The sequence below is a fragment of the Priestia sp. YIM B13552 genome, from assembly GCF_042787775.1.
Classification (GTDB): Bacteria; Bacillota; Bacilli; order Bacillales; family Bacillaceae_H; genus Priestia; species Priestia megaterium_E.
Window position 1 is genome coordinate 221,852 of record NZ_JBHZOU010000005.1, and the last position, 55,268, is coordinate 277,119.

General features: G+C 36.9%; 67 protein-coding genes and 1 pseudogene (1 of these 68 cut by a window edge). 23 read left to right on the forward strand and 45 right to left on the reverse strand.

Features of this window, described 5'->3' with window-relative positions; all coding sequences use genetic code 11:
- Window positions 1-509, reverse strand: partial view of a DUF4003 family protein gene (locus tag ACFX40_RS20365; protein ID WP_377256043.1) — the 5' portion only. 481 nt of this gene lie to the left of the window's left edge; 509 of the gene's 990 nt are visible here — the first part of the coding sequence; the start codon lies at window positions 507-509; its stop codon lies beyond the left edge, outside the window.
- 145 nt (window positions 510-654) lie between these two features.
- Window positions 655-1,440 carry a glucose 1-dehydrogenase gene (gdh, locus tag ACFX40_RS20370; protein WP_377256045.1) on the reverse strand — a complete coding sequence of 262 codons (786 nt, stop codon included), beginning with the start codon at window positions 1,438-1,440 and terminating at the stop codon, window positions 655-657.
- Between the two features lie 449 nt (window positions 1,441-1,889).
- On the opposite strand from gdh, the gene ACFX40_RS20375 reads away from it, so the two are divergent.
- Together ACFX40_RS20375 and ACFX40_RS20380 are read left to right on the forward strand one after the other, a co-directional pair.
- Entirely contained in the window at window positions 1,890-2,516 is a 627-nt protein-coding gene (locus ACFX40_RS20375; protein ID WP_080781659.1) for a nitroreductase family protein, read from the forward strand.
- Between the two features lie 63 nt (window positions 2,517-2,579).
- The gene (locus tag ACFX40_RS20380; RefSeq protein ID WP_102813565.1) at window positions 2,580-3,884 is read left to right on the forward strand and encodes an aldehyde dehydrogenase; all 1,305 of its coding nucleotides are present in this window, start codon (window positions 2,580-2,582) and stop codon (window positions 3,882-3,884) included.
- 41 nt (window positions 3,885-3,925) lie between these two features.
- On the opposite strand, the gene ACFX40_RS20385 is transcribed toward ACFX40_RS20380, so the two are convergent.
- The 7 genes from ACFX40_RS20385 to ACFX40_RS20415 all read right to left on the reverse strand — a co-directional run bounded on the left by ACFX40_RS20385 (window position 3,926) and on the right by ACFX40_RS20415 (window position 9,960).
- The gene (locus ACFX40_RS20385; RefSeq protein ID WP_060745240.1) at window positions 3,926-5,296 is read right to left on the reverse strand and encodes a DUF2254 domain-containing protein; all 1,371 of its coding nucleotides are present in this window, start codon (window positions 5,294-5,296) and stop codon (window positions 3,926-3,928) included.
- Window positions 5,297-5,442: 146 nt separating this feature from the next.
- Entirely contained in the window at window positions 5,443-5,622 is a 180-nt protein-coding gene (locus ACFX40_RS20390; RefSeq protein WP_081085212.1) for a hypothetical protein, read from the reverse strand.
- 153 nt (window positions 5,623-5,775) lie between these two features.
- The gene (locus ACFX40_RS20395) at window positions 5,776-6,549 is read right to left on the reverse strand and encodes a TPM domain-containing protein (RefSeq protein WP_060745239.1); all 774 of its coding nucleotides are present in this window, start codon (window positions 6,547-6,549) and stop codon (window positions 5,776-5,778) included.
- Complete coding sequence (locus ACFX40_RS20400; RefSeq protein ID WP_377256049.1) at window positions 6,549-7,118, reverse strand: LemA family protein; 570 nt, start codon at window positions 7,116-7,118, stop codon at window positions 6,549-6,551. The genes ACFX40_RS20395 and ACFX40_RS20400 overlap by 1 nt, the downstream gene beginning before the upstream one ends.
- A gap of 287 nt (window positions 7,119-7,405) precedes the next feature.
- Window positions 7,406-8,026 carry a polysaccharide deacetylase family protein gene (locus ACFX40_RS20405; protein WP_102813560.1) on the reverse strand — a complete coding sequence of 207 codons (621 nt, stop codon included), beginning with the start codon at window positions 8,024-8,026 and terminating at the stop codon, window positions 7,406-7,408.
- Window positions 8,027-8,153: 127 nt separating this feature from the next.
- On the reverse strand, window positions 8,154-9,503 hold the full coding sequence (locus tag ACFX40_RS20410; RefSeq protein WP_102813559.1) for a glycosyltransferase family 2 protein: 1,350 nt from the start codon (window positions 9,501-9,503) through the stop codon (window positions 8,154-8,156).
- Between the two features lie 214 nt (window positions 9,504-9,717).
- The gene (locus tag ACFX40_RS20415; protein ID WP_013084095.1) at window positions 9,718-9,960 is read right to left on the reverse strand and encodes a spore germination protein; all 243 of its coding nucleotides are present in this window, start codon (window positions 9,958-9,960) and stop codon (window positions 9,718-9,720) included.
- Window positions 9,961-10,180: 220 nt separating this feature from the next.
- On the opposite strand from ACFX40_RS20415, the gene ACFX40_RS20420 reads away from it, so the two are divergent.
- From ACFX40_RS20420 to ACFX40_RS20430, 3 genes are all read left to right on the forward strand, one after another.
- Window positions 10,181-10,498 carry a winged helix-turn-helix transcriptional regulator gene (locus ACFX40_RS20420; RefSeq protein WP_102813558.1) on the forward strand — a complete coding sequence of 106 codons (318 nt, stop codon included), beginning with the start codon at window positions 10,181-10,183 and terminating at the stop codon, window positions 10,496-10,498.
- 30 nt (window positions 10,499-10,528) lie between these two features.
- Window positions 10,529-11,164 (forward strand): FMN-dependent NADH-azoreductase, encoded by a 636-nt coding sequence (locus ACFX40_RS20425; protein WP_028414603.1) that lies wholly within the window; start codon window positions 10,529-10,531, stop codon window positions 11,162-11,164.
- Window positions 11,165-11,649: 485 nt separating this feature from the next.
- Window positions 11,650-12,285, forward strand: a complete 636-nt coding sequence (locus tag ACFX40_RS20430) for an FMN-dependent NADH-azoreductase (protein ID WP_028409405.1) — start codon at window positions 11,650-11,652, stop codon at window positions 12,283-12,285.
- Between the two features lie 60 nt (window positions 12,286-12,345).
- Here the strand turns inward: ACFX40_RS20430 and ACFX40_RS20435 are convergent.
- Window positions 12,346-12,885, reverse strand: a pseudogene (locus ACFX40_RS20435) (GNAT family N-acetyltransferase).
- A gap of 198 nt (window positions 12,886-13,083) precedes the next feature.
- Here ACFX40_RS20435 and ACFX40_RS20440 point away from each other — a divergent pair.
- The 4 genes from ACFX40_RS20440 to ACFX40_RS20455 all read left to right on the forward strand — a co-directional run bounded on the left by ACFX40_RS20440 (window position 13,084) and on the right by ACFX40_RS20455 (window position 15,453).
- Window positions 13,084-13,293 carry a hypothetical protein gene (locus tag ACFX40_RS20440; protein ID WP_028409407.1) on the forward strand — a complete coding sequence of 70 codons (210 nt, stop codon included), beginning with the start codon at window positions 13,084-13,086 and terminating at the stop codon, window positions 13,291-13,293.
- Between the two features lie 4 nt (window positions 13,294-13,297).
- Window positions 13,298-13,810, forward strand: a complete 513-nt coding sequence (locus ACFX40_RS20445) for a hypothetical protein (RefSeq protein ID WP_098247982.1) — start codon at window positions 13,298-13,300, stop codon at window positions 13,808-13,810.
- Window positions 13,811-14,046: 236 nt separating this feature from the next.
- Entirely contained in the window at window positions 14,047-14,940 is an 894-nt protein-coding gene (locus tag ACFX40_RS20450; protein ID WP_098580057.1) for a tyrosinase family protein, read from the forward strand.
- Between the two features lie 243 nt (window positions 14,941-15,183).
- The gene (locus ACFX40_RS20455; RefSeq protein WP_034276228.1) at window positions 15,184-15,453 is read left to right on the forward strand and encodes a YjcZ family sporulation protein; all 270 of its coding nucleotides are present in this window, start codon (window positions 15,184-15,186) and stop codon (window positions 15,451-15,453) included.
- 69 nt (window positions 15,454-15,522) lie between these two features.
- Here the strand turns inward: ACFX40_RS20455 and ACFX40_RS20460 are convergent, their stop codons facing one another.
- The 4 genes from ACFX40_RS20460 to ACFX40_RS20475 form a co-directional block, all read right to left on the reverse strand.
- The gene (locus ACFX40_RS20460) at window positions 15,523-16,500 is read right to left on the reverse strand and encodes a ring-cleaving dioxygenase (RefSeq protein WP_377256053.1); all 978 of its coding nucleotides are present in this window, start codon (window positions 16,498-16,500) and stop codon (window positions 15,523-15,525) included.
- Window positions 16,501-16,710: 210 nt separating this feature from the next.
- Window positions 16,711-17,334 carry an FMN-binding negative transcriptional regulator gene (locus ACFX40_RS20465; RefSeq protein WP_377256056.1) on the reverse strand — a complete coding sequence of 208 codons (624 nt, stop codon included), beginning with the start codon at window positions 17,332-17,334 and terminating at the stop codon, window positions 16,711-16,713.
- A 275-nt stretch (window positions 17,335-17,609) separates the two neighbouring features.
- The gene (locus ACFX40_RS20470; protein ID WP_028409412.1) at window positions 17,610-17,987 is read right to left on the reverse strand and encodes a hypothetical protein; all 378 of its coding nucleotides are present in this window, start codon (window positions 17,985-17,987) and stop codon (window positions 17,610-17,612) included.
- Window positions 17,988-18,010: 23 nt separating this feature from the next.
- Window positions 18,011-18,184 (reverse strand): glycine zipper domain-containing protein, encoded by a 174-nt coding sequence (locus tag ACFX40_RS20475; RefSeq protein ID WP_377256059.1) that lies wholly within the window; start codon window positions 18,182-18,184, stop codon window positions 18,011-18,013.
- Between the two features lie 292 nt (window positions 18,185-18,476).
- Here ACFX40_RS20475 and ACFX40_RS20480 point away from each other — a divergent pair, with 292 nt between their 5' ends.
- Window positions 18,477-19,043 (forward strand): CBO0543 family protein, encoded by a 567-nt coding sequence (locus ACFX40_RS20480; RefSeq protein WP_377256062.1) that lies wholly within the window; start codon window positions 18,477-18,479, stop codon window positions 19,041-19,043.
- Between the two features lie 168 nt (window positions 19,044-19,211).
- Here ACFX40_RS20480 and phaZ read toward each other — a convergent pair whose 3' ends face one another.
- The 3 genes from phaZ to ACFX40_RS20495 all read right to left on the reverse strand — a co-directional run bounded on the left by phaZ (window position 19,212) and on the right by ACFX40_RS20495 (window position 21,127).
- Complete coding sequence (gene phaZ / locus ACFX40_RS20485) at window positions 19,212-20,108, reverse strand: intracellular short-chain-length polyhydroxyalkanoate depolymerase (RefSeq protein ID WP_377256066.1); 897 nt, start codon at window positions 20,106-20,108, stop codon at window positions 19,212-19,214.
- A gap of 207 nt (window positions 20,109-20,315) precedes the next feature.
- Window positions 20,316-20,507: a hypothetical protein gene (locus ACFX40_RS20490; protein WP_013058089.1), complete on the reverse strand. Its 192-nt coding sequence runs from the start codon at window positions 20,505-20,507 to the stop codon at window positions 20,316-20,318.
- Window positions 20,508-20,596: 89 nt separating this feature from the next.
- Entirely contained in the window at window positions 20,597-21,127 is a 531-nt protein-coding gene (locus ACFX40_RS20495; RefSeq protein WP_098248273.1) for an ECF transporter S component, read from the reverse strand.
- Between the two features lie 421 nt (window positions 21,128-21,548).
- Here ACFX40_RS20495 and ACFX40_RS20500 point away from each other — a divergent pair, with 421 nt between their 5' ends.
- Together ACFX40_RS20500 and ACFX40_RS20505 are read left to right on the forward strand one after the other, a co-directional pair.
- The gene (locus ACFX40_RS20500) at window positions 21,549-22,052 is read left to right on the forward strand and encodes a YehS family protein (RefSeq protein ID WP_028409417.1); all 504 of its coding nucleotides are present in this window, start codon (window positions 21,549-21,551) and stop codon (window positions 22,050-22,052) included.
- Between the two features lies 1 nt (window position 22,053).
- Window positions 22,054-22,761: a M48 family metallopeptidase gene (locus ACFX40_RS20505; RefSeq protein ID WP_028409418.1), complete on the forward strand. Its 708-nt coding sequence runs from the start codon at window positions 22,054-22,056 to the stop codon at window positions 22,759-22,761.
- Window positions 22,762-22,817: 56 nt separating this feature from the next.
- On the opposite strand, the gene fbp is transcribed toward ACFX40_RS20505, so the two are convergent.
- Window positions 22,818-24,746: a fructose-1,6-bisphosphatase gene (gene fbp / locus ACFX40_RS20510; protein ID WP_098334306.1), complete on the reverse strand. Its 1,929-nt coding sequence runs from the start codon at window positions 24,744-24,746 to the stop codon at window positions 22,818-22,820.
- A 723-nt stretch (window positions 24,747-25,469) separates the two neighbouring features.
- A complete protein-coding gene (locus ACFX40_RS20515) occupies window positions 25,470-26,345 on the reverse strand; it encodes a YitT family protein (RefSeq protein ID WP_013058095.1) in 876 nt (291 codons plus the stop codon).
- 290 nt (window positions 26,346-26,635) lie between these two features.
- Between ACFX40_RS20515 and ACFX40_RS20520 the strand changes: the two genes are divergently transcribed.
- Window positions 26,636-26,836, forward strand: a complete 201-nt coding sequence (locus ACFX40_RS20520) for a cold-shock protein (protein ID WP_013058096.1) — start codon at window positions 26,636-26,638, stop codon at window positions 26,834-26,836.
- 183 nt (window positions 26,837-27,019) lie between these two features.
- Here ACFX40_RS20520 and ACFX40_RS20525 read toward each other — a convergent pair whose 3' ends face one another.
- The 5 genes from ACFX40_RS20525 to ACFX40_RS20545 form a co-directional block, all read right to left on the reverse strand.
- Window positions 27,020-27,190, reverse strand: coding sequence for a hypothetical protein (locus ACFX40_RS20525; protein WP_169305199.1), 171 nt, complete (start codon window positions 27,188-27,190; stop codon window positions 27,020-27,022).
- Between the two features lie 309 nt (window positions 27,191-27,499).
- Window positions 27,500-27,703, reverse strand: a complete 204-nt coding sequence (locus ACFX40_RS20530) for a cold-shock protein (RefSeq protein ID WP_013056405.1) — start codon at window positions 27,701-27,703, stop codon at window positions 27,500-27,502.
- Window positions 27,704-27,991: 288 nt separating this feature from the next.
- A complete protein-coding gene (locus ACFX40_RS20535) occupies window positions 27,992-29,395 on the reverse strand; it encodes an MFS transporter (RefSeq protein WP_013084113.1) in 1,404 nt (467 codons plus the stop codon).
- A gap of 473 nt (window positions 29,396-29,868) precedes the next feature.
- Window positions 29,869-30,150 (reverse strand): hypothetical protein, encoded by a 282-nt coding sequence (locus ACFX40_RS20540; RefSeq protein ID WP_098332735.1) that lies wholly within the window; start codon window positions 30,148-30,150, stop codon window positions 29,869-29,871.
- Between the two features lie 150 nt (window positions 30,151-30,300).
- Entirely contained in the window at window positions 30,301-31,515 is a 1,215-nt protein-coding gene (locus ACFX40_RS20545; RefSeq protein WP_377256209.1) for a threonine synthase, read from the reverse strand.
- Window positions 31,516-31,921: 406 nt separating this feature from the next.
- Here ACFX40_RS20545 and ACFX40_RS20550 point away from each other — a divergent pair, with 406 nt between their 5' ends.
- Both ACFX40_RS20550 and ACFX40_RS20555 read left to right on the forward strand, forming a co-directional pair.
- Entirely contained in the window at window positions 31,922-33,115 is a 1,194-nt protein-coding gene (locus ACFX40_RS20550) for a dicarboxylate/amino acid:cation symporter (RefSeq protein ID WP_377256070.1), read from the forward strand.
- A gap of 88 nt (window positions 33,116-33,203) precedes the next feature.
- Entirely contained in the window at window positions 33,204-33,305 is a 102-nt protein-coding gene (locus ACFX40_RS20555) for an FbpB family small basic protein (RefSeq protein WP_377256073.1), read from the forward strand.
- Between the two features lie 153 nt (window positions 33,306-33,458).
- Here ACFX40_RS20555 and ACFX40_RS20560 read toward each other — a convergent pair whose 3' ends face one another.
- The 5 genes from ACFX40_RS20560 to ACFX40_RS20580 form a co-directional block, all read right to left on the reverse strand.
- The gene (locus tag ACFX40_RS20560; protein WP_098247974.1) at window positions 33,459-33,749 is read right to left on the reverse strand and encodes a hypothetical protein; all 291 of its coding nucleotides are present in this window, start codon (window positions 33,747-33,749) and stop codon (window positions 33,459-33,461) included.
- A gap of 37 nt (window positions 33,750-33,786) precedes the next feature.
- On the reverse strand, window positions 33,787-34,068 hold the full coding sequence (locus ACFX40_RS20565) for a hypothetical protein (protein WP_235593551.1): 282 nt from the start codon (window positions 34,066-34,068) through the stop codon (window positions 33,787-33,789).
- 36 nt (window positions 34,069-34,104) lie between these two features.
- A complete protein-coding gene (locus tag ACFX40_RS20570) occupies window positions 34,105-34,881 on the reverse strand; it encodes an SDR family NAD(P)-dependent oxidoreductase (RefSeq protein WP_377256076.1) in 777 nt (258 codons plus the stop codon).
- Between the two features lie 454 nt (window positions 34,882-35,335).
- Window positions 35,336-36,076, reverse strand: a complete 741-nt coding sequence (locus ACFX40_RS20575) for a CPBP family intramembrane glutamic endopeptidase (protein WP_377256079.1) — start codon at window positions 36,074-36,076, stop codon at window positions 35,336-35,338.
- 439 nt (window positions 36,077-36,515) lie between these two features.
- Window positions 36,516-36,953: a helix-turn-helix domain-containing protein gene (locus ACFX40_RS20580; protein WP_377256082.1), complete on the reverse strand. Its 438-nt coding sequence runs from the start codon at window positions 36,951-36,953 to the stop codon at window positions 36,516-36,518.
- A 268-nt stretch (window positions 36,954-37,221) separates the two neighbouring features.
- Here ACFX40_RS20580 and ACFX40_RS20585 point away from each other — a divergent pair, with 268 nt between their 5' ends.
- The gene (locus ACFX40_RS20585) at window positions 37,222-37,728 is read left to right on the forward strand and encodes a CcdC protein domain-containing protein (RefSeq protein ID WP_176543638.1); all 507 of its coding nucleotides are present in this window, start codon (window positions 37,222-37,224) and stop codon (window positions 37,726-37,728) included.
- 220 nt (window positions 37,729-37,948) lie between these two features.
- Complete coding sequence (locus ACFX40_RS20590) at window positions 37,949-38,893, forward strand: phosphotriesterase family protein (protein WP_377256086.1); 945 nt, start codon at window positions 37,949-37,951, stop codon at window positions 38,891-38,893.
- An 88-nt stretch (window positions 38,894-38,981) separates the two neighbouring features.
- Here the strand turns inward: ACFX40_RS20590 and ACFX40_RS20595 are convergent, their stop codons facing one another.
- From ACFX40_RS20595 to ACFX40_RS20605, 3 genes are all read right to left on the reverse strand, one after another.
- The gene (locus tag ACFX40_RS20595) at window positions 38,982-40,244 is read right to left on the reverse strand and encodes a SulP family inorganic anion transporter (RefSeq protein ID WP_098580045.1); all 1,263 of its coding nucleotides are present in this window, start codon (window positions 40,242-40,244) and stop codon (window positions 38,982-38,984) included.
- A gap of 383 nt (window positions 40,245-40,627) precedes the next feature.
- Complete coding sequence (locus ACFX40_RS20600) at window positions 40,628-41,257, reverse strand: hypothetical protein (RefSeq protein ID WP_098524814.1); 630 nt, start codon at window positions 41,255-41,257, stop codon at window positions 40,628-40,630.
- Between the two features lie 44 nt (window positions 41,258-41,301).
- Window positions 41,302-42,207, reverse strand: coding sequence for a LysR family transcriptional regulator (locus ACFX40_RS20605; protein ID WP_098334296.1), 906 nt, complete (start codon window positions 42,205-42,207; stop codon window positions 41,302-41,304).
- Between the two features lie 127 nt (window positions 42,208-42,334).
- Here ACFX40_RS20605 and ACFX40_RS20610 point away from each other — a divergent pair, with 127 nt between their 5' ends.
- Entirely contained in the window at window positions 42,335-43,381 is a 1,047-nt protein-coding gene (locus ACFX40_RS20610) for a 2,3-butanediol dehydrogenase (protein ID WP_377256089.1), read from the forward strand.
- 332 nt (window positions 43,382-43,713) lie between these two features.
- Here ACFX40_RS20610 and ACFX40_RS20615 read toward each other — a convergent pair whose 3' ends face one another.
- The 7 genes from ACFX40_RS20615 to ACFX40_RS20645 form a co-directional block, all read right to left on the reverse strand.
- On the reverse strand, window positions 43,714-43,923 hold the full coding sequence (locus tag ACFX40_RS20615) for a hypothetical protein (protein ID WP_060745214.1): 210 nt from the start codon (window positions 43,921-43,923) through the stop codon (window positions 43,714-43,716).
- 243 nt (window positions 43,924-44,166) lie between these two features.
- The gene (locus tag ACFX40_RS20620) at window positions 44,167-44,472 is read right to left on the reverse strand and encodes a hypothetical protein (protein ID WP_028409438.1); all 306 of its coding nucleotides are present in this window, start codon (window positions 44,470-44,472) and stop codon (window positions 44,167-44,169) included.
- A gap of 240 nt (window positions 44,473-44,712) precedes the next feature.
- The gene (locus ACFX40_RS20625) at window positions 44,713-45,366 is read right to left on the reverse strand and encodes an ABC-2 transporter permease (protein WP_377256092.1); all 654 of its coding nucleotides are present in this window, start codon (window positions 45,364-45,366) and stop codon (window positions 44,713-44,715) included.
- The gene (locus ACFX40_RS20630) at window positions 45,367-46,218 is read right to left on the reverse strand and encodes an ABC transporter ATP-binding protein (protein WP_377256094.1); all 852 of its coding nucleotides are present in this window, start codon (window positions 46,216-46,218) and stop codon (window positions 45,367-45,369) included.
- A gap of 295 nt (window positions 46,219-46,513) precedes the next feature.
- The gene (locus ACFX40_RS20635; protein WP_098247964.1) at window positions 46,514-46,753 is read right to left on the reverse strand and encodes a hypothetical protein; all 240 of its coding nucleotides are present in this window, start codon (window positions 46,751-46,753) and stop codon (window positions 46,514-46,516) included.
- A 56-nt stretch (window positions 46,754-46,809) separates the two neighbouring features.
- Window positions 46,810-47,574, reverse strand: a complete 765-nt coding sequence (yidC, locus tag ACFX40_RS20640; protein ID WP_377256097.1) for a membrane protein insertase YidC — start codon at window positions 47,572-47,574, stop codon at window positions 46,810-46,812.
- Window positions 47,575-47,594: 20 nt separating this feature from the next.
- Window positions 47,595-47,885, reverse strand: a complete 291-nt coding sequence (locus ACFX40_RS20645) for a hypothetical protein (protein WP_377256100.1) — start codon at window positions 47,883-47,885, stop codon at window positions 47,595-47,597.
- A 292-nt stretch (window positions 47,886-48,177) separates the two neighbouring features.
- Here ACFX40_RS20645 and ACFX40_RS20650 point away from each other — a divergent pair, with 292 nt between their 5' ends.
- Window positions 48,178-48,459 (forward strand): DUF4190 domain-containing protein, encoded by a 282-nt coding sequence (locus ACFX40_RS20650; RefSeq protein ID WP_033580207.1) that lies wholly within the window; start codon window positions 48,178-48,180, stop codon window positions 48,457-48,459.
- Window positions 48,460-49,019: 560 nt separating this feature from the next.
- Here ACFX40_RS20650 and ACFX40_RS20655 read toward each other — a convergent pair.
- Together ACFX40_RS20655 and ACFX40_RS20660 are read right to left on the reverse strand one after the other, a co-directional pair.
- Window positions 49,020-49,277 (reverse strand): hypothetical protein, encoded by a 258-nt coding sequence (locus tag ACFX40_RS20655; RefSeq protein WP_098334289.1) that lies wholly within the window; start codon window positions 49,275-49,277, stop codon window positions 49,020-49,022.
- Window positions 49,278-49,334: 57 nt separating this feature from the next.
- The gene (locus ACFX40_RS20660; RefSeq protein ID WP_033580205.1) at window positions 49,335-49,742 is read right to left on the reverse strand and encodes a DUF1878 family protein; all 408 of its coding nucleotides are present in this window, start codon (window positions 49,740-49,742) and stop codon (window positions 49,335-49,337) included.
- Window positions 49,743-49,910: 168 nt separating this feature from the next.
- Here ACFX40_RS20660 and ACFX40_RS20665 point away from each other — a divergent pair, with 168 nt between their 5' ends.
- Window positions 49,911-50,111: a hypothetical protein gene (locus ACFX40_RS20665; protein ID WP_060745205.1), complete on the forward strand. Its 201-nt coding sequence runs from the start codon at window positions 49,911-49,913 to the stop codon at window positions 50,109-50,111.
- Window positions 50,112-50,173: 62 nt separating this feature from the next.
- Here the strand turns inward: ACFX40_RS20665 and ACFX40_RS20670 are convergent, their stop codons facing one another.
- Window positions 50,174-50,617 carry a hypothetical protein gene (locus tag ACFX40_RS20670; RefSeq protein WP_098524895.1) on the reverse strand — a complete coding sequence of 148 codons (444 nt, stop codon included), beginning with the start codon at window positions 50,615-50,617 and terminating at the stop codon, window positions 50,174-50,176.
- Between the two features lie 114 nt (window positions 50,618-50,731).
- On the opposite strand from ACFX40_RS20670, the gene ACFX40_RS20675 reads away from it, so the two are divergent.
- Together ACFX40_RS20675 and ACFX40_RS20680 are read left to right on the forward strand one after the other, a co-directional pair.
- Window positions 50,732-50,902 carry a hypothetical protein gene (locus tag ACFX40_RS20675; RefSeq protein WP_016766569.1) on the forward strand — a complete coding sequence of 57 codons (171 nt, stop codon included), beginning with the start codon at window positions 50,732-50,734 and terminating at the stop codon, window positions 50,900-50,902.
- Window positions 50,903-50,916: 14 nt separating this feature from the next.
- A complete protein-coding gene (locus ACFX40_RS20680; RefSeq protein WP_033580202.1) occupies window positions 50,917-51,690 on the forward strand; it encodes a Cof-type HAD-IIB family hydrolase in 774 nt (257 codons plus the stop codon).
- 26 nt (window positions 51,691-51,716) lie between these two features.
- Here the strand turns inward: ACFX40_RS20680 and ACFX40_RS20685 are convergent, their stop codons facing one another.
- From ACFX40_RS20685 to ACFX40_RS20695, 3 genes are all read right to left on the reverse strand, one after another.
- Window positions 51,717-52,085, reverse strand: coding sequence for a cupin domain-containing protein (locus ACFX40_RS20685; protein ID WP_098334287.1), 369 nt, complete (start codon window positions 52,083-52,085; stop codon window positions 51,717-51,719).
- 31 nt (window positions 52,086-52,116) lie between these two features.
- Window positions 52,117-53,370: an erythromycin esterase family protein gene (locus ACFX40_RS20690; RefSeq protein ID WP_377256105.1), complete on the reverse strand. Its 1,254-nt coding sequence runs from the start codon at window positions 53,368-53,370 to the stop codon at window positions 52,117-52,119.
- Between the two features lie 139 nt (window positions 53,371-53,509).
- The gene (locus ACFX40_RS20695; protein ID WP_377256107.1) at window positions 53,510-54,574 is read right to left on the reverse strand and encodes a beta-carotene 15,15'-monooxygenase; all 1,065 of its coding nucleotides are present in this window, start codon (window positions 54,572-54,574) and stop codon (window positions 53,510-53,512) included.
- 248 nt (window positions 54,575-54,822) lie between these two features.
- On the opposite strand from ACFX40_RS20695, the gene ACFX40_RS20700 reads away from it, so the two are divergent.
- Window positions 54,823-55,125 (forward strand): hypothetical protein, encoded by a 303-nt coding sequence (locus ACFX40_RS20700; RefSeq protein ID WP_060745200.1) that lies wholly within the window; start codon window positions 54,823-54,825, stop codon window positions 55,123-55,125.
- The last annotated feature ends 143 nt before the right edge of the window (window positions 55,126-55,268 follow it).

The following is a 55,268-nucleotide window of genomic DNA, read 5'->3' on the forward strand; positions in this document are numbered from 1 at the left end:
ACAGACTGGCTAGTTTCAGCTAATAAAACGGCAAGAGGTACATCACCGCTTGTTGTGAGGAAGAGATGCTTTTTTTTCATGCCTTGATAAATTTCTACTGACCTTCGAACCATTTCTTTATGACTTCGACTTGACTCATTCGACAGCATAGCGGAAGCTGCGATATACGTAAATGCGCCTCTGGTAAATCCGCCTTGTACCAATTGATCATATACATCCAGAAATTCATGAAACGTTTCTTTTGGATTCTCATAGCGGGTATCTAGCATGGCTGCGATCGTAAACCTCTGCGATGATTTTAATGTAGAAAACATTCCTACTTGATTTTTAATATAGTCACTTAACTCAATATAAGGCTGAAGCTGAAGCGATTTGCCTTTCACTGCATACATAGAAGCGATAGCCATAAGCTGCTTCGGATCTGTCACTTTCCATTTGAGCTCATTTTTTAAGCTGATATAAAAACCTCTATACTGATCTACTTTTTGTTGAATCGTTTCCGGTAGCATATCAACACGTCCTTTATTTGTCGTTAGCTTATATACGTAACACTTTAATAAAAGTTTCAATATTCGGTAAATAAGCCGTGCATTTATGACAATACGAAAAAGACCTCGGGATATCCCAAGGTCTTTTTTCTTTCAGCTTTATTTATTAACCTCTTCCCGCTTGGAAAGAAGGATATTTTGTCATACCGCCATCAGCAAATAGTGTAATACCTGTTACGTAGCTTGCTTGTGACGATGCTAAGAATGCTGCAACTGATGCAATTTCTTCCGGATTGCCGATGTAGCCCATTGGAATCATGCTTTCTACGTCTGCACGCTGTTCCGGATCTGCGAATTTTTCAGCGTTGATTGGCGTATCGATCGCGCCTGGTCCAATGTTATTTACGCGGATACCTTTTGGCGCATATTCAAGAGCCAATGTTTCCGTCATTAGCTTCATACCGCCTTTACTTGCTGCATAGTGGACAAATAGTGGCCAAGGAATCATTTCGTGAACGCTGGACATGTTAATAACGTTTCCTTTAATGTCATTTTCAACAAAATATTTAATCGCTTCGCGGCTTCCTAAAAACGCGCCTGTTAAGTTTGTATCGATTACTTGATTCCAGTTTTCTAATGATAATTCGTGAGAAGGAACCGGGTTTTCAACACCTGCATTATTAATCATAACGTCTAATGTGCCAAATTCTTTAACAGCTGTCTCTACAAGGTTCACAACATCTTCTTCTTTTGTTACGTCGCCTCGAACAATAATCGCTTGACCGCCAGCTTCTTCAATTTCTTTTTTTACTTCTAGCGCTTCGTCTTCATTGCTGCGGTAGTTTACAACTACTTTTGACTGCTCTTGACCAAAACGAACGGCCATTGCGCGACCCAATCCTTTTGATCCGCCTGTTACAACTACTACTTTATCTTTTAAATCTGTATACATCTTGAAGTCCTCCTACTTTTCCTGCGTGATATGTCTTGTTATACTGTACTAATTACAGATACAGTTTAAGTTTTAAAAAGAGAATAAACATTTTTCTATCTCTTCTTTCTCAAACTGTCATTCATTTAAAAAGTAACAAATTCACTTTTGTCTCTTTTCGTTACTTATCGTAACTAAGAGAAATAAAGTAGTCAAACTTTTTGTTTGATCATTTTTATCATTTCTTTTTTCCTTACTCTCTTTATAGTTGTTTGTTCCCTGGAGAATGAGTCTTCACACTTCCAATTCACACCACTTCAAAAGTTTAAACTTTTTCCCTTGCAATTCTTAAATCAATGTATTATATTGTTGATGTATCAATTATTGATGTGTCAAACAATTGTCCACAATCAAAAATATGGAAATGACAATAAATATGTTTAACGCCTAAAAAGAAAGGAATAATGACTATGACTATAAAAGATTTTAACGAAATTGCTTTAAAACGTCGTTCAATTAAAAAATATGATCCTTCAGTAAAAATCAGCCGTGAGGAAATGGAGGAAATCCTTACAGAAGCTATGCGCGCTCCTTCTTCTGTTAATATGCAGCCGTGGCGCTTTGTTGTTATTGAAACACCAGAAGGAAAAGAAAAGCTAGCTAAACTTGCGAAATTTAACAGTGAACAAGTTCATACATCTTCAGCTGTTATTGCCGTGTTTGGTGACATGAATAACGTCGAATATGCAGACGAAATTTTCGGGAAAGCAGTAGAGCTTGGCTATATGCCTCAGGATATTAAAGAACAGCAGCTAAATTTCTTTAAGCCGATTTACGAAAACATGCCAAAAGCAGATATGAAAGACATCGTGCTAATTGATTCAGGTCTTGTATCTATGCAGCTTATGCTTGTTGCTCGCGCTCACGGATATGATACAAATCCAATCGGCGGATACGAAAAACACTTAATCGCAGAAGAATTCGGTTTAGATAAAGAGCGTTACCTTCCAATTATGCTTATCTCAATCGGGAAAGCAGCAAGCGAAGGCCATGCTTCTTACCGTTTACCGGTCAATACGGTTACAACTTGGAAATAAGCAGCAGCTAGTTCTGTTCATTGAACAAAGAGTTAAAAATGTGAAGTAAAAGGGGATTTTCTGATGAATAACTATCAAGAACTTACAAAAAAACAGCTTTCATTCTTTAATAGCGGTAAAACAAAAGACGTTGCGTTCCGTATCGAAACGTTAAAGAAATTAAGAGACCTTGTTGTGCGTCATGAAGACGACATTTTAAAAGCAGTAAAAGCTGACCTTAACAAACCAGAAATGGAAGCAAAACGTGCAGAAGTTGGTCTTGTGCTAAGTGAAATCGACTTTGCAGTTGAAAATCTTGCAGAATGGGCAGCGCCAAAAGAAGTAGAAACACCATCTACTCACGCTGGAGCAAAAAGCTACATTTATCAAGATCCATACGGTTTAGCTCTAGTGATTGCACCTTGGAACTATCCGTTCCAACTTGCTGTATCACCAGTAGTAGGCGCGATTGCTGCAGGTAACTGCGTGGTGTTAAAGCCTTCTGAATTAACACCTCATACGTCAAGCCTTCTTGCTAAGATGTTTAATGAAAACTTCCCTGAAGAATACTTAACGGTAGTCGAAGGTGAAGTGGAAACAAGCACGGCTTTACTAAAAGAAAACTTTGATTACATCTTCTTTACAGGAAGTACAATGGTCGGCAAAATCGTGGCAGAAGCTGCAGCTAAACATTTAACGCCTGTTACGCTAGAACTAGGCGGAAAAAGTCCTACAATTGTACACGAAGATGCTAATATTGAAGAAGCAGCTAAACGTATTGCGCGCGGTAAATTTGCAAATGCTGGCCAAACTTGCGTAGCGCCAGACTACATTCTTGTTCAGCGAAATGTAAAAGACGAGCTGCTAGCTAACCTAAAACAAGTCGTAACAAACACGTACGGCGAAGATGTTTCACAAAACCTAGACTTCCCTCACGTAGTGAGCGAAAAGCATTTTGATCGCCTTAGCAGCTTCTTAACAAACGGAGATATCGTTTTTGGAGGCAAAACGGATCGTTCTCGTCTGTTTATTGAACCAACTGTTCTTGACAACATCTCATGGGAAGACAATGTGATGCAAGATGAAATCTTTGGACCAATTCTTCCAGTCATCGTATACGATGAAATCTCAGAAGTAATTGAAGCAATTGTAAAACGTCCAAAACCATTGGCACTTTATCTTTTCTCTGAAGATGAAGCAATCCAAGATCACATCTTAAACAGCGTGTCATTCGGCGGCGGTTCTATCAATGATACGATTAACCATATGACATCTCACTACCTTCCATTTGGTGGCGTTGGTGACAGCGGAATGGGTGCGTATCACGGAAAAGCAAGCTTTGATACATTTTCACATGCTAAAAGCATCTTAAAACGTTCAAATAAATAATAAAAAAGAAAAGCCGAAGTCACGCGTTGACTTCGGCTTTTTTATTCCTTCATCTGTTTGACGATTTGGTCATATTGCTCTTCTTTTTTTGTAGAAACCGCTAAATCACAAAGAATATGTAAAAAGTACTTTTTATCTTGAACAAATAAATACTCTTCTTCAAAGCCTTTAGAAATGTATACGGCAAACTCCCAAATATCGTCGTAATAAGCTGGCCCAATGGCCTCAGCGAGATTTCCAAGCGTTTTGAGCAGCTCCATCGTAATGATAATATTCCGCCTCGCATAGTGCCGGATATTAGCGAATCCATCATATAAAAAGTCCTCAAATTTTTTATCAGGAATCACCATTCGTATCACGCCGCTGTCATCCACTAAATAAGAAGAAAATTGACTAGCTTCACAAATTTCCCGAAGAATATCGCTAATTTGATGAATGGAGTTAACTGCCGTCTTGAAATCATCATTCCCTAGTGATTTAACTGCCATCTCTACAAACTTCGTAATGATATACGTAGTATCCTGAATATCAGTCTGAGATTTCCCTACATGGATATATTGGTGAAAGACGGTACAGTCCATTTCATCGTGCTCTGTCGAATCTCTGTGCCAATAATAAAACAATACGGTTCCGCTGAGCACGTAATCCCCTACTTCACGCTCCATTTTTATCACCAAATTATGCTCTTTGGCACAGTGAATCAATTGGCTGTAGTTCAACGTTTGAATATAGCCAGATGTTTGAATACATACCGGCTTTTTCTCTCCTTGTGGAAAGGAAAATTGTTCGCTATGACTAGACTGCGTTCTATGAATCTCCAGTTCCTCGCGAATCGTTGTTTTAATCGCTTTTATGGACGCTGTTTTCATCGATTGAGTCATATGATTTACTTGCAGCCACTTAACAGAATGATTAATGAAGTAGACAAACGTGCCCGCACTAAAAACAGAAAGGGCTGTCGTCACAAACGGAATCGCAAAATATCCGTCTACTTGAGAGCTGTTTAAAAAAAGAAAGACAAAAAGTGTATACAAAAAACTCCCTATAAAAATACCTAAAATTCGCTGAGTGGACTTAGAAGAAGCAAAGTTTTTTAACACGCGAGGAGAAAACTGAGCTGCAAATGATGTAAACACAACAAGCATTAAATTAAAGGTAAATGTGGTAATCGATAGAATCCCGGGCATAATCGTACTCACTAACGTATTCGTTAAATCCATGTTGATCGAAAAAAATGAAGGGACCTTCTCTCCTACTTTGCAATAATAGTCAAGAAACAGCGTCAGTGCAGCTAAAAGAACAGAAAAGAAAGCATAAATTAAGGGACTAAACCAGATTTGACTAGTTAACTCATCTTTAAACGCACGAGGAGAAAGCTGTTTCCTTGCAGCTATCCATCTAAATGTATTCATATAAAACCTTCCTTTTTATTTGTAAATCTCTAACTTTTTTCTTAGTTCCCTAATTTTTTTTGATTATGCTTATACAATGGAAAAAAATCTTTTTTTAAGATATAGGCATACAAAGCAAAAATGAGATTGACACATACCTAATTAATTCAATCTAAAGACGCAAAAACAGGATACATGAGCTGAACTGCTTGTGACGCCGCAGTTGATTTCCGTGCAAGGCTTCGCTTTCCGCGGGCGGCCGGTGAGCCTCCTCGTCGCTTGTGCTCCTGCGGGGTCTCACCTGTTCCGCTTTTCCCGCAGGAGTCTTCGCCTTGCCCTCCAATCAACTGCTAGAAGTAACTGAATGAATATATGAAAGCTATGTTCACCATACAAACAAAAAATCCGAACGCGTTGGATTCTCAATCAAGAATCCATCTCGTTCGGATTTTCTTTCAACTAACCTAATTTTATCTCAGCCTCTTTTAACTCTTATCTTTTTACCAGCCTCGGCTCGCTCCGCCGCCTCCGGAGCTGCCGCCTCCCCCTCCGCGAGGACCGCTTCCACTGCCGCCACCTCCTCCGCCTCTTCCTCCAAACATGACAAGGAAGTTTAGCAGAAATTGAGTGATGGCTCCTTTAAAAAAGACAAAGTCAAGGATAAGCAAGCCCACAATAAAAGCTGCAATCAGCAGCGTTTGAAGCGTTGTGAAATGAGCACCGCTATCGGAAGGCGAAGATGCTTTTGGCACTTTTTGTTCAAAATCTTTTCCTAAATCATACTCTTTTACGACTTGGTTATAAACAGCTTTATATGTAGTTTCTAGCGCCGTATCGTATTTGCCATTTTTTAAGTTAGGAATGGCATAAGAGTCGATAATTTCTCCAGATTTGATATCAGTGATGGCGCCTTCTAGACCGTATCCTACTTCAATACGAATTTTTCGCTCCTTTTTAGCAAGCAAAATAAGAACGCCATTGTTCAGCTTTTTATCACCGAGTTTGTACTTTCGAAAAGCTTCATTTGTATACTCTTCTAAATCCGAATCACCTAATGAATTCACGGTAAGAATCGCTACTTGAGCTTTCGTTTCATCATCTAACTTTCTACTCATTTGATTGATATCCGCTTTTTCCTGGTCATTTAACAGATGAGCAAAATCTTGAACGTAAATATCGCCTACCGGATTTGGAATATCAGGTGCAGCAAAAGCAACGCTTACCGTATTACATAAAAGAGACAATAATAAAGTAAACGAAGCTAGGAATTTCATCATTTATCGCTCCCAAAATCAACTTTCGGCGCTTGTTTTTCTTCATTTGTTACTTCAAAATATGATTTTTCATCAAACCCAAACGTGCGCGCGAACATGTTTTTAGGAAATCCTTTAACTGATTTATTATATTTTGCAACTTCATCATTATAGTCTTTACGCGCTACAGCGAGTCGATTTTCCGTTCCTTCTAAGCTATCCATTAAGCTTCTGAAGTTTTCATTCGCTTTTAAATCCGGATACTTTTCAACCACTACAAGCAGGCGGTTTAACGCGCCGCTTAACTGTTGATCAGCATCAGCTTTATCTTCAGGCGTTTTCGCTCCCGCTAGCCGCGCTCTTGCCTGAGTGACTGAATCAATGGCTTCCTGCTCATGCTTAGCGTAGCCTTTTACCGTTTCCACTAAGTTAGGAATTAAATCAGATCGTCTTTTTAGTTGGTTATCCACTTGGGAAAATTTATTATCTACATCTTCCTCTGCGCTAACGAGGCCATTGTAAGAGCTTATTCCGTAAATGACAATAAGCACTAACACAACAATCGTAGCGATCAAACCTTTGTTTCTCAATGTATTACCTCTTTTCTTCATCAAAATTATGTATCTATTTACTAGTACGAATCATACCCTAAAAAGATTCATTTTTTTCCAATTTTATTTATGATGACCATATTTTTTAACAATCACTCTCTCTATAAGTTGAAATACTTTTATACTACTCTCACCGCAAACTCCTCATTTCTCAAACACGTTTCTCTATCTAGTCTTTCTATAACCTAGTACATGTAATCCTTATCCATTTTATCTTATTTCATACATCTAAAAAAGGAATGACTAAGAACCATTCCTTTTTCTACTTAAGACCAACCTTCAATCTTGTATGCGACTCGGTGAAATTCAGGAACCGTTACAAATTGATAGTCGTTTTTTATTAAATATTTAATAAGTTTCGGCAATGAAGCAACAATTTGATCCCGCGCTCCGCTGCCGTATCGATCCCCGTCGTGCATGACAATAAGATTCTTTTCTTGTAGATTTTTAATCGTATATTTGCATATGGCCAATGGATCTTCTTCACGCCAATCCTGACTATCTACATTCCATAGAACAGACGTCATTCCCAATTCCTTAATAGCAGCAAGAGCTGTATCATTTATCGAACTGTAAGGTGCACGAAATAGCTTGGGAGAATAACCGGTGATTTTCTCTATTTGAACATTTGTAGAAGTGATTTCTTTCCACAGTTCACGCTTAGAAAGAGTTGTAATATCAGGATGACTCCACGTATGATTTCCAATTACGTGCTTTGCTCTATGAATACGTCGGATCAGCTTCGGAAATTTTTCCGCTTCTGCACCTACGACAAAAAAGGTCGCACGTACATTATATCTTTTTAGAATTTTTAAAATAGCAGCAGTGTAGACTGAAGGGCCATCATCAAACGTCAAAGCAACGTACTTTGGTGAATTTTGATTCATGTATTCTCTCCTTATATAAAATAGATATAGAAATAAACCCCTCAATTTGTGGGTGTAAGCTGAGGGGCTTTTACGGCGAGACAATTTTTAAGAAATGATGTTATATCTTTTTCTGCATGTAATAGCGCTATAGGTAATAGATTTGTTCAAAAGAACTCGCCAAGTAGTCAAATCCACGAGGGCGCAGTGTTTCGAACTGCTGAATAATTTTTATTCTTTCCTCTGATCCTCCTGGGAGATCGTAAAGTTTCGTCACGGGCTGTCCACTATTTAAATATTCAATGATTCTAAACAGCATGACGCGAAAAGCATGTTTAAATTCCTTATATTCATCAGGAAAACGCTTCTCCAGCGCTTTATATTCAACTAATGTTTTATGCATATGCATAAACGGAAGCTCTTTCCATTCAAGAGAGAGGATAAGAACGTCTATATGGGGATGTTTTTTAACAAAACGATAGTGATTTCCCCACTGTTCTTTTACTTTTCGCTTAGACATACCGTGTTCTTGGTGATAAGCAACCGTAGAGGAATCTAAAACAAATTGTGCACCATTCTTATATAAACGATATCCAAGCTCCCAGTCTTCTGCCCCGTAGCCAACAAACGTTTCATCAAAATAGCCGGATTTCTTTAATTGCGTTTTTCTTACGGATACATTTCCACTTAAAAATGCGATATACGGTAGCGTAAATCCCTCAAGTCGCTCTCCGAAATGTTTTAGCCCGCTGTTAAGGAAATAACGATTGGGAAATGATAAACGTTGAAAACGGTTTGTATCAATATCTTCTTTTGTTACAAGAGGACAAGGAACGTTTGAATGCCGCTTCGTTTGTTCATAGTTTTCATATAATCTTCTATACTCAGGATCCCTGACGACTAGTTCTTTCAAGTGGGCCATTTGATCTTCATTATAGTCTGGCATAATAAACGTGTAGACTCCTTCATAATGCATAGCTCCGGTAACCACAAGATTGGATTCATGCACATGATGTTTATAGTGATTTTCAATAAAAGCAGGAGGAGCCAGCATTTCTCCGTCTAAAAAGATTAAAAGATCTCCTTCAGCATGATTAATTCCTATATTACGTACTGAGGAACGCCCTTTATTTTGTTTCATACGGATATACTTAAATTTGAACGGGACATCCGCTTCTTTTAAAATGTCGGGCGTATTATCAGAAGAAGCGTCATCCACTAGAATGACTTCATACTCAGCTTGAGGAAACGTTTGTTTTGATAAACTATAAAGCGAAAGAGAGGTTTGATGATACTTATTATACGTAGGCATAATGATACTAACTTTAATAGGTTGTTTGTGATTATTTTTTATGCTCATACTATATAATGAATGGTCTGCTTTATTTATTTTATTTTTGGTCTCTTTTAAGGGATTTGGACTCTTTTTTTTCTTTTTAATATAGTATTTTCCATCGGAACGGTTGTAATAGGAATCATATAATTCTATTTTAATCATCCTTTCTTTGTTTTTCCTCTATATACTATTCAATAAATGACCGGGTGCTTGTACAATATATAAATTTTTTTAGAAAAGGCGTATATAATAGATTCGCGAACTCTGGTAGATCGTTCTATTGAAGTAGAAACACATTCTCTTATCATAAATAAGTGTTCTACTTCTCAGCATAAAAAAGCTGCTTACAACTTCATACGTTATAAGCAGCTCCCTTTTATAGCTGATTTCCATATACCCCATCAATATTCGCAACAGCAGTTTGATCAAATATATCTGCATCCATATTTGTATTTTTCATTCGCGCACAAGCAGCTGAAATGTCTCCATACGTTGAGTTGATTCCAACAGATTTAACATCCGCTGTGTGTCCGTTGTGAAGAACTTCTCCAAAATTCATCGATCCGTTTCTCGCCATACCATTAATTCTCGTGTTACAGATGTTAATAACTCCTGCCATGACCATACCACCTTTTCTTAAAATGAATTCGTACATCGTATGCTGTGACAAGCCTATGTGTGAAAAGTTTTCAAGAAGTGAAAAGCAAGGTACAAATACTAGTGAAATTATTCATTTCACCCTGCTTCACCCAAAGTTTCCACATGTTTTTATGCTTTTTCTGTTACAATAAATGCATAAGTTATTTTTCATCCATATTGTTTGAAGGAGGATACGTAATATGGACGAACAAAAAGATATTCAACCTAAAGTAGAAAAAAGTTTTGAACTGATTGGCAAGAAATGGACAGGATTAATCATTTATGTACTTATGAGCGGTCCTAAACGCTTTAGTGAATTAAATGAAAGTATACCAGCCTTAAGCAGAAGGCTTTTGACAGAACGAATTAAAGAGCTTGAAGACCACGGAATTGTTGTCCGAAATGTCATTCCGGACCGCCCTATTCGTTCTGAATATTCGCTGACTCAAAAAGGAACAGAGCTAGGCAAAATATTAGGGCCGATTAGCCAGTGGGCAGAAAGCTGGGTCCAAGATTAATAAAACTACTCCATAGAAAGGATGAGCATCATGGCAAATGTTCTCTATATTACTGCACACCCTTTAGCTGAAGACGAATCACTTAGCATGGCTGTTGGGAAAGAATTTATTGACGTGTATAAACAAACACATCCAGAAGATGATGTGGTTCATTTAGATTTATATCAAGCAGATATTCCATACTTAGATGCAGACGTATTTAACGGCTGGAAAAAGCTTCGTTCTCACTCTTCCATCCAGGATTTATCAACGGATGAACGATTAAAAGTGGGACGATTAGCTGAACTAGGCGGACAGTTCGTACTTGCTGACAAATATATTTTTGTCACGCCAATGTGGAATTTCTCTGTTCCTGCGATTATGAAAACGTACATTGATGCGATTACCGTGTCAGGTAAAACCTTTACATATACAAAAGAAGGCGCTCAGGGATTGCTTAAAGGAAAAAAAGCAATTCACATTCAATCCCGCGGAGACGTGTATTCAGAAGGCCCTGAAATGGCAAGAGAAATGGGACACCGCTATTTAGAAATCATGATGGACTTCTTTGGAATTGAAGCGTTTGAAAGCATTATTATTGAAGGGCAAGTAAAATTCCCGGATCAAATTCCGCAAATCAAAGAAAAAGCACTCCAAAAAGCCCATTCAATGGCCAAGACGTTTTAAATTCAATAAAAATTAAAAAGACCTCGAAGCAGATCGAGGTCTTTTTCTTTACTCTTCCCTCCCTTATATTTCCCTTGAAATAATGATCACCTTCCTGCTCGTTTTACGCTGAAAATAGATTTAAAGGAAAGATGAAACGTTGTTATTTTTTGTTACTATTAATAACGTACGAAACAAAAATACACGTTTTTTCTTTTTCGTTTTTTAATTATCTACGTTCAAAAAAAATAGTTCCTTTAAATGAATAAGGTTTAAAACCACGCTTTAAATAGAAATAAACCTTTTATTTTAAAGGGTTTAGCTACTAAACCCAAAAGCGTAATACTCTTAAAAACGTTTTTGAACATGATAAAACCCAATAAAAAACCTTTGACTAAATTTGTTACGTAAGTTACTATTAATAACGTAGTAGATGTTTTCGAACATATTATCTTTAATTCATGAAACAACATTTATATATTGAAGACGGAAAGGTGAAAAGAATTATGGCAAAAGTATTATATATTACAGCAAACCCTAACGATGCTACGCAATCATTCAGTATGGCTGCGGGAGACGCATTCATTAGCGAGTATAAAGAAGTAAACCCAACGGATGAGATTGTTCACGTTAATTTATATCAAGAACATATCCCTCACATAGACGGCGATGTATTCAGCGGATGGGGTAAACTTGGAAGCGGCGCAGAATTTGACGCGCTTACTCCGGAAGAACAGCGCAAAGTTGCTCGTTTAAACGAATTAAGTGATCAATTTGCTCAAGCGGATAAATACGTATTTGTTACACCAATGTGGAACTTCTCATTCCCACCGGTAATGAAGGCATACTTAGATTCTGTAGCAGTAGCTGGAAAATCATTTAAATATACAGCAGAAGGTTCTGTTGGTCTATTAACAGATAAAAAAGCGTTCCATATTCAAGCAAACGGCGGTATTTATTCTCGCGGCCCTGCTGGTGAATTAGAAATGGGTCACCGCTATATGCGCATTATGATGAACTTCTTCGGCGTTCCTTCTATCGGAAGCCTATTTGTAGAAGGACAGGCTGCAATGCCAGATAAAGCACAAGAAATTAAAGAAGACGGCATTGCTCGCGCTAAAGAAGCTGCACGTACGTTCTAATAACAAATATAAGCATAAAAAAAGGAACATCTCCCCGTGTTCCTTTTTTTATGCTTGCAATTATATCTTTGCTTCCTCGCGCAGCAGCGAATAAACATATGTATCAAACGGGATGCCGTTTTGGAGCAGGTACTCTCTTAGGGTCCCTTCTTTTTTAAATCCTAATTTGCTCAACAAGGCGATAGATCAACTATTTTGCGTAAATACAATCGCTCCTATACGATTGTATTGAAGTTCGTTGAAGCCATAAGAAATCGCTTCATGAACGGCTTCTGTTGCGTATCCTTTGTTCCAATACTCCGGAAAAAGAGCATAGCTTACGTTTGCTTTCTTATGCCCAGGAGACCACTCTTGAAACCCTATTGTTCCAATCAGCTTCTCTTTTCCTTTTAGCTGAATCCCCCATTTAATTAATTGTTTTTCTTCGTAGCCTTTGGAAAAATTTTTAATGATCTCCTTCACTTGGTTGATCGATTCTAAAGGTTTTTGCCCGTAATAGCGCAGCACCTCTTCATCAGAAAAGCATTCTAAAATCTCACCGGCATCATCTTCTACAATTTTTCTTAATATCAGCCGTTTTGTCTCTAATTCCGGAAACATTTTCTTCCCTCTTTTCTGCGCAGCTTATCTATCTACGGTAAACCATACTATTCTCCTCTCAACTAGCAATATCCTGCTAAAACCTTACCCGGGAGGACTCATTTCCTATCCAAATAGTCGATTTACAGCGGAGATAGTGGTATTTTATATAGTGGGCATAAGTTGCTTTTTATCAACACAGAGGCGGTGAACGCAGAAATGAACCAAGATAAAGAATTGCTGTCCACGATACAAGCTCTTCAAAAAGAGCTGCAGCAAGAAAAAGAAAACCGTGCGTATATGCAAAAAGATATGGACGAACTAAGAAGCGCTTTATTACAATCAGAACAAGTAAAACAAAACTTAATTGATCAGCTAGAAAAGAAAGTCGATTTGATTTTAACGTTGATTCAAAAAGGAGACGCATAAAGGAATGGATTTTTTTAAAAACAGCAAAATACTATACACTATTGTGGCACTTGTTATTGCCCTCATCGCTGTATTTACCAACAATTCGCCCATTTCTCTCATTCAGCAGCATGAAAATTCAAGCAGTACATCGAGTAGCACATCGGACACTACACCAAGCAACCAATGCTCTGCAGAGACTCAAAGCGACAGGTTATTTACCGGCAAAGAACTTGTCTTACAAGAAGGAAATGATAAATACGGATATTGCCACATTATCGCGCATATGCAAAAACCAGGCGTTGACAACTATCAAGGTAAAAGCCAATTCAGTAAGTATTTAAATGAAAAACAAGCGATGTCTGTTGCTGAAGAAGTCATCAACGAAGGCGAAGACGGCACCAACAATAAATCTGGCAACTACGTGAAAGAAAAGTATATTAGTTCTTTGAACCAAGAAGTTAGAGTTGTGTATACCGACTACAGAGGCAAAGACTACGACTACAGCGTAACCACCATGTATCCAATCGGTCATTAACCCTAATATAAATATATGAAATGAAAAAAGCAGGCTCAAGCCTGCTTTTTTTTCATTTCATTATCTACAGCTCTAGAAAGTTAATAATTGATTTAAAGTCTATTTAATATGTAAAAAATCCAACTTTAGACTATGAAATTTTGGAGATATGACAGTAGCACTTTTACCTCTTGGACATATTCTAAATATAAAAAAGAAACAGCCCCTTGCTTCTTTTTTAAGAAAGAGGTTAAAAAATGAGTAACAAGTACAAAGTTAGAAAAAACGTATTATCTCTTACAGACACGGAAAAAAGAGATTTTGTTCGTACCGTGCTAATACTAAAGGAAAAAGGAATATACGACCGCTATATAGCGTGGCATGGTGCGGCAGGTAAATTTCATACGCCTCCGGGCAGCGATCGAAATGCAGCACATATGAGTTCTGCTTTTTTGCCATGGCATCGTGAATACCTTTTACGATTTGAGCGTGACCTTCAGTCAATCAATCCAGAAGTAACCCTTCCTTATTGGGAATGGGAAACGGACGCACAGATGCAGGATCCCTCACAATCACAAATTTGGAGTGCAGATTTTATGGGAGGAAACGGAAATCCTAAAAAAGATTTTATCGTCGACACCGGTCCGTTTGCAGCGGGACGCTGGACGACGATTGATGAACAAGGAAATCCTTCCGGCGGGCTAAAACGTAATTTTGGCGCAACGAAAGAGGCACTTACACTCCCTACTCGAGATGATGTTCTCAATGCTTTAAAAATAACTCAGTATGATACGCCGCCTTGGGATATGACCAGCCAAAACAGCTTCCGTAATCAGCTTGAAGGATTTATTAACGGGCCGCAGCTTCACAATCGCGTACACCGTTGGGTTGGCGGACAGATGGGCGTTGTCCCTACTGCTCCGAATGATCCTGTCTTCTTTTTACACCACGCAAATGTGGATCGTATTTGGGCTGTATGGCAAATTGTTCATCGCAATCAAAACTATCAGCCAATGAAAAACGGGCCATTTGGTCAAAACTTTAGAGATCCGATGTATCCTTGGAATACAACTCCTGAAGACGTGATGAACCATCGAAAGCTTGGGTACGTATACGATATAGAATTAAGAAAATCAAAACGTTCATCATAACCCGTTCTAGAAACAGCGGTATGCAATCAAAAACAGATAAACCCCTTCCCTTCTGATATAACTTATAAAGCCCCAAGCACCGTAAAACTCACTGCTTCATTTCCACTCACCATAAAATATAGTTAATTAACCATAATTGGGCTGTGAATAAGCTTCATATAAGGACCTTGGAACATATGAATAAGTTATCAAAGCTTTATAAAAGTTTTATAAAAGTTTTATAAATGAAGGGAAGATATTAAAATGCATAATAACGTAAACGCACCTTTTAGTTCTAATGAAAATATGCCGTTCTCACCTGCTATGGCTCACCACGCCTATACAGCTCCTGCTTATGAGCACATGATTCCACACTGCGGGTATTCAATGCCGGACTATGGATATATGGTTCCTGAATGTGGATATGGCGTTCCTCACCACGGATGTAATGGTTTTGCCATTATTATCGTACTGTTTATTTTACTCATTATTATTGGTGCATGTGGTTGCGGTTTCTGGCACGATGAGTGTTAACCTAAAAAACTCCAGTATAAATACTGGAGTTTTTTCATGTCTTAATAGGCGGCAGGCACCTTCAGAATTCTATAGCGTTTCATCCAAATCTAGCGGTCTCAGCTTCTCTTCGATTTCTTTGCGCTTCGGCTCTAAAAATGGCGGCAGGGCTAATGTTTGGCCCATCGTTTCAAGCGGTTCATCGGTCGCAAATCCAGGTGTGTCCGTTGATAATTCAAATAAAATGCCGTTTGGTTCTCTGAAATAAAGTGCTTTGAAATAGTATCGTTCTACTTTACCGGAATTCGGCAGACTGTTTTCATTTAATCGAGCTGCCCACTTATTGTATTCTTCTTCATTTGGAACACGGAAGGCAACGTGATGAACACCACCGCGCCCTAAGCGAACTTTCGGCAAATCAGGTCTCGTTTCAATATGAACTTCGGCTCCGCTTCCGCCTTCACCAGTTGCATAAACCAAAATATCTCTATGATCTCCTGCAAGAGATGGATAAGAACCCACGTAGCGAAATCCCATAATATTTGTCAGTACGTCAACCGTTGGTTCTGGCGTACCCACCGTTAGCGTGACCGGTCCTAAGCCTATAATCGCATGTTCTAACGGAATGTCTTCCCGCTTCCACGGCACGCCTGCTCTTACCCCTTTTTCACCGTTGTTCGCGACAAGAAGCAAGCGTGTGCCTTCATAATCTTTAAATGCTAACGTGTCACGATTAGCTCTTTTAGCTATTTCTTCATACTCTACTCCGTACTGCTCAAAGCGCTCTTTCCAAAAGTATAAAGAATCCGTACTTTTAACACGAAGCGACACGGTTGAAATGTCAGATGCACCTTCATGTGTTCTTGCAAGCCCTGGGATATCAAAAAACGTTACTTCCGTTCCTGGCGTCCCTTCTCCATCTGCATAAAACAAGTGGTAAGACTGAGTGTTATCTTGATTCACCGTTTTTTTTACTAATCGCATGCCTAACACTTTGGTGAAAAACTGATAGTTTTTCTCAGCTTTCCCCGTCAAAATAGATACATGATGCAACCCTAACAATTCCATCTGCTCCGCCTCTTTTCATAATATATAAATTTTTTAACTCCCACTAAAATTATCTTTAATTTAATTATCTTTAATTAAAGATAATTTTAAAGGATATACAGCCCCTTTGTCAATAACAAGAAAATGTTGTGAACATAAAAAGAAACTAAACACATAGTTAGTTTCTCTTTATCTTCCCTTTAACAAACTGCTGATCTTTTCCAACAGCGGTTACTTCTTAAGCACGCGCTCCACATTTTGCTTCATCAGCTCCGCAATTTTCATTTCATTTTCACGAGACGTCTGCTCTAACTTTTCGATGACTAGCTGCTGTCTTTCTACTGAATGATTTTGACTTAGCTTTTGCTTGCCTTCCATTTTGCTGATGTCGATTTTAAACCCAATGATTCCTTTGCTTAAACTATTCATATAAGCAGGATCAACGTCATTTAGTGTATATGTACTGCTCGGGCTTTCATATTTCTCCACCATCTTCCTCAGCAGCCCAAGCAGTTCTGTTGGTTCTTCAATCATTTTCATGGTGCCATACACGTGAACAGCTTCATAATTCCATGTTGGTACAGCTTGATTCGTTTCATACCAAGACGGTGAAATATAACAGTGAGGCCCTTGAAACACAACCAAAATTTCTTGATTTTCAGCATCTTTCCACTGCTGATTCGGACGAGCAAAATGTCCGTATAAAGCTTTTTCTTTCCGGTTTAACATCAGGGGCAAATGAGTAGCATAAGGCTTTTCATTATGATACGAAAACAAAGTGGCGAACCCATTGTCTTCAATAAAATCATACATTATTTGTTCATCATTCACTTTGAAATACTTTGGAATATACATCGGCGCTTCTCCTTTATCTCTTATTTAGTAAAAGATATAATACTATACGTGTTTGCAACAGCGTCAGTTATGAACTTTTTATGGAGGTCAGCAAACAATTTAACCATTTATGAATCGATTTTTTAAGAAGCTTATGCTATACTGCTGTGACGTAAACCGCTGATTTTCTATATGTATTTATTTAGCACATGATGCAATTAGATACCTGTTAGTTAAACAAAGCTTCAGGAACTCAAAAAAAGAAGAGCTTGTTTAAAACAGCTCCTTTCTCACGTTTATCTATACAATTGAGGATTTTTTTCTCGTTTGATAGGGCCGCCTTTAGCTATATGCCACTCAATGACGCGATCCGTCAAACGATCGTATACGTCGTCTTCTAAATACGGATCTTCTGCCGAAGTGAGCAAGGTGTGAACATCGGCTTTTATTTCAGCTAAAGCAGCTGAGCTAAATACCGCAGGTTCATTTAATACGTCTAGTATATATAGCACCAGCATCTCAAATCCGCCGTCCCAATTGGCATTCCCGTTGCCTTGAGCTTCACAGCGAAGCTTTTCAATGGCCCGGATGACTTCTCCTTCTACGATATCCGACTGCCCATTTCTCGGGACGTAGTTTAACCATAGTTCTTTTGCTTCATCAAAATATTTCATTCTGCACTCCTTCTTTCAGAATTTTATTCCTTTTTATGTTTTTGATTCATTGCCGTTCCAAAAGCAACACCTAAGGACGTTCCGATCGCAATACCAAAGCCAATATTATCCATCAGCATCCCAAGAGAAGCCCCCATCGCAACGCCCAGACTTAGTCCCAGTCCTAGATAATTTGTCTTTTTCTTTTCTTCAGACAAAAAAACCTCTCCTTTTTCTACTATTTTATTGATACCTTTTATACGTAAAAACCGCGCTAAAAGTTTCATAAAAATGGAAAAAAGCAGTCGCTGTAACTGCTTTTTAAATGATGAGCTGATAAATGGCCGCTCCGAGCAGCAAGAACCACGTAAGCATGCAGACACTCCAAATACGTACATCGTTTTACATGCAGAAAAATACAAACAACTCAACAGGGAAAGGTATCCAAAACTTAAGAAAAGGGCATTTTAAAAATAACGAAATTTTTCTTACTTAAAAGGATGGATTACATTGACACCAAACCAACAGGAATATCTAAAAAAGATACATAGCATACAAGAAAATCTAGCCAAAACGTGGGCTGAATATTGGCAGCACTACTCCACTCCAGGCTCTTGGCAGTTTTGGGTTACCTTGGGCGCTTTCATTTTACCTTTAATCATTCTCTATTTTTTAATTGACCGAAAAAAAGCCTTTCACTTAGGGTTTTATGGATTTAACGTGCACGTTTGGTTTCACTATAGTGACACCGCTGGAGTTTATAACGGGCTGTGGACGTATCCTTACCAAATCAACACAATCATACCCGTAAGCTTTAGCCTAGATGCTTCGCTTATTCCTGTCTCTTTTATGCTTCTTTATCAATGGACAATTAACCATCATAAAAATTACTATGTATATGCAACTGTTCTTTGTTTGTTTTTTGCTTTTATTTTCAAACCTCTATTAACAGGGATTGGCTTTTTCCAGCTGCATGAATGGGCTACTTACGGTTATTTATTTGTATTTTATCTCGGTGTGATACTGCTATCAAAATGGATTACCAATCTGTTTCTTTATTTTGAAAAACAGCATTAAATTCAATAAGTGTCATCCATAAAAAACGTAAGCATCTTCAAAAGACCTTACGTTTTTTTGATTGTTTTCTTACTAGTTGTCTGCCTTCTCAAAAAATAGAAGGCTTTTCTCATTGTTAATTTAGAACATGCTGCATCTAGCAATAATAAAACTTCTGTTAGCAGCAAACTAAGCCCTGCTTAAATTAGCGTTGTATAAGTCCATTAAACTGCTTAAATCATCCAGCAACGGGCAGTGGCCTACGCCTTTCATAATTTTTAACGTCGCGTTTTCCCCTATGCCTTTTGCGATGTCAGATGCATCTCTTGTGGAAACCATCTTATCTTCATCGCCTTGAATAACCATAGTAGGAATCGTAATTTTTTCCACCTCTCCTGTTCCTTCCACAACACCATTAAAATCGTTTGAAATATTAAATCTCATGAGTGCGTAATTGATATCAATTAAATTTCGCTGCTTGATCGTTCCTTCTAAATATGTTTCAAATTGATCAGCAGACGGCTTATTTTTTGTATATAAAAATTGACGCAGCATCATTTTTAAAAACCATGTGTTTTTTGTTTCTTTTGCGTTTTCTACCATTCTAAATGCTTCTTTTACTTCTTCTTTGGTTTGTATAAAGTTGTTAGGAATAGGCAGTTCTAGGAACGTTCTTCTTGGAATGGGGTAGCCTTTAATGTTGACGGAGCTTAAGAGAATTAAATTTTTGGCATCATCAGGATGATCAATCACATATTGCATAGCAACTGCTCCTCCTAATGACCACCCGCTTATTGTAAAAGCAGACAACTTTAAAGCATCCGCAAACAGTTTGACATCATCTGATAAGTCTTTGATTGTGTGGATAGGTGTATGATAAGTGGAATCTCCAAATCCTCTTAAATCGATCGCATAAGCTGTGATATGGTCTGGAAGTTCATTCATTAACACATCCCAGTTAAGGGAAGAGTTCATGTTTCCGTGAATTAACAAAAGTACCTCTTTTCCGCCTTTTTTCATTCGGTAATTGACTGTTTCTCCATTCGGTAATTCTACTTTTGCTTGTTCTAAAGCAGATACGGTCATCGCTATTTTCCTCTTTTCTTATATAATTAGAACGATCGGTAGCATTTATTTTTTAATACCCTATTTATCAAGATTTAAGCAGTTAGAAAGAAGTTGTGCAAAAGCCAACATAATGCTATGTTATTCTACTTGCTAAAAAAGACAGCCAAATACGCGATTCGGCTGCCTTTTTATAGTGAAGAAATATACGAATGAGCAACAAGGCCATTACTTTTTCGGTGCGTCTAATGCTTGATAGGCAAGCTGATATTTCCCGCCTTCAGCTACTTCTGCATGGTACAGAGCTTTAAGAGCAAAGTTTTTTTCAAGGCTGTGCTCTTTCATCAGTCCATTCAGCTTACCTTGCAGTTCCTGATTGTCTTTAATGAGCTGCTTCATCTGTGATTTTAAATATTTCATGGTGTTTTCCGCTCCTTTCACTTGATGAATATCTATCAAGTATATCACTTAAGGATAGGATAATGGTAAAACGACTTACGATTGACCAATTAAATCTGTACCGCTCTGTTCTTTAAACGTCCTACAAGCGGAACGACGATGATACCGGCGATAACAACTTGCATCACATTTCCCGGTATAGAGCCAAGCGGAAGGATCCAGTTATGATAAAGAATCACTTCGGCAAAATAGTAGCCTACGATTTTCACAATCAGCGCAGCAACAACTGCCAGTGTGTTCACAAGTGCTCTTTTACCAGGTACTTTTTCTGAGATAAGACCTGCTAAAAAGCCCATTGCCCCTACGATAATAAACGTAAACGGCGCCCATGCTGTCCAGCCGGAGATGAGATCGAATAACCCCATTCCAAAAGCCCCGGCGATGGCTCCTGTTTTTTTGCCGTAAAGAAAGGCTGCTATAAAAAGAGGAACGTTGCCTAAATGGATGAGGCCTCCGTTACCCATGATTGGAAGCTTGATGTTGATAAACATTGTCGCTACAAACGTCAGTGCGATAAAAAGTGCATGCATGGATAAAGCTTTGATTTTGGTTGATTCTCTTGGTGAGTATGTTGAATTCATTTGTTGGCCTCTTTCTTTTTTACTACTATCATACTCCTAATTACATACTTAATAAATACGTAAAACTATTTATTTAGTAAGATATATCATTCTAGCAGCACAAAGGGATCGGCCAACTTCAAAAGTTGTCCTATCCGTTCTTAAAAAAATAAAGCTTCCTCAGCTTCCTTTAGCAGACTGCGGAGCCTAATTTTTGTTATGGCAAAGAGTCTGTTCGGGCATAATATGAGCAAATCGTTCTTTTTCAAGAGTTGACGAAGGCTGATAAATATGAGAAGTTATATGTTTGTAGAAATGAATGGAATAACCTAGAATTCCAGCGGAACCTGTTACTATAATTGTACTGATATTGACCAAGTTCGTTCAGATTGTGGCAGTCATGATTTTTACATACAGCAAGCAAGTTATAGGAGGAGCAAGAATGGATAATAACGATATTTTAATTAGATTACGATATGCCTTGGATTTAAAAAATACAGAAATGGTAGAGATCTTTAATCTTGGCGGAGTAGACGTAACAAAAGAAGACGTATTAAAGATCCTTACGAGAACGCCGGACGAAGAAGACGAGGATGCAGTTCATGAGGACGAACACATCACGTGCAGTAACAGTATGTTAGATTCTTTTTTAAACGGTTTTATTACCTTTAAAAGAGGAAAGCAAGACCCTAAACCAGGGCAAGCACCGCCAGCGCCGGTTCAGAGCAATCAAAATATGTACAACGTCTTATTAAAGAAAGTGAAAATTGCTTTGTCCCTAACTAGTGAAGAGATGTTAGAAGTATTTGATGACGGTGGCATACGTGTATCCAAAGCAGAATTAGGTGCTTTATTACGAAAAAAAGGCCACAAAAATTACAAACCGTGCAAAGAGAATTTCGCACGAAAATTTCTAAGAGGCTTAACCGTACAATATAGAGGATAAAATGATACACACTTTTTCAAATCAGAGTATCCATTATGAAATACGATATAAAAACCGAAGTTCTTTTGCGATTAAAGTAGATGGATACGGAACGGTCGAAGTCCTTGCTCCTAAAGGAACCTCTACTGAACAAGTACGTATGTTATTAGAGAACAACTGGGCATTGATTCAGCAAAAAATAAACGAAATGAAAGATAGAACGCATGGACCAAAGAAAAAAGTCTATGAACACGGAGAACGCTTTTTGTATGTAGGAAAAAACTATCCCATACAGATTCATCACGATTCGACCATTACAAAGGATTCTGTAGTGTTTGAAGCGAACACGCTTCAGATTTATGTCAATCAGCACGACGATGAAGCGATAAAACAAGCGCTCAAACGCTTTTACTATCAACAATGTAAAGCGCTAGTAACCAAGAGTATCTCCTCCTATCAAAAACATTTTAAAACAAAGCCGCGCTCCATTTCGATTTCCGATAGCAAAAAAGCGTGGGGCACGTGTGATTCCAAGCGTCAGCTAACTTTTAACTGGCGGCTGGCAATGGCACCTCAGCACGTCATTGATTACGTAGTCGTTCATGAAATGTGCCATATGGTTCACATGAACCATGACCGGTCTTTTTGGCGCCTTGTCGGGAAAATCATGCCCGATTATCGTGAACAAGAGCACTGGCTGGAAATGTCGAGCTGGGAAATGACGGTGTAGCACCGCTAAATAAAAAAGAGCAGAAGCCCCAGAGGCATACTGCTCTTTTTTTGTCTTTAACTATAGCGATATTTTCTTAAATCTTTTAAAATAGAAATTTCTTTTAACAATTCTTCTCCGACGTTTGTTTCTAAAACCATTTTTCTTTCTAGTTCTTTGTCAACCAATCGCTTTACGGATAAGACGTCCGTTCCTTCTAATAAAATCTCTTCTTTTGAATTAAAGTGTTTATGAGCGACTAGCTGCATGCCGTAAGAATTATATAATAATGTATATCCAGCAATCCCTGTTGTAGACTGATATGCTTTTGAAAAACCGCCGTCAATAACAATCATCTTTCCATTTGCTTTGACCGGGTTTTCCCCTTCAATTTCTTTGACTGGCGTATGCCCATTGATAATATGACCATGATCAGGATTTAATTTAAATTCTGCGAGGATGTTTTGGCAGACTTCCTCATTTTCCCGTAAATAGTAGTATGGATTCTTCTTCTCTTTATGCGTTGTTTTATCACTTATAAAATATCTTTCAAACGTCGTCATTGCACGTTTCCCGAAAAGCGATGAATATTCTCCCGTCCATAGGTACCAGACCATATCTGTTGCCAAATCATCTGTTTCTTCAGGATGGGCAAAAGCCTCTTGCAAATAATGTTCAAACACATCAAGCAAGTTGCGGCCTGCATACGTTTTATCTTCAATCGTCATTTTCTCCATGTTTCCTTCTTCATCTAAAGGAATGCAGCCGTGTATTAATAAGTTTCCGTTGTATTTTAAATAAAGGCTGCCTTTTTTCATCAGAAACTTCATATGTCTCGCCAGTTTTTCCGAATGCTGTACAGAAAGCAGCAGTCTTTCCATTACCTGCTCTTCTTCTTCTAATAGCTGATCAGGCTGCGCCGGATTAACCGTTGCAAAGCAGCTGTTTTCTAGCGGATACGTGTTTCCGTATATCGTAATTTCATTTTTATCATAATCAATTTTTTCAAGCAACAGCCTTTCTGACATATTAAAGAAAGGACGTCTTTTTATAATCGGACTTTCAAGCTTGAACTGAATCATCGCAATGGCCTGATGAATTTTCGTAATTTGCAGTCGCTCGTGATCGGATAGTTTGTCGCTCGAGCTTACTTTTGGTCTAAAAGCAGGATTATCATCATAATATTTCTCCGCCAAGTTAAGCAGCGGTCTCAGGTTAATGCCATATACGTCTTCAATAATATCTAGATTGTCGTATCTCGCGCAGATACGAATAATATTAGCTAAGCACACTTTTGAACCCGCAAAAGCGCCTAGCCACAGCACATCGTGATTTCCCCACTGAATATCAACGGAGTGATAATTAATGAGCGTATCCATAATTTTATCCGGCTCAGGTCCACGGTCATAAATGTCCCCTACTACGTGCAGATGGTCCACAACCAACCTTTGCGTCGTATAAGCAAGGCCTATAATAAGCTTATCGGCTTGTCCTAGAGAAATAATCTGCTGAACAATCTTTGTATAGTACTGTTCTTTATTTGTAAATTCATCCGTTTTATATAGCAGTTCTTCAATAATGTACACAAATTGATCCGGCAATGCTTTACGCAGTTTAGAACGCGTGTATTTAGAAGAAGCGTACGAAATGAGATTAAGCATACGATCAATGATTTCTGTATACCATTGATAGAGTTCCTTTTTGTTTCGAAACTGTGCTTTAATCAACGGTAATTTTTCTTCAGGGTAATACACTAATGTCGCAAATTCATTGATTTCTTTGTCAGATAATACATCTTTAAAAAGGTCTTTGATTTTCTCTTTTACATTTCCTGAACCATTTCGCAGCACGTGCTGAAAGGCTTGATATTCGCCGTGTAAATCACTGACAAAATGCTCGGTCCCCTTTGGCAGATGAAGAATAGCTTCAAGGTTAATAATTTCGGTTACCACTTTTTCTTCCGTATCATACTTTTGTGCAAGTAAATCTAGATATTTTGTGTTCAAAACTATGTATCCCCTTTCAACGTTCACCATTTAGTATAATCACCGTTATAACCCTTTAAGATAAATTGTGATTATAATGTTACGCACCTCTTATTTAACTCTTTTCTCTCCATGCCTCACCTCTTTATTTTAACCTATTTTACGTATAGGTAAAATGGTATAAAGTCTATTTGTCTATAAAGATTTCCCGGTTTTTTCCCTTACCTCATAGAGAAAGTGATACTATAAAAAAAACCTGCTGATCTCAGTCAGCAGGTTCGATACATATGAAAGAAGCGCACATAATCAAGAAAGTTTACTCCGACTTCTACACAATAACAGATTTTTTCCTTCCTAGCTGTGAGATATCTCACAGCGTTAAGACCTTGCTGGTGTTACAATAAAAATGACCTTTCTGAGACAGGAAAAGTCATCCTTTGTATTATATAAGAATCATCATTCTGTTGAATCTCTGTTCTTTTATGTTCAGAGATTTTTTCTGTTGGATTTGTTGGATGAAGAGAAAAATCATCATATTAATGTCTGCTGATACCTTATCCACCTTAATTCTGACCGTTTCACTTTTTTAGCATATCCGGTTTTAAAGCTCTCCGCTAAGCAAGCGGATTTTGCGATATAAAAAAGCAGCGGATGTAAAACATCACGCTGCTTTTCTTATCTATACACCCCAACCTAAAAGTGGATTATTGCAGAGTGTTCGTACAAATGTAGTGATTGGTGAACTTAATGAATATTATTCTTTCTGAAATTACCGCCTTTAACTTCCGCTACGTCATATACCGTAACAAAAGCCGTTGGGTCAATTTCATTGATAATTTCTTTCATTTTACTTTCTTCCAAACGGTTGATTACGCATGTGATTTCCTTAAATTTTTCATGAGAATAACCGCCGTAAGCTTCTTTGTATGTAGCGCTTCGACCTAAACGATCACGTATTGTCTCTACCATTAACGCAGGCTGAGAAGTGATAATCTGGAAGGTTTTCGATCCGCTTAGCCCTACCTCTACGATGTGAATAACTTTGGATGCAATAAAGTATGCAATTGCAGAAAGAATCGCGCCTTGCAGACCAAATACTAATGAAACGAAAATAAATACAAATGCATTTAAGAACAAAATAAGATCACTTGTTCCAAACGGCAGTTTTCGAGAAAGCAGCACGGCCAGCATATCGATGCCATCTAAGGCCCCGCCGTTACGAAGTGCAATTCCCATTCCAAACCCAAGGATAATACCGCCGACAACGGTTACGAGTAGTGTATCTCCTTCAATAATCGCTGGAGTGTGATGCATGAGGCTTGTACCGACAGCTAATGAAACGATTCCGAGGATTGAAAAGATGGCAAAACTTTTACCGATTTGTTGATATCCTAACCATACAAAAGGAATGTTGATAACGGCGATGAGAACCCCAAGTGGCAAGCCAAATAGGTTTGAAGCAACGATGCTAATGCCTGTTACCCCTCCATCTGAAACATGGTTTGGAATTAAGACAGTTTCTAAGCCGTAAGCTGCAATAATTCCTCCGATAATGACCATTAATGCTCGGAAAGCAATTTTTAGCCGCTTAGGCCTGTGATGTTTTTTAGTTGTGTTCATATAATTCCTCACTTTTAAATGTTTTTTACTATTTAAGTGTACCACAAACATTCTCTTTATTTGAACTAAGGAGGCTTACGTATCGTTTTTTAGCTCACATAGTGCAAACATAGATAAAAGAGAAATTGTAGCTGTACAGACTCTACCCTTGCAATAAGTCCCTATTTCTGTTAAGTTTAAGAAGAATTATTTTTGTTCGGCAAAGATTGATAAGTTACATAACTTTCGTCTATAGATTTGAGCAAGGATAGTAATACAATGTGTGCGTGTCACACTAGGAGGCAACAATTATGGAACAAGGTAAAGTAAAATGGTTTAACGCAGAAAAAGGTTTTGGATTCATCGAACGCGAAAACGGAGACGATGTATTTGTACATTTCTCAGCAATCCAAAGCGAAGGCTTCAAATCTTTAGACGAAGGTCAAGCAGTTACATTTGACGTAGAACAAGGTCAACGCGGCCCTCAAGCTTCTAACGTTCAAAAAGCGTAATCCATCATAAATATAAAAAGACAGACTCCATGGAGTCTGTCTTTTTCATTTCCTTGAAAATGTCATAATAAAACCCTATCCACCGAGGAATAGGGCTTATTAATACAAAAATAGTAATCGGTAATACAAATGGTAAATTCAGTATAGCACAGTATAGGCAAAATCCAAACTATAAATCAATATTTATTCATGTTTCATTAATTCTTCTTCAAAGAAAAACGTACTTGGATATTTATCCACTGTATAAGAGTATCTTTTCATATTTTTTACGTAATGGCTTTTTAAGATGATCACTTTTTCATTAGATGCTTTTATATTTACAATTTCTCCATTGGAAAATAAGCTTATACTCATATTCCTCATCCTCTCTCGTATCAAAAATAATCAAATTTTTAACTTTATTTATCGGGAAATATAATGTGTTAATCCAGCGAAGGATAGTTATTTTTGAGACCTTCAGGCGTATATGTACTCCTAAAGTATACAGTTCTATAACCATAAGGGGGTTTTTTCTATTTTTTGGGACACGGGATTTTACATATAGGTAGCTTTGCATTGATAGCATTCTGTCTCCAATGTCTCTACTTATTTTTTACGTAATCTTTTTAAATTATTAAAATCCAAAGCAAAAAGACCCCTATGTGGAGTCTTTTTTAGTTTTAATTATGCTACTTTATGAACGTTAGCAGCTTGTGCTCCACGTTGGCCTTGTTCGATGTCAAACGTTACTTTTTGACCTTCTTCTAATGATTTAAAGCCTTCACCTTGAATAGAGCTGAAATGTACGAATACATCGTCTCCTCCTTCAATTTCGATAAAGCCGAAGCCTTTGTCTGCATTAAACCATTTCACTGTACCTTGTTCCATAATTGTTGCCTCCTGGTGTGGAATACTCCACGCTTGTATTACTACCCTTGTCCAACCATACTATCTTAAGATAAAAAATTCTATGGAAGACATTTCTCTTCTCTCAATCTTATACCGAACAAAAATAATTAACTTAATCGTAACATACAGAATCAAAGATAGCAAATACAGGGAATGGGATAAATGATTGAATGATAAAAAGAGCCTTCTCTATGCGATACAAGGAGAAGGCTCTTTTTAAGTGTTCATATTTTGCGCAGCAGTTAATGCAGCTGCTGTTTATTTACTTTATTTTTCTGTTTGCTCTGTGTGCCACCATAATGAATCTTTTGGATTTTCAACGGCTTCATTGTATTCAGATTTAGAAGCAACCGTTGGGTATGAACCTTTGAGTGATTTTCCTGCCGTGTTCGCAAACAGGAACAAGATTACGAAGAATCCAATGATGCTCACAATCGTTAAATAGAACGCTGGAGCCAAGTGATTGCCCGTTGCGTGAACTAACCATGTCGCAACCAATGGCGTCGTTCCACCAAAGATAGAAACTGAAACATTAAACGTGATCGCTAATGTACGGTAGCGAATATCTGTGTAGAACATTGTTGGCAGCGTTCCTGGCATTGTTCCTTCATACGTAGCAAGTAAAACACCTAGAATAAGAATACCGATTGAAACAAATACTAAACCATTTAAGTTGATTAAATAGAACGAAAAGGCTGACAGTAAGCTCAATCCGCCTAAACCGATTAAGAAAACTTTCTTGTTTCCGATTTTGTCGCTCAGTTTTCCAAACATAAGAGCAAGCGGCACCATTAAAATCATAACTGCCGTAATTAATACCGTACCAACTGTGTTTGATAAACCAATAATTTCATTCAAATAAGAAGGCATGTACGATAATAGCATATAGTTTGTGATGTTAAAGAAAGCCACGGCTACGAAACAAACAAACACATCTTTTTTGTGATTTTTTAAAATAGAGAGGAAGCTTTCTTCTTCAACTTCGTCTTCATTGGAAAGTTCATTTTCAAAAATAGGTGTTTCCCCTAAACTTCTTCGTAAATAAAAACCAATAAGTCCTAAAGGCAATCCTAATAAGAAGGGAATTCTCCAGCCCCATGAGGCCATTTGTTTATCCGACAGAATAAAAAATAGTAAGCTAGCTAGCAGTGAAGCAAGAATATAACCAACAAGTGTACCGATTTCTAGTCCACTTCCAAGCACATTTCGCTTATTATCTGGAGACGATTCTGCAATATACACCATCGCACCAGCATATTCACCACCAGTTGAAAAACCTTGAATGATTCGTGCAATTAATAAAAGGATGGGTGCCCATATACCGATTTGATCATATGTAGGTAATAACCCAATGAGTAACGTGGAAAAGGCCATTAAAATAATGGTGGTGGTTAAAACGACTTTCCTTCCTAACTTGTCCCCAATTCTACCGAATATAACACCGCCTAATGGACGCATTAAAAAGGCAATCGCAAATGTAGCAAATGTGAACACTAATTTGAGCTGATCATTTTCAACTGCGCTAAAAAAGTTTTGACTAATAATTACGGCTAAATATGAGTACAAGCCAAAGTCAAACCATTCCATCGCGTTTCCTACTCCTGTAGCAAAGACGCTTTTTTTAGCTTTGTCAATATCTACGACGTTAATTTTTTTCTTATTAAACTTCATTTCATTACGTCACCTCCGCGGTATACGATTATACAAGACTGAGTAGTAAAGTCAAATTTGACTTACTGTATTTCACACTTAAATGTGTTGTAACTCTCTTTATTTTTAAGTAAAAAACAAAAACTATTCATGTGATGTTAAATATTAAAAAAGGTTATGGCTAAAGGGATTGAAGCCAAAAAATGCTGAGGAAGGAACGCTAACAAATAAATGAATTAAAACCAAAATAAACTTTTTTTATTTCAACGTACAATTTATTGCTATTTAAAAAACGATTTTCACCTAAAATAGGGATCGTTTTCGATGGAATTACAGTCGCTGAAATAGTAACTTGTTGTTAAAGATAGCGCATTCACAATGTTATTGGTAGCAATTTCCACTCAGGTTATCTGACAATTATTGTTACAACCCATTAGATATAAGCTTTATTTTTGTAATAGATACCCTGTTTCTATTACAAAAATTATGTAGCCTTAAAATAAATATAAAGCTCGTTCTAACAAGTGCAGCAATGGATGATTCGGTCCATAGAATAAAACTTTAAGAGTTGGCTGGGATTCGAGGGATAAAAATTCAACTCCTTTCTCCGTATAATCATTCGTGGCTTCAAGTAAGTTTTCTACTGTAAAAGCAGGCTGGTTTATAGTGCTACTTTTGGCATATTCTTCAACTTGCGTAATATGCCAGCTCCACTCCCTCACCACGCTGTTTTTCCGGATAGAAAGATACTCTCTTTCTTCTCTTAGATACCCCATAAGACGAACTTTAAACCTAAATACACCCGTATAGTTTTGAACATAAAGATTCACACTTATTACATTTTTTTACATTTAGTAAACGTTTTATCTGCGTTAACATAAAAAAATAGACCTTCGCTTAGAAGAAGATCTATTTTTTTACTTGCTTTATTTTTTAGTAAGGCTGCCATTTCGCTCTAAAACAGGGACTTCAATATCTACCGTGTTTGGATATTTAACTCCAAGCCCTGTATTTAAAGCCACAACCGTTTCGTTTTCTTTGATCCATCCTTCTTCTCGTAAACGGCGTGCAGCTAGAAATGTAGCAGCGCCTTCCGGACAAATGAACGAACCTTCAAGCTGTGCAACCTTTTTTTGTTCTTCCACAATTTTATCTTCGTCGACCGCAATCGCGCATCCATTTGTATTGTATACAGCTTCTAAAACAAGAAAGTCTCCGATTGCTTTTGGTACGTTAATCCCAAAGGCAATGGTTGAAGAATCCGGCCAAAATTCAGATTCTTGTTTTCTTTCATTCCATGCTTTTACAATAGGCGCACAGTTTTCAGCTTGTACCGCAACTAAACGAGGAAGATCACCTTTAATCCAGCCAAGCTCTTTTAATTCATTTAACGCTTTATAGATGCCGATTAAACCAACCCCTCCTCCTGTTGGATATAAAATCACATCAGGGAGATTCCAAGAAAACTGTTCAGCAATTTCCAGTCCCATTGTTTTTTTACCTTCGATTCGGTACGGCTCTTTAAGCGTAGAAGCATCATAAAGACCCCAGGCTTTAATAGCCTCACCGACAATTTTACCCGCATCGCTAATAAGTCCATCTACTAAGTAAAGGTCAGCTCCAGCGACAGCACACTCATTTCGTGTAATAACAGGCGCATCTTTTGGCATTACAACGGTTGCTTTTATGTCAGCGCGTGACGAATAAAGCGACCAAGCGGCTCCGGCGTTCCCATTCGTAGGCATCGCTAACTGTTCAACGCCCAGTTCTTTTGCTTTTGACACCCCTACAGCGGCGCCTCTAGCTTTAAATGATCCCGTTGGAATAATGCCTTCATCTTTCATATATAAGTTTGGAATGTCCATTTCTTTACCTAGCTTAGGCATTTTTATAAGCGGCGTCATGCCTTCACCTAAGGAAACGACGTTTTTAGGATCTTCTACTGGAAGCAATTCATGATATCTCCATAAATTTGGTTCTCTGCTTTGAACAGCTTCTGGAGTCAGGTTAGCTTTCAATCTCTCTAAATCATACGCTACTAATAAAGGTGAGCCACATTCACATAATTGATGTTTTTCTTTTGGACTATATTCTTTTTTACATTTAGGACAATATAAGTGAGAAACATAACTAAACGGCATCATACACACTCCTTTAAATTCTGTAAACATAATACCATATATAAAATATAATTTATAGTATTTTTATCAGAATTATAAGGTATGATATCTCCATCATGTTATTAGTCATTAATAAAAACACATAAACCCTATTAAATTGGGGTTTTTGTGCTTTTTTCGTCTTTATTTATATTACTTTTTTTAGAATTAATCCCAGTAATTTTAGATAAAAACGTAAAAAATAAACGAAATTCACACTTTACTTATAGGAATAATTGTTTTAGTATGTAAAAAGATATTTGAAGGAGGTAGTTAAGGTGAATGCACTTTCGGTAGTGAGTAAACGCAATAAAAGTATTTGTACTTGTCTAATTCTTAAAAGTTACTAAAACATAAACAATACTACACTACAAGGAGAATTAGACAGATGGCTGCAAAAAAGAAATTTAAACTTAATTTAGGAGTACAAGTAATTATTGGATTAATTCTTGGATTGATCGTGGGATACGTTAGTAAAGAAGTTGGTTTGAAGTTAGAGATACTAGGAAAAGCGTTTATCCAGCTTATTCAAATGGTCATTGTCCCTCTTGTTTTCCCACTGATTGTATTAGGAATAACGGGGATGCATGATACAAAAAAGCTGGGACGAGTAGCATTTAAAACTCTTCTCTATTTTGAGATTGTGACTACAGTATTGATTATACTAGGAATACTCATTGCTAAAGTAACAAATGTAGGTGGACATATGCATGTAGGTGCAGTGGATACTTCTTCGTTAGGAAACCTGGCAAAAGGCATCGACTTTGGAGAGTTTTTCTTAAGTATTATTCCAAGTAATATCGTAGAAGCAATGGCACAAGGAAAGCTGTTGCCGATTATTTTCTTCGGCATTTTTGTAGGATTAGCTCTTACATCACTTGAGGAGAAAGCCAAACCGGTTATTACATTCTTTGAAGCATGGTTACAAGCGATGTTCAAAGTAGTCGAATACGCGGTATCATTTGCTCCAGTTGGCGTATTTGGATTTATTTCTTTTAGCGTGGCTAAATACGGGATTGGCAGCTTGCTTTCTTTAGGTCAATTTGTAGGTATTACGTATTTATCTTTTGCTATTACGGCATTTGTGGTGTTTCCGATTATCGCACTTATTTTCCGTATCCCTTATAAAGAACTGTTAAAAAGAACGGCAGATTTAATTTTATTAACGTTTACAACGCGCAGTTCAGAGGCTTCTATGCCGCTGCTCATTCATCGATTAGAAAAGTTCGGAGTGTCACGTTCTGTCACTTCGTTTGTATTACCAACCGGCTACTCTTTTAATCTAGATGGAGCTAGCATCTATATCAGTGTAGCTATTATCTTTCTTGCCAATGTATATAACCTACCTCTTAGTCTTGAACAAATTGTTGTGATCATTGGTTTATTAATGCTTATGACGAAAGGATTAGCAGGCGTCCCTTCAGCTGTCATAGTTGTGCTGTTGGCTGCTGCTAAAGAAATTGGCTTACCTGCAGAAGGCGTCGCTTTGTTATTAGCAGTTGATTTCTTTGTAGACATGGGTCGTTCAGCATTAAATGTCGTAGGAAACTCTTTAGCTACCGTCGTTATCGCAAAAATCTGAGAAATCGTTTCATTTTAATGCCGAGGATAAATAACAGTACGTTTACCTTCATGATTCAAAAACACGATAGTCAGAAAGAAGTGTTAGTTTGTTTAAACAAAGAAAATCATTCGAAGAGCTGGTAAAAGAAAATAAGCAAGCATTATTAAAAGATAAAAAAAGAAATCGAGAAAATCGAAAAACGCCATGAAGTGATAAAGCTAACTTAGTAGGGTTAGCTTTATCACTATTTTAATTCAATTAACTCAAAATGGCATTTTTATTAATAGATTACAGATTTCACTTTATTTATTTTGAAGGAATATTACCATCAGTTGAACTTTTGATAGCTCTCCCCCTATTCCTAAACAGATTTATTCACACTCTCTTTTTTAAAGATTCCGATTAACAGCGTAACAAGTCCTATTAAAAAGAAAAACGGAAACAATAACATCATTGATGCAACTCCTGCAAACCCTTCTTCCTGGCTAACCGCAAACAAAATTGAAACGGCCCATGAAAAGAATGGAGCTATAATCAATATGGTTGTTGTTCCCCACACTATATATTTTCTTTTTGCTGATTTTCCTTGGCTTAGTCCGCTTGCAAACATCAGACCTAATACTAAAACAAGTAATGCAACTCCAATTGCCATTCCACCACCGCCTTTAGCAGCTATTTTATTTCTGACTTTAGAGAGTTTTCTTTTTTGCCTCTTGGACGGAAATGAATACACTTGTAATAACGAGTAAGATCAAACCTTCTCCGATAATCATCAAACCTTTTATTTGAATGTCTAGAGCATCAAACCCGCTTACGTTGGCAAAAGCGTAAAAAAGTAAAAATAAACCGAATAATACAGTAACTAAGGAACTAAAAAGAGCAGCTATTCTTTTGTTACATACGATACTTACAAAAAGTAGTATCACAAACATTATACTAATGGCCATACAATTAGTTAGAATAAAAGACATACACACCCCCTTAAATACCTTTTTATTTCATTAATCTTACTCAAACCTAAACCCAATTCCACCATCTACAATAATATTTTGACCCGTAACAAAAGAAGCGTCATCCGAAAGAAGCCACTTTACTGCTTTTGCCGCTTCAAGCGGATCACCAATTCTGCCTAGCGCGTTTAGCTTTTGATAGGATTCATTGAGCTTTGCTTTTTCCTCTGAAGATAGGTCTGAAAATCTTTCTTCTAACATAGGCGTACGAAATGCGCCTGGACAAAAAGAGTTAATTCTTATATTTTGATGGCCATATTCTTGAGCAACTGATTTCGTTAAAGCGATCACACCGCTTTTCCCAGCCGCATATACGCCAGTCCCCGCTGAACATAAAATCGCATCCATTGATGATGTATTTACAATTACACCGCTGTTTTGTTTGGTCATTACCTGCAGCTGATACTTCATACAAAGCCATACACTTTTTAACGTAACGTTGATCAAATGGTCAAAGTCTTCTTCTTTGAATTCATGCGTAGCACTAGAGGACGCCTCTGTGTTAGCCGCATTGTTAAAGCCCACGTCAATTTTTCCAAATGTAGAGTATGTTTGGCTAACAAGGTTTTTAACATCTTGACTATTCGTTACATCGGTTTTGATAAAAAGAGATCGAGGAGACCACTTTCTTAATCTAGAAAGAGCTTCTTCTCCTTTTTCACTATTTCTAGAAGCGATCACAACATGCATGCCCTCTTTTGCGAGTAATTCCGCTGTTGCTAAACCAATCCCCGACGTTCCACCCGTAATAATACCTACCTTTTCTTCAAACATATCTTTCTCCCCTTTTGCGTTTAATAAGATCTCAACCAATTAAATTTAGCAGCATTATTAGTCATAAGAGTTATTCAGCTTTGGAGAGATTAATACCTGCTTCGGAACTCTAAAAAGAGAGTGAGACACAACTAAAGCAATTCAATCTACAGGCGAGCAAATTGGAGAAAAGAGCTAGTATAGGTCACTTGCTACACCGCTGTTGATTTCCGCGGGCGGCCGGTGAGCCTCCTCGTCACTTATGTTCCTGCGGGGTCTCACCTATTCCGCTTTTCCCGCAGGAGTCTTCGCCCTGCCCTCCAATCAACCGCTAGAAGCACCCACCCACATAAACGAAACCTACGTTCATCACAATAACAAAAAAACCCGAACGAGTTTGATTCTCCATCAAGAATCTCCATTCCTCGTTCGGATTCACCTTTAACTAAACTACTTTTGTCCCAGCCTCTTTTAATTAGCCACTAACTTGATTATGAGAAACAGATAAAGTAGATTGTCGATTCCATAAATAAAAAGCATATCCGCTTAAAAATAAAAGCATCGCGTAATTAACGAGTAAAGAATCGTTAGCGTCAACAGGGCTTGTAAACTGGAGAAAATTGTTTAAGCCGTGGAATACAATCGTAATTCCAATCGATTGACCATTAACGATCAGCAAAGCCAGTACCATCCCAATAACAAATGCAAATAAAATTTGAAAAATTGTATTTGCTACGGATTGACCGCTTAGCATATTCAAACTATGGGTAAAAGCAAATAGGAACGATGATAGAAGAACCGCCACTTTATAGCTTTTTGCTAAAAGCAGATTAAGGATAAATCCTCTAAATACCATCTCTTCTACAAATGCTATGACTAGAGTTTGGGTAAGCAAAACAAGAATAAGATCAACAATGGAATTTCCGTGTACACCTTTGTTGCCAATGAGGATAATAAGCAAATACAAAAGAAGCGGAGAAAGAAACAGGATTCTCGTTCTAAACGACATGTTTTGTTGAAAGGAGAAAAAATGCGGCCACTTTTTTGTTTTTGTTAGATAAAATGCTATTCCAATCGCCAAAGGGATGATTCCTAAAAACTGAAGATAATGTGTAGTAGGATGCGTCATGCTCACGTATGCACCGTTTACCACAAACCAAAAGATAACTAAGATTTCTAGGCCAATAACTTTCCACAAAAGCTTTGACTTGATCATCACTACGCCACCTTTTTGCTTTAGGTTTCATTGATAACCTATACTATTCGTTTTAAGGATTTTATATGTTTTCACCCTTGTATCATTTGAGCTCAAAGACCATGTGAGACAGCGCTTCTTCCTTTTAAAATAAGAAGATAGTTCCTTACTTTTTTAATTTGACTACACAAGGTTCAAAAATACACAAAACCCTGCCCACGTGACATAATCACTAACCTCCATTTTTTTACCCCCTCTAACAAGTACACTAAGCGCCAAATTGGAAACACTTCCTTCAGGCGTTTTGTCTATATACCTATTGGCTAAAGCGTATGCTCCTACTCGAAACAAGTAATAGCTTACTAAACATAAAAAAGATAGGGTCATAAAACTCACATTTAATTCTTTCACACGGTACACCTCATTATTTTTCTGCTATTTCATCAGATAGCTTACGCTTTTATCCTTGTTCATAAAAATCTTTTTTGACGTCTTTTAAAAGTTTTAAGATACCTTTATAAAAACAAGCAATTAGCATTCCAGCGATGTTGGTCACCATGGTGATTGTAAGATTGCCGATAATCAAGCTAAGAAAAGTACCAAGAAACATAATACCAATTCCGATATAAAAACCTGGATGAAGCAGTTCATCGTCGTCTTCTTTTTCTTCTTCGCTAATGTTTATTTTGTTTTGTAACGCAGCATCACTTTTAATAAATTCATCAATGGTTGTTCCATAGATGTCCCCTAACTTTAAAAGATGCTGGATCTCAGGGTAGCTCTGATTATTTTCCCACTTATGTATGTTTTGTACAGATACACCCACTTGCTTAGCAACCTCTTCTTGAGACATTTTTTGTTCTTCTCTTAATTTTTCTAGCTGATTTCCTAACCTCAACTCATTCACCTCTATAACTATGGCAGCGTGTAAACGGAACCTGCTTGCACTATGTTTTCTCGTTTTCTACAATTCTAACATATTGTGGTAAAAAAGAAAGAAACAGTTAATGTGGCGTATACCAAAACCTACAAGGGCAGTGATAAAAAATAGTGAGAATTCTCATGTGTAAAAAATGAAAGAATGCACTTTTATCTTCATCCTTTTATTGTTTATACTAAATAGTGGATTGTACGAACGTAGAAATAAAAAAGGAGGCAAAATAACGATGGAAATGCTGCTTATTTATATATTTGTTATCGCTCTTATTGGACTCATTATTTGGAGAAAGATGAAAAAGAAAAATAAGCCCATTAAAAAGAATGGACTTGGTATATTAGCACCTATTTTTTTCATATTGATTGCATTTTCCCTTAGTCTAAGTCAGCTGATGCACATACCGGGCCAGCCCTTTCACTTACCACCCTACTGGGAAATGCTGATTGCTGGTGTATTAGGTGTTATATTCGGGCTCATTATGCTTAGCCAAACGGACTATGAAGTAAGAGAAGACGGCTTCATTTACTCAAAGCCAAATAAAAATTTTAAATATGTGATTATTGCTATTATCTTCATAAGAATGGCTTTGAGCCAGTACTTTAAAGGGTTAGATTCGATAGACTTCGCGGTCTTAACGATGACGCTAGCCTTTATATATATTGTTATTTGGAGAGTTGGCAGCTATCTAAAATTTCGTAAATTAAACGGTGATCATTACAGCGTAAATGCTGGGTAATGATCAATATGAATGGTCCTTCTTTCTGCTTGGAAAGAAGGATTTTTTGTCATAGGGAGTAAAAGTACCGCCTGTTGTGTAAGACAATAAATATGTTGTATAATGCAATATGTGTTTTTTATAACGGTAGTCCATATATAAAAATAAAACAGATTAAATTAAAAATGTACCTGGTCACCCGCTTTTCAATTTACAAGTAGATTATGAAAGGAATCATACTATGACATTTATCAATTCTGTAACAGGCCCAGTCAACGCGTCAGAACTAGGGCTAACGTTAATTCATGAGCATATGCGCGTTCGTTCTGAATCTGTTCACGCACAGTTTCCTCATTTATATGATGAAAAACAAGAAATGGCAAAAGCAGTCGAACAAGTAAATCGCGCAAAGAAGCTCGGAGTCAAAACCATCTGTGATCCTACGGTGATGGAACAAGGGCGAGATATTCGTTTTATTGAAAAAATTGCCCGTGAAACGGACACTCAAATCATCGCAGCTACGGGAATTTATACGTATAACTACATCCCTACCCATTTTCAAACTCGTAGCATTGACTATATGGCAGATCTGTTTGTTCGAGATATCGAAGTCGGCATTCAAAACACGTCGATTAAAGCAGGCTTTCTAAAATGCGCTACGGATGCACCTGGCGTAACGGCCGATGTAGAAAAAGTAATGCGTGCCGTCGCAAGAGCTCATAAAAAAACGGGCGTGCCGATTATGACCCATTCACATCCGACAAGCGGCACAGGCTTAAAGCAGCTTGATATCTTACTTGAAGAAGGTGCTAATCCAAATCAAATTCTGATTGGACATACGGGAGATACGGATAACCTTGAATATATTTCAAACATTTTAAATCAAGGGGCTTTTATTGGAATGGACCGCTACGGTTTAACAAGAGAATGTTCAACTGAAAATAGAAATAACACGGTCATTGAGTTAGCCAAACAAGGATACTCAAACCGCATGTTTCTATCACAAGACTACTGCTGTACAATGGACTGGTTTCCAGAAGGCGTAATTGAAGAACGTTTTCCAAAATGGTCAATGAGCTTTGTGTTAGAAGAAGTCGTGCCGGAATTAAAAAGAAAAGGCGTAACCGAACAGCAGATTCAGCACATGCTTTTTGATAACGCCCGCTGTTGGTTTGAAGGAAAGTAATTGAGATAGTCTTTTTCATTACTACTAAAACCCCCACTGTCTAAGCCTACAGCGGGGGTTTTTACGCGTATTATTTTATATGCTTACATTAACCAGTTTTTCTTAATAGCTTTTGTTTTTCTTGACTCTTTTTCACCATAAAGTGTACACCACACAGGCATAATCCAACGGCTATTCCTACTGTCAAATTTGTAAATACCGTTAACAAAAAAGTCGTGAGTAAAACCAGCGAATGAAATGATCTTTCTTTTATCACTTTTGCAAACTGTTCTTTTTTACTTATATTCCACGCTACGACCATCAAAACTGGAGCGAGACTGGCAAGCGCCACGTATGAAGCGTACGGCGCAAGCACCAAGAGCACAATCAACACAAAGATAGCGTGCGTGATTCCTGCGATTGGAGATGAAGCGCCGTTTTTAATATTGGTAACCGTTCTTGCAATTTCTCCTGCTGCGGGAATACCTGAAAACATTGGCGTTACCATGTTTACGATTCCCTGTCCAATCAGTTCTTTTTTGCTGCTGTGCTTTGATTTTGTCATTTCATCTGCAACACGAGCTGTCAGTAAAGACTGTAACCCTACAAGTATAGCAATGACAAATGCAGAAGGTAAAAGAGTGACCACCCTCTCCACTGTTATATCTGGAAACGCTGGCGCCGGAAAATGACGAGGTATCTCTCCGTAAATGGAACCAATGGTTTCAAACTGATTGGAAAAGAAAAAAGATGCCAAGCCCGTTGATACAATAATTCCGAGTAAATAAGACATTCCCAGCGACTTAGGCGAAAAGTAAAGAACAATTAAAATCGTAGCTAAGCACAATCCTGCTGTAGCGATACTATAGATGTTGATGAAGTGTAAATTACCAAAGATCTCTTTTATATTCAAATGAAAAAACTGAAATTTGTCAATCGCGTGCAGCCCAAGGAAGTTTGGTATCTGCCCGCTAAAGATAATCAGCGCGATTCCCGACTGAAATCCTATAATAATAGAGGACGGAAAATACTTGATTAAAGCTCCTACTTTACATAGCGCAAAGATAATGAGGAGAATGCCGGACATAAAGCCGGCAATTAATAAGTTTTCATAGCCATATTGCAACACAATCCCTAATAAAACAGGAACAAATGCACCGGTAGGTCCCGCGATTTGAAACCTACATCCACCTAAAATAGCAATTAGCAAGCCCGCTACAATCGTTGTATAAAGTCCTGTAACAGGCGATATTCCAGAAGCTATCGCAAATCCTAACCCTAAAGGTATAGCTATAATGCCAACAACAATACCCGATAGTATATCTTTCTTCAAATGCTGCAAGGAGTAATTTCGAAAAACCTCTAGATTCATAAGTGTACATCAGCCTCCATTTTAAGTAGTGAGGTTACCCATTCGTATTTTCGTCATACAACCTTATTGAGCTTTCAACCATTCAAAATAAGGTGGGCTACTCGATTACTTTCATTTTAAAGGAGACAACTTACAAAAAAATAAAGGAGAAATTAGAATTTTCTTAGACAGTTATTAAAATTTTCTTAAAAATTCTCACTTTTTATTCTTTTAGTTATTTTTCAACTAAACTGCGCTTCTTAGTAATGAATAAAGCAAGAAATCTAAACAGGTGAAATCTACGTTCATCCTAACAAAAAAAACGAACCACCCATCAAACATGTTGATCAAGGGTCCGTTTTTCACTTGAGCTAACATACGTTTGTCTCAGGCTCGTTTTTTTACTAATAAGATATATAATACCAATTCCTTTGTAACTTTTTTATTTCTTCAAACTTCAGACCAAAATCGCCCGATGAAGGTTTACGGTTGTTTGGGTCATACACAAAGCCTGAGAAATGACCTAAGATCCCAAGGTTTGTAAAGAAAAGTACGGAGGTTGTCTTTCCTTTGGTTTCTACTGCGACCTCATCTCGACCTCTAGATACGCTCACGTACTCTTTCGGTAAATCAACTAGAGATGAGAGGTCGGGTTCATTGGGTAAAAAATGGAACGATGGGTAGTTGGTTTCATCCGGTTTCAGAATACCTTTTTGTATTTTAGCTGCCACTTCTTCTCTCTTCTGCTGATGGAGTTTAAAGTTTATGTCTAAATTAAGCTGCTCAAACGGAATGAAGAACCACAGCACAACGGTTATCACTTGAATGACTAAAGGCAGCCACTTTCTACTGCTAAACAGATAAATTCCTGTCCACAGCGTTAGTAGTAAAAAGAAAGGAATGACAAAGAATAACCATATATACGGACTTACGTATTTCCCTATCCGATCATCTAAATCCCATTGAAACAGTGACAATAAAAAAACAAGTAAACTACTACATAACGATAAAATTAAGGTTAAATGACGTTTCACACATTTCCCTCTCTCTGAAATAATTCTTTTTTAACCTTTATTCTTTATAATTCGTTATTTACTATAGTTCTATGAATCCGCTTTAAGAATTCTCTTATTATTCTAGAAAGACCATTATTAGCGTTATAAAAGTAGCCAAAAGAATAAGTTTTGTAATGCGGAGGAGCAAAGTTAACGACTACATATTGATCACTTCTAGATAAGCCGGCATCTGTTTTAAATGCGTAGTCAAATCCTATATTTATTGCCGTATTATTTTCCAATGTATTACGAATTGTATCTACATTATTGGTAGTAAACAAGATATCAAATGGTAATGAACTAAAGCCTTTCATAAATTCCTGAATATATTTATCGTTATATAAAACAATTGGCTGGTTGAGCAACATCTCTTCAGTAATGAGTCTTTGTTTGGCTAATGGCGACTTCTTATTTACTGCAGCTACCATATGGCCATCTAATAACTTTTTAAATACCAAGTTCCGATACTTTGTTTCTTCTTTTTCTGTATAAGTAATAAAACCTACATCTACCTCCCCCTCTAGAACTTTATCTATAATATACTCGGTGCTATTTTCATAGACAGAAGCCTTTATGTTCGGATATTCTCTTTTAATTTCTGTTATTAAGTGAACGAGAATCTCCATTGGTCCTGGGTAGGTTGCAATCTTTATTTCACCATTCATTGTATTTGTATACGCTTCTGCTTCATCCATAAATTCTTGAATTTTCAATAAAGCAGAATTGGCCTTTTCAATTAACCTATGACCTTCTTCAGTTGGAATAGATCCTCTTCTAGAACGATGAAAAATCATTATATTTAGTTCTTTCTCTAAATTTTTTATAGATTGGCTTAGTGCAGGTAACGTAATATGCAGATTATTAGCTGCTTCTTTTAGTGAACCCGTTTTATCTATTTCCACCATATGTTTTAACTGTTCAATATTCATAATGCCCTCTTTTTCTTTTAGTTAAGTATTACTTAACAATCGTTAATATTAACTAAATTTACCATAAGCATATCTGATTGTATACTTATAGGTATAGTAAAAGAAATGACACAAGGAGATGTAGTATATGAAGGCGCTAAGATGGCATAATCAAAAAGATATTCGTCTTGAAGAAATAAATGAACCGGTTGTACAGGCTGGTCAGGTAAAAATGAAAGTTAAATGGTGTGGAATTTGCGGTAGTGATTTGCATGAATACTTAGGCGGTCCCATCTTTATTCCAGTTGATAGACCGCACCCTCTCACTAATGAGGTTGCTCCAGTGACCCTTGGACATGAATTCTCAGGTGAAGTAGTAGAGATTGGAGAAGGTGTAACTCGTTATAAAGTGGGTGATCGTGTGGTAGTTGAGCCAATCTTTGCTACACATGGACACCAAGGTGCTTATAACCTAGATGAACAAATGGGATTCTTAGGTTTAGCCGGAGGCGGTGGAGGTCTTAGTGAATATGTTGCTGTAGACGAAGAACTTTTATTCAAACTTCCAGATGATTTATCTTATGAACAAGGTGCTCTAGTAGAACCAGCGGCAGTAGCTCTTTATGCAGTACGTTCAAGTAAAGTGAAAGCAGGAGACAAAGTTGCTGTATTTGGATGTGGCCCCATTGGACTTCTTGTCATTGAAGCGTTGAAAGCAGCAGGTGCAACCGATATTTATGCAGTTGAATTATCTCCAGAAAGACAAGCGAAAGCAGAAGAATTAGGAGCAATCATCATCAATCCTGCTGAAGTTGAAGATACGGTAGCTGAAATTGGTAGATTAACTGACAGTGGCGTAGATGTATCTTTTGAAGTAACAGGCGTACCTATTGTATTACGTCAAGCAATCCAATCTACAGGAATTGGTGGAGAAACTATTATCGTTAGCATATGGGAAAAAGGAGCAGAAATCCTACCAAATGATATTGTAATTAAAGAACGAACTGTTAAAGGAATCATTGGCTATCGTAACGTGTTCCCAGCGGTATTATCTCTCATGCAAAAAGGCTACTTCTCAGCCGAAAAGTTAGTAACGAAAAAGATAGCTCTAGACGATGTAATTGAAGAAGGATTCGAAAGCCTGATTAAGGAAAAAAACCAAGTTAAAATTTTGGTTGAATCAGAACAGCGATAATAAGGATTTCTCTAGGCCACTGATAGTAATTAGTGGCTTTTCAGCTCTTTAATAGGATTCAGCCGAGATGTGTGCAGAGTTCCATCAACATAATTTGACAGTGTAGAAGAATTAACGAGTGAACTCCAGGACTATCCCCGTTGATTTAATTACATTCGAATCCATGGGATGCTTAGTTACATGAATTTCGTAGATTACAGACTTTAACACCTAAAAAAATTGTTTCATCTAATACTAACATATCAATAGGTTAGTTCATGAGGACTAGACAGATATAAAATACGCCACCTTTTCCAACAAAATAAAGAACTAGGGGCCATTCCGTAAATAACTTAGCTATGAAACTTTTTATTTTCTTTGTTCTTTTGGTACTCTACAAAAAATGAGACCGGGACTGCTCCAATACCTATACCTATTGAAATAAACAGCGCCTGGTTTAGCTGAAGACTCGTATTTCCTGCTGCTTTACTATAAATCATAAAACATACGAAGCTTAAAAGGCCTATAGCTAAAGGAATGAGCGCGTGCTTGTACCATTTCATTGTATTAATCTCTCCTCTTTTATAACAGGATAAAGTTAGAAAAACCCGCAGCTTCCAAGGTTATGATCATTTCCAAATTATCACATCTCCTTTTTCTTCCTTTTCCTTCTTTTCTTCTTGTTAAACAAGTTTAGCCAAATAGTCAGCAGTGCCTCTCCAGAACATACGAGTCCTCTTGAAATCATACAAAAATAAAAAAGGCAGGGTTTCTCCTGCCTTTTTTGCATATGTAATTCCTCTTCACTATGTCAACTCAGCGCTTTTAGCGAGCATAAAAGCAGAGATACTAAACAACACAATAAATAAAGAAGCGGCATGTAACAGTAAAAAAAGAAATTTTTGACCGCCTTTAATGAAGAGCGAATAAATCATTCCTAGGATTGTTACTAAGATTAAAAGTGCTGCTGCTATTTTAATTACTATAGCAAAGAAAGCTCCCGCAAATACAATTGACGGAATAAAAGATGCTACAATAATGATATACAAAATCAGTGTAGCAATAAAAGCGGTTTTTGATACATTTGAAGCATGTTTAAACGAATTCCCCATATAATCTCCTTTCTCATTTTAAAACTGCATCTTTTACTATAATACATGTGTATAGAGGACACAATTAACTTTTGTAAAAGTGCTTATCACTTAAGCTTGATCACCAATGACATCCGTTATATTTTTGAGATCTTGTTTGCTTAGTTTATCAAATGTTGTGGCTGTTTTTTTGTTTGAATTATTTGTTGATAAATAGCCTTAACGAACGCTTTGTAGTCTTTACTTCAAAACCAATTCATACTAAAATTCTCTCTTCTGGTAGATAGACAGCGCAATAAAGTAAGAAGCAATATACATTACCATCCCCAAAAGAGTATATAAGATAGGAACATGCAAAGAAGAAGCAATCGGTAAGCTTGATGCCGCTAATATCTCGACGAAATAGCCAACAGCTCCCTGTAAAGCAATCGCAACGAAAAGGCCTCCCATGCCTCCTCCAAGTACTATTCCGTCAGATTTCTCTGCTCCGAATACGTAAAGAAGCGGATAAGCAAGTGCACCAGCGAAAAGTACGATAAATGTACCAAACGAAACGATATTTACTATATCCTCTACTGCACTCTTGGAAATAAGCGAATACATTGAAAAAACAGCATAGGATAGGATGGTTCCGCTGACGACAATTAAAAAGTAAAAAATATAGTGGCTTTGCACCACATTTTTTCGACTAATCGGAAGAGTAAGCGCGTATTTGTCATAGCCGGTCTTACTTTCTAATTTGATTACTTCAAGCGCTGGCATTGCCATTAATAAAATAATTAACATCGCTATAATACGGTAAAATGAAGGATCCGCAAAATAAAAGATGACCGCAGAAATAACTATGGCGAGCGCTGTGTAAGTCAAAAAGCTTCGGTGAATGAGGTAGTAGTTCGTTAACAATAGACCTCTCATTTACGTTTCACTCCTTGTTAAAAGCACGCTTAGTTCTTCCATCGACATCGGGTCAGTTATAGTTTCATCTGGCAGTTGATGCTTATCTGATACGAGTACACGGACAGACGTATCATACGTTCTTTTTGCCACTACTACATCTTCAGGAAGTAAGTTCAGCTGTTCTTCATTCATAACGGCAATTGCATACTCTTGAAAAACTTTCTCTTTTTCTTCATTTAATAAAACCTCACCGTTTTTAATCACAACAAGGTGGCTCGCTATTTTTTCGACGTCGCTCATAATGTGAGACGAAAGCAAAATTCCGCTGCTGCCATCGCTGACAAATGCTTTTAATTCATCTAGTATTTGCTCTCTAGACGAAGGATCCAGTCCTCCTGTCGCTTCATCTAACAGCAATAATTTAGCACGGTGAGACAGCGCTACAGCTAGAGATAATTTCATCGACATGCCGCGCGAAAACATATGTATTTTTTTATCTTCCGGCAACGAAAACGAACGAATCAACCGGTGAAAACCAGCTTCTTCCCAAGAATTAAATAGTTTCTTAAAAACGTTGTTTAACTGTTTTATGGTCAAAGAAACCGGCAGATTAATCGCATCAAACACGACTCCAATATCTTCTTTAATCGTCGCATCTGTATTCAAATTGTCTTCACCAAATATTTCGACAGTACCGCTATCTCTCGAAATTAATCCTAGTACTGCTTTAAACGTCGTAGATTTACCCGCTCCGTTATCACCAATAAATCCCACAATCGATCCAGGAGGTACATGAAATGAAACATCTTTTAAAACCTCATTTTGGCCAAACGATTTCGCCATGTTTCTAACTTCTAAAAGATTTGTCATTTGCTCACTTCACTTTCTCTATTAGTAGAGTTAGGTGTAGTCATAGAAAGTAACTAATTTAGTCATTTTGACAGCACACAGAATCACCTTTTATTTACAAAAATGACTATTTAATACCAATTATAGCTAGTAAACTATAAAAAGTCGATGATAACATAAAGGTTTGCTGCCTCTTCATTTGTTTTTGATGACCGTAATATGTATGACAACATCTGCCTGTACTATTCTTGCCTGACCTATTTAGCGAAATCACAAATAAAAAAAGGATCTGCTATAAAAGATCCTTTTTTCTTCACTATAATTGATGACCCTGCTTTTTTTCTTTTTCACTTAATACGTAGTCGGTTATAAAACCAAGAATAAGTCCGATGGCTACCGGTATCAAACCGCCTTTTGCTTCCATTTGAAAATTTTCTGGTTCATTTACATAAATCCACTGAACTGACAGTAACGAAATATGAAATGTATTGCCGATAAAAAATAAAAGTGCTATGGTGCCAATTGTTACGCCGAATGAAAGAATATATTTCTTCATAATGCTCCCTCCTTTCACTAAAAGGCTGCTCCTAACAGAGCAACCTTTTAATCTCTTTATTTTGCTTCAAGCGCTACTTTTTCTTGAACAACCTTCTTTAATACAAAAGACTGAAAAATCATAAACAAACTGCCCGTCATCCAGTATAAAACAAGACCAGATGGTGAAAAGATTCCAAATGAAAGCACCATGAGAGGCGAAAGAATTCGAGATAACACTGCTTGCGATTGATCCACTCCTTCTACATCACTTTGCATAACTTTTGACTGTAAGTACGTAGCAACTGCCGCCGCGATTGGAAGAATAAAATACGGATCTGCATGTCCTAAGTCAAGCCATAAAAAAGATGATGCGCTAATTTCATCTATTCGTCTAATCGCATAGTACACGATTGAAAAGACGGGAAGCTGAACAAGTAAAGGAAGGCATCCCATAAGAGGATTGGCTCCATTTTCTTTAAGAAGTTCCATCATTTCACGCTGATATTGCTGCTGACTCTCAGGATCTTTATCTTTGTACTTCTCTTTTAGCTCTTGAAGCTGAGGCTGGATACGTTTGTTGCTCAGCTGATTTTTATATTGAAGAATGTTTAAAGGCGCCAGCAGCATACGTACGCCAACCGTCACAAGCATAATTGAAAAACCAATACTTTGATGAAGCCACGTATTTCCTATAAACAAAATCAGTAGTGAAAAAGGATAAATAAAATAGTGATCAAAAAAGTGAGTGTGCGAACTTTGAATCACGTTTGCTGAATCACAGCCGGCAAGTAGAAAAATGGAAACGACAATAAAGAAAATCTTCTTTTTATGTTTTAACATTTATATTCCTCCAGTATTTTTTAGTTAAACGAAAAAAATACTGGCGAATGCGGACCTTCATCATCTTGTTCACCTATTGCTTCTTGTCTGTGAACAGAATATATAAATTTAAATTTGTAATACACGCAGCTTATGAGATCCTGAGCCCGTAAAAGATTCACATTTTGTATGAGATACATGTCCTTTTGCTGCAGACAAACATGCTTATGTATTGTTTGAAATGTAGCTAGTTTAATAGCAGCATGTACAAAGAATGCCGTCATAATCGCAAATGACACATACAGAAAAGCATCCGGTATAAACAATTCCATTTATTCACATCCTTATGGATTATTGTATCATATTTTCCTTAATTTAGGTTAATTGATTTTATGACGCAGAATCTGCTATCTCAGTAAATATACTCTACAAAGCTGGTTTTCTTATAGGAAAGTCAAAAGCTGCGTTTCTTTTGCACATACCTTCATACGTCTGATGAAACAACGAATAGAACATATACTGGGGCACATATAATTCTAAAAATTTCTACTTTTATTAGGAAAAAGGATATTATTCCTTTTTATGGTATAATCAAAAAAATATAATTTATAGGGAGTGAATTCATTGGAAACTAATACAAAACCTCAAGTAAACACCAACTCTATTGTTTCTCTAACTCTAGGTATCGTATCTATTTTTATTCCAATCATTGGGTTTATTACAGGGATTATTGGAATCATCTTCTACAAAAAAGCATCAAATCAAATAGCTGCTACGAATCAAAGCGGTAAAGGACTCGCGATTGCCGGTCTGATTTGCAGTATAGTAGGCATGATTTCTCAGCTACTCTTTATATTAGGAATTATTACGTTTATGTTTGGAGGAACAACGGTTGACTATGAATAAAACAGGTCAATTAAAAATGTAAGAAAATCGAGATTTAGATAGGGTTATTGAAATTTCTATATGAAAGAATAAAAGCTTGATTTTCGACTATCCGAAAATCAAGCTCTTGAAATTTAAACGTTCTGACTCATTGTTACTACGCCTATAGCTCTTAATATAAATTGCAAAGGAGAATGAAAAATTAAATCTATCGTTGAATCTAGAATAAAAGAAATCATAATTGTTCTACTTACTTTACTACTAGTAATCTCTGTATTAATTAACTGTTCTAGCTTTTTTAATAGTTCAGAGATAAAAACTTTGACCTCAAGATGTTATGATAACGGCGGAGAAGCCATAGTAGAAATACATAATTCAATTATTAATGATTATTCTTTTGAATGTAAATAAATGAGTTAAAAAACAGCTGGTTACTTAACAAGCTTACTTAAAAGAGGGATAACGATGTAGCCCTCTTTTATACGTTAAAAAGCTGTATGAAGTCAATGACAAAGTAAACACCACAAAAGTTCTTATCCACAACGATTCATAATTTCATCGTTGTACTTCTTATGTACGAGCTATGAGAAAAGATAGCCGGTAAAGATAATAAACCCTGTTACTAGGATTAATCCACCGCTAATTATTACTGTCAAAATACTTCTCAGAGCCGATACCCAATTGTTTATTCCAAAGAACCCTGCGATACCAATACAAAATAGAATAATTGCTAAACAAAGATTGATATTCAATAACGCTGGATAATAAAAAGCGATGAAAAAGAAACCAACGCACAGTAGCGTAAAGATAAATGACCAGAAATTAATAATTCGCGCCATCTCACCTATCCTCCTCTACTTTTAAAATTTCCACGTTTAAACACACTCTTAGATTATTTATTTCAAATCTATTTTTAAACGCTGCAATAAAAAGTCACATACTTCCATTTGAATACACTGCTTCTTTAAACTGCACAATAAATATTCTAGTTCAAATTCCTGATAAAAGATTTTAGCAACAACCGATTTTAATTCCTCTAAAGTTGGTTGTTCTGACGCATATAATTTATCCAACGGAAGATTAAATTGAGAGAACAGCTGATCATTTTGATAAAAGGTAGAAATGTCTTCACCCTTGATTCGACAGCTAAACACACCTAGCATGTTTAAAAATGCCTTTACTTGGTTTTCTTCAAATTCATGATCAATCACAAACATAAAAAAAGGATGTTCCTCTGCGTTAATCATGTGCTTCATGAGACTCATTTGATATTTTAATAGCTTCACTTCTTTTACGACATCCAACTTCTTCCCATCTTTCTTTGAAAAATGATCCTACTATACTCTGTGAATTTTACCATAATCTAGTAGTGTCAATAAACCGTTTATAGAAAATTACTTTGTAATGAATGGAATAATAAGGTATATTGTTATAAATGGTAATAATTTCATAAACCGAAAGCGAGGATACATATGGGCCTGTTACTAATTGCGGTTATTATCACGCTATCCATCATTTTAGATTACTTTATTTTTGACTATGAAGATAAGCACTGGGGCTGGCTAAAGAAAGCTTCTACACCTGTTAGAAGAAGTGTTATTGGCTGTTACTTGCTTATGTCGTTTGTTATTTATTTTGGTTTGAGCTTTCCGTATATTAAGCCTTTTTTATAAATATTAGTCTGCCTAAACTGGTTAGCCTATAACTCTTATCTAAAGGTTATAGGCTAATCCCCTCATTTCACCACCACTACAAATTGTTTGTCTTCAAATTTGAACATTTCCCCTAATTCATAGATATACTTCTTTTTGTCTAATTTATAATACTTTCCAAAATACAGCGTTTTTAAGTTAATACTCATATCTAGACTTAAATCTTTTTCATCCGCTTCATCACCGTCTAAGCATGAATATAATTCAATGTGACAGCCCTCTATCAGCTGTTCTTCAATATAAGTAAACAGCCCTCTTATCGATTTAGGATGTGTATCACAAGATAATTCATAGATATATGGCAAGGTGAATACGTGCTTGATGTCGCTATACCCGTCGGTTAAACGATTAACACTAATACCGTACGCATCTTCTTCTTTTTCATAGATTGTAATCAACTTTTCTTTTGTGCCAAAACTTCCTGTAGGCAATTCATAAGGAGATCCTATATAGTGATGTACAGTCATATTCGTCACTTCTCTTTCTCTTTGCTTATATAAAATACTATTATTCTATCACTCTTATTAAGATTACATACAAATACAAGGAAAATATGTATAATAAAACCAGGAGGTGACAACATGAAAAAACTACTGCCTTTTCTATTTCTAGCGGCTCTTTATTTGTATGACTCTTCATACAATCATACTGCTTTTTTACATAAACCGGTTGTTTCTGCGTTTTTATATGTAGCTGCTATTTTTGCCTGTGCGCTACTGCTTGTAAATGTAAAAAAAGATCGAGCTGTTTAAATAAGGAGATTACTATGAGCTATAAAATTGTATTCTTTGACGTAGATGGAACTCTTACTCATCACGAAAACGGGACTATTTCCACCAAAACTCGAGAGATTGTAAAAAGTTTAAAGCACAAAGGATTAAAAATCGTAGCCGCTACCGGAAGGCCTTTATCTCTCTGTGAAGAAATTAGAGAATTAGGTATAGATACGCTCATTACCGCGAACGGAGCGTTTACTGTACACGATGAAAAAGTTATTCATAAGCTGTCCATGGATAAGGACGTTGCGCACGAAGTCTTTGAATACGCAGCCTCGCAAAATCACGGTCTTTCATTTTATACAAAAGAGCTCAGCATGAACGGGATTAAAGATGATAATATTTTAAAAGCCCTGAAGGAAACGCTATCGCTCAGTGATTATCCTCAAATTAATGAGCGTATTTATGACGAAGATATTTATTTAATGTGCTTGTATGCCAATGAGGAAACCGCCGAGCAGTATGCACAGCGATTTCCTCATTTACTATTTAAAAGATGGCACCCTTTTATCGTAAGTGTGCTTCAAGAAGAAATCACAAAATCGGTAGCTATCCTGAAGGTCTTAGACTATTTTAACATCCATCAATCCGAGGCTATTGCATTCGGAGACGGAGAAAATGATATTGATATGATAGAATTAGCCGGCCTTGGAATTGCGATGGGCAACGGATCTAATAAGTTAAAAAGCGCCGCTGATTTTGTAACGAAGAAATCGGGTGAAGACGGTATTGAATTTGCTCTAAAAAAATTCAAAGTCTTATAGAAAAGCAGCACGCTTGGATAAGTCATCTAAGCGTGCTGTTTTTTTATCTCCATAAATGCTTCAGGATGTAGCTCCTCCGATTGAATGACAATGGCAGTCATACCTTCTTCACTTCCCGACATATGCCATTCTCCTTTTTCCCACAGTGCCGCTTCTCCACGTTTAATCGAAATTCGCTTTTGGTCCTCTCCTGTTACCCACCCTTCACCTTCGACTACGATAAATAACTGAGGTATAGGCGCTTCGTGATATCCTACGGTTCCTTCTCCGTCTATATACATATAACCGATCGTAGCTGCTTCGTTTGTTTGAATCATTTTTACGTAAGTAGCTAAATGCGACTGATATTTTTCTACTTTTTTGCCATGTTCTTTACTAAAATTATAGATTTTCAATGTACACCTCTTCTTTGTTCATTACGATTTCTTATTTATTTTTACTGCGTTTAAGATACTCAGGCGTAGACACAGACTCAACAAATAAAGCACCGTCTAGCTGGTCACGTGGTACAAATAAAGTTGGCATAGTACCACTTTCTAAAAAGATCGTTTTAGTAAATATCCATTTGTTGTCTGAGTTTTTTTCAAGCTGTGAGAAATCAGTAAATAAGGCCGGTGATTGCACTTGATGCATATAGTCCTCTAGACTTTTTTTAGGTGGCTTCTCTATTTTATATGGCTGCCCTGTATCCGTATGTATTTCACCTTCATACATAAATAAGCCTAAGTAATAAGACTGTTTTTTTATCTCATTAGAGACAATTGCTCCTAGAGGTTCAAATCCCGTAAACGTTTTGTATTGTTTAAAGATATGAAGGTTATGGGCCCAAATAATAATTTTCTCGTCAGGATACAGATCTTGACAAACCCACTCTAGATTTTCTTTCATCCTTTTTTCTCTTACTTTTTTATACGTTCGGTGGTTATGGTGAATATGGTTAATAAAATACAAGCGATTTTGCAGGCATCGAATAATCATTTTAACCTTACATACAAGCTCTTGATTTTCAAGATACAAAACGTATTCTTCATGTAGATAGGCTTCTAAATCTCCTATCACCGCGCTTACTTTTTCTTTAAACTCTTCAAACTCACGTAGCATTTCTGCTGGGACTTTTTTTCTTTTTGCTTTATATTGCCCTAGCTGGTAGTACCATTTATATACGCCTGCTTCAATGTATTCTATCTTTTCTATTACGTCTTCAGACACTACGGGACTCAGCTGCTGAACAAATTTTACGAAAAGATCAGGATTAGAAGAAGGGTTAATATCTATTCCTATTAAACTTAAATCTGATTTTTTCATCAGCTGAAACAAGGGCATATTTTCCTTTGTGGCCCATAAAGAATAAACGGCGTTTTTTAAAAAGTCTTCATCTGTAAACTCTTTCTTTAACTCATTAGCGCTGTAGCATTCCGCTAAGCCGCTCTCAAATGCCAGTACGGTAAAATTCATTTCTTTATGTAGAAATTCTATTATTTTTGACTTCATCATATTATGTTCTCTTATGTTATGACCGTTTTCCCCTAACCACACAATTCTCTTATCTTTTACGATATGACGGAGAAATTCAAACTCTTGCAGCGTACATTCAGTTGGTTTGCTTAAATGGATTGAGTTTTCAGATAGCCATTCTATAGAGTTTAAATACTTCTCTTTCCCTTTTAAAAAAATTCCCATTCCTATCCCCCTTCACTATGTTACCTATTACTTCCATTTTACTAAAATACAGCTAGCACTTCACTATTTATGTCCGGTAACTAATCAACAGCAAAAAGACCTTATAGATATCTCTATAAAGCCTTATCTTTCTAGAATTCTAGATCAGCTCATCCCGCTTAGCTTTCTCCAAACGTTCTTTGACTATTTTCTTAAACGCATGTGGATCATCTACACGAATGGCGACCTGCTGGTATTTCTTTTTAATTCCCATAAAAAGCGTCGCCTCTACTGGAGATTTTAATGTTAGTAAAAGATCAGGATGAACGGTTTCAAAATCGCGTGCGATAAATTCAATCGTGGTGCTGGGTATTTTTTGTTTCAGGATGTGAGTGTCTTCTATTATTTCTTCAATATCTTTAAAAGAGATTTCCATACGCTTAGCTAAACCAAACGAAATGTATATGCGATCCTCTTCCACTCGTAAAGGGTTAAGCCTTAATGCTTGAATATCTCCTATGAAGAAAATAATGCTATAAATATTAAGGATCAGTAAAACGACTGAAAGAATGATAGAGGTATTGTGCAGCAGCCAGTGAAGCCCTAATGTTTCAATGACAATCGCATGAATAATCATAATTTGAAACGTAATAAAACTAGAGCGTTTATACAGAGTAAACGTATTCCCTTCAGTACTCGGCTGCTTCTTCCACGTTCCAAACGCATAGTAAAACATCAGCATTTCTGAACAAAGGATGTGTATAAAAGTTTGTTTGGGGAACTTTTCGTTTACAGCCCGCGAAAAAGAAAATAAAAGCGGCAAAGTGCTTGATCTGATCCTTCTTAAAATAGGCGGTACGTTTTTAACTAGCATAAACAGCAGTGAAAGTTCAAATAAAATGAGTACTCCTTCTATTCCAACACCTAGCCACATAACCGACTGAAAAGAAGCCAAGTATTCACTCGGAATGATAAAACGCGCAGCAATAAGACCTGTGGCCATTAATACGATAAAATATTTCACGCTAAACTTACGCTGCCAGGCTAAAAACAAGAGCGGAGCGACAAGGCTTAAATCTAAAATAGAACCTACTACCACTCCGGTTAGATTAGCAGGCAACGACTGAAGTCCAAAAGAAGAATGATATAACACATAATTCGAGCTTATCACTAATAACAACAAGAAAAGAGCAACAAAAGAAACTGTTTTTTTATGAAGAACCAAACAACCCACCTCACTTTTAGTTGGTGAAACGCGAAAATTCCTGTTACTTCCATTTTAGCAGTGAAGTTGATTTAAGTCACTTTGTAACGTGACTTTGTTTTATAAAACCATTTTAAAGATATCCACTTTTTTATAGCGATTCTTCCATACAAATAATTTACAATGTAAAAAGAGTTTGACATTTTTGGAACTGATGCTACAATAATAAATGTAAAATACTTTTTACATTTATTATAAGGAGGAGTAAAATGGATTGGGTTAAAATTGTGTATTCATTCATCCTGTTAGTTTGCGGAATTTTGATTTTTGTTTCATCATCTTCGCGAAAAGGTGACGAAAGAAAGAAGTTTATCAACACGAAGGCTCAATCATACGCATTTGTAGTAGTTATAGGTATGCTGATTTTAGAAGTTGTAGAGTCCATTTATCGGACTTTTCAAGGGAAAAGTTCCTATGATGGCATTGGTATTTCGCCACTAATATTTCTGACGATGATTTCAGTTATATATTTAATAACGTTTCTCACGTACAGAAAAAAATACGGTGATTAAATGAACGATCACAAGTAAGAAATAAAGAAATTGAGCTCATATTTTCTGGTGAAACGATAAATATAACCTCACTTTATAATTAGCTTTTAATACAGCCTCTAGATGGCATCCGACAGTAAATGAGTTGGTTATAAGTGCTTTTA

What these genes read in the sequence shown, in the direction of transcription:
- ACFX40_RS20605 (WP_098334296.1), bottom strand. Translation starts at nt 42,207, where the DNA reads ATGAATATTGAACAGTTAAAACATATGGTGGAAATAGATAAAACGGGT.
- ACFX40_RS20415 (WP_013084095.1), bottom strand. Translation starts at nt 9,960, where the DNA reads ATGGCAGGAGTTATTAACATCTGTAACACGAGAATTAATGGTATGGCG.
- ACFX40_RS20530 (WP_013056405.1), bottom strand. Translation starts at nt 27,703, where the DNA reads ATGGAACAAGGTACAGTGAAATGGTTTAATGCAGACAAAGGCTTCGGC.
- ACFX40_RS20570 (WP_377256076.1), bottom strand. Translation starts at nt 34,881, where the DNA reads ATGTTTGAAGAAAAGGTAGGTATTATTACGGGTGGAACGTCGGGGATT.
- yidC (WP_377256097.1), bottom strand. Translation starts at nt 47,574, where the DNA reads ATGTTAAAACATAAAAAGAAGATTTTCTTTATTGTCGTTTCCATTTTT.
- ACFX40_RS20550 (WP_377256070.1), top strand. Translation starts at nt 31,922, where the DNA reads ATGGCTGCAAAAAAGAAATTTAAACTTAATTTAGGAGTACAAGTAATT.
- ACFX40_RS20410 (WP_102813559.1), bottom strand. Translation starts at nt 9,503, where the DNA reads ATGATTAAAATAGAATTATATGATTCCTATTACAACCGTTCCGATGGA.
- ACFX40_RS20630 (WP_377256094.1), bottom strand. Translation starts at nt 46,218, where the DNA reads ATGACAAATCTTTTAGAAGTTAGAAACATGGCGAAATCGTTTGGCCAA.
- ACFX40_RS20615 (WP_060745214.1), bottom strand. Translation starts at nt 43,923, where the DNA reads ATGAAATGGTACAAGCACGCGCTCATTCCTTTAGCTATAGGCCTTTTA.
- ACFX40_RS20590 (WP_377256086.1), top strand. Translation starts at nt 37,949, where the DNA reads ATGACATTTATCAATTCTGTAACAGGCCCAGTCAACGCGTCAGAACTA.
- ACFX40_RS20690 (WP_377256105.1), bottom strand. Translation starts at nt 53,370, where the DNA reads ATGGGAATTTTTTTAAAAGGGAAAGAGAAGTATTTAAACTCTATAGAA.
- ACFX40_RS20405 (WP_102813560.1), bottom strand. Translation starts at nt 8,026, where the DNA reads ATGAATCAAAATTCACCAAAGTACGTTGCTTTGACGTTTGATGATGGC.
- ACFX40_RS20455 (WP_034276228.1), top strand. Translation starts at nt 15,184, where the DNA reads ATGCATAATAACGTAAACGCACCTTTTAGTTCTAATGAAAATATGCCG.
- ACFX40_RS20380 (WP_102813565.1), top strand. Translation starts at nt 2,580, where the DNA reads ATGAATAACTATCAAGAACTTACAAAAAAACAGCTTTCATTCTTTAAT.
- ACFX40_RS20525 (WP_169305199.1), bottom strand. Translation starts at nt 27,190, where the DNA reads ATGAGTATAAGCTTATTTTCCAATGGAGAAATTGTAAATATAAAAGCA.
- ACFX40_RS20545 (WP_377256209.1), bottom strand. Translation starts at nt 31,515, where the DNA reads ATGCCGTTTAGTTATGTTTCTCACTTATATTGTCCTAAATGTAAAAAA.
- ACFX40_RS20655 (WP_098334289.1), bottom strand. Translation starts at nt 49,277, where the DNA reads ATGGCGCGAATTATTAATTTCTGGTCATTTATCTTTACGCTACTGTGC.
- ACFX40_RS20595 (WP_098580045.1), bottom strand. Translation starts at nt 40,244, where the DNA reads ATGAATCTAGAGGTTTTTCGAAATTACTCCTTGCAGCATTTGAAGAAA.
- ACFX40_RS20620 (WP_028409438.1), bottom strand. Translation starts at nt 44,472, where the DNA reads ATGGGGAATTCGTTTAAACATGCTTCAAATGTATCAAAAACCGCTTTT.
- ACFX40_RS20665 (WP_060745205.1), top strand. Translation starts at nt 49,911, where the DNA reads ATGGGCCTGTTACTAATTGCGGTTATTATCACGCTATCCATCATTTTA.
- ACFX40_RS20460 (WP_377256053.1), bottom strand. Translation starts at nt 16,500, where the DNA reads ATGGAATTGTTAGGGTTGCATCATGTATCTATTTTGACGGGGAAAGCT.
- ACFX40_RS20625 (WP_377256092.1), bottom strand. Translation starts at nt 45,366, where the DNA reads ATGAGAGGTCTATTGTTAACGAACTACTACCTCATTCACCGAAGCTTT.
- ACFX40_RS20505 (WP_028409418.1), top strand. Translation starts at nt 22,054, where the DNA reads ATGATACACACTTTTTCAAATCAGAGTATCCATTATGAAATACGATAT.
- phaZ (WP_377256066.1), bottom strand. Translation starts at nt 20,108, where the DNA reads ATGACCGTATCTGCTTTAGAACAAGCAAAAGTAGAATTACCGAATGGA.
- ACFX40_RS20500 (WP_028409417.1), top strand. Translation starts at nt 21,549, where the DNA reads ATGGATAATAACGATATTTTAATTAGATTACGATATGCCTTGGATTTA.
- ACFX40_RS20700 (WP_060745200.1), top strand. Translation starts at nt 54,823, where the DNA reads ATGGATTGGGTTAAAATTGTGTATTCATTCATCCTGTTAGTTTGCGGA.
- ACFX40_RS20635 (WP_098247964.1), bottom strand. Translation starts at nt 46,753, where the DNA reads ATGAAGAAATATATTCTTTCATTCGGCGTAACAATTGGCACCATAGCA.
- ACFX40_RS20610 (WP_377256089.1), top strand. Translation starts at nt 42,335, where the DNA reads ATGAAGGCGCTAAGATGGCATAATCAAAAAGATATTCGTCTTGAAGAA.
- ACFX40_RS20680 (WP_033580202.1), top strand. Translation starts at nt 50,917, where the DNA reads ATGAGCTATAAAATTGTATTCTTTGACGTAGATGGAACTCTTACTCAT.
- ACFX40_RS20645 (WP_377256100.1), bottom strand. Translation starts at nt 47,885, where the DNA reads ATGGAATTGTTTATACCGGATGCTTTTCTGTATGTGTCATTTGCGATT.
- ACFX40_RS20490 (WP_013058089.1), bottom strand. Translation starts at nt 20,507, where the DNA reads ATGAAATATTTAAAATCACAGATGAAGCAGCTCATTAAAGACAATCAG.
- ACFX40_RS20430 (WP_028409405.1), top strand. Translation starts at nt 11,650, where the DNA reads ATGGCAAAAGTATTATATATTACAGCAAACCCTAACGATGCTACGCAA.
- ACFX40_RS20520 (WP_013058096.1), top strand. Translation starts at nt 26,636, where the DNA reads ATGGAACAAGGTAAAGTAAAATGGTTTAACGCAGAAAAAGGTTTTGGA.
- ACFX40_RS20425 (WP_028414603.1), top strand. Translation starts at nt 10,529, where the DNA reads ATGGCAAATGTTCTCTATATTACTGCACACCCTTTAGCTGAAGACGAA.
- ACFX40_RS20585 (WP_176543638.1), top strand. Translation starts at nt 37,222, where the DNA reads ATGGAAATGCTGCTTATTTATATATTTGTTATCGCTCTTATTGGACTC.
- ACFX40_RS20445 (WP_098247982.1), top strand. Translation starts at nt 13,298, where the DNA reads ATGGATTTTTTTAAAAACAGCAAAATACTATACACTATTGTGGCACTT.
- ACFX40_RS20495 (WP_098248273.1), bottom strand. Translation starts at nt 21,127, where the DNA reads ATGAATTCAACATACTCACCAAGAGAATCAACCAAAATCAAAGCTTTA.
- ACFX40_RS20450 (WP_098580057.1), top strand. Translation starts at nt 14,047, where the DNA reads ATGAGTAACAAGTACAAAGTTAGAAAAAACGTATTATCTCTTACAGAC.
- gdh (WP_377256045.1), bottom strand. Translation starts at nt 1,440, where the DNA reads ATGTATACAGATTTAAAAGATAAAGTAGTAGTTGTAACAGGCGGATCA.
- ACFX40_RS20470 (WP_028409412.1), bottom strand. Translation starts at nt 17,987, where the DNA reads ATGAAATATTTTGATGAAGCAAAAGAACTATGGTTAAACTACGTCCCG.
- ACFX40_RS20440 (WP_028409407.1), top strand. Translation starts at nt 13,084, where the DNA reads ATGAACCAAGATAAAGAATTGCTGTCCACGATACAAGCTCTTCAAAAA.
- ACFX40_RS20515 (WP_013058095.1), bottom strand. Translation starts at nt 26,345, where the DNA reads ATGAACACAACTAAAAAACATCACAGGCCTAAGCGGCTAAAAATTGCT.
- ACFX40_RS20675 (WP_016766569.1), top strand. Translation starts at nt 50,732, where the DNA reads ATGAAAAAACTACTGCCTTTTCTATTTCTAGCGGCTCTTTATTTGTAT.
- ACFX40_RS20560 (WP_098247974.1), bottom strand. Translation starts at nt 33,749, where the DNA reads ATGGCAATTGGAGTTGCATTACTTGTTTTAGTATTAGGTCTGATGTTT.
- ACFX40_RS20420 (WP_102813558.1), top strand. Translation starts at nt 10,181, where the DNA reads ATGGACGAACAAAAAGATATTCAACCTAAAGTAGAAAAAAGTTTTGAA.
- ACFX40_RS20575 (WP_377256079.1), bottom strand. Translation starts at nt 36,076, where the DNA reads ATGATCAAGTCAAAGCTTTTGTGGAAAGTTATTGGCCTAGAAATCTTA.
- ACFX40_RS20465 (WP_377256056.1), bottom strand. Translation starts at nt 17,334, where the DNA reads ATGTATATTCCAAAGTATTTCAAAGTGAATGATGAACAAATAATGTAT.
- ACFX40_RS20535 (WP_013084113.1), bottom strand. Translation starts at nt 29,395, where the DNA reads ATGAAGTTTAATAAGAAAAAAATTAACGTCGTAGATATTGACAAAGCT.
- ACFX40_RS20565 (WP_235593551.1), bottom strand. Translation starts at nt 34,068, where the DNA reads ATGTCTTTTATTCTAACTAATTGTATGGCCATTAGTATAATGTTTGTG.
- ACFX40_RS20540 (WP_098332735.1), bottom strand. Translation starts at nt 30,150, where the DNA reads ATGGGGTATCTAAGAGAAGAAAGAGAGTATCTTTCTATCCGGAAAAAC.
- ACFX40_RS20395 (WP_060745239.1), bottom strand. Translation starts at nt 6,549, where the DNA reads ATGAAATTCCTAGCTTCGTTTACTTTATTATTGTCTCTTTTATGTAAT.
- ACFX40_RS20385 (WP_060745240.1), bottom strand. Translation starts at nt 5,296, where the DNA reads ATGAATACATTTAGATGGATAGCTGCAAGGAAACAGCTTTCTCCTCGT.
- ACFX40_RS20670 (WP_098524895.1), bottom strand. Translation starts at nt 50,617, where the DNA reads ATGACTGTACATCACTATATAGGATCTCCTTATGAATTGCCTACAGGA.
- ACFX40_RS20375 (WP_080781659.1), top strand. Translation starts at nt 1,890, where the DNA reads ATGACTATAAAAGATTTTAACGAAATTGCTTTAAAACGTCGTTCAATT.